Consider the following 56734-nt stretch of genomic DNA (forward strand, 5'->3'; position numbering starts at 1 on the left):
GTCGTAGGTGGCGGGGGCGGCGGGAGGGCCGTCCTGGCCGGTTGCGAGGGCGTCCAGGTGGGCGAGGACCGTCTCCGCGGCGGCCCGGCGGCGGGCGAGCGCCTCGTCGTCCAGGGGCAGGGGCCAGACCTCGTCGGCGGTCGCCCGGTGCAGGGCCGGGTTCTCCTCGTCCTCGGCTGGTTCGTCCGCCCAGGCCTCGATCTCGCCGTGTCCGGCGGCGCAGTGTTCGTACAGGGCCGTGAGGAAGCCGGACGGGCCGCGGGGCTTCTTCTGGCTGGGCCCCCACCAGTGGCCGGAGCCGAGGAGCAGGGAGCGGGGACGGGTGAAGGTGACGTAGCCGAGGCGGAGCTCCTCGGTGTGCTGGTGCTCCTTCATGGCCGCGTGGAAGTCCTTCAGACCGCGGGAGTCCCAGGAGGCGACGTCGGGCAGGGTGTCGGCGTCGCCGCGCAGACCGTGCGGCAGCACCCTGCCCTGGGCGGTCCACTTCTCGCGGCCCTGGCCGCTGGGGAAGGTGCCGGTGACGAGGCCGGGCACGGCGACGACGTCCCATTCGAGGCCCTTGGACTTGTGCGCGGTGAGCACCTTGACGGTGTTCTCCCCACCGGGCAGTGCGTTGTCCAGGCCCTTCTCGTACTGCGCCGCGGTGCGCAGGAAGCCGAGGAAGGCGAGCAGGGTCGCCTCGCCGTCGCTCGCGGCGAAGGACGCGGCGACGTCGAGGAAGTTGGACAGGGTCTCGCGGCGGCGGGCGGCCAGGGCGTGCGGGGACGCCGACAGCTCGACCTCCAGACCGGTGACGGCGAGGACGCGGTGCAGGACGTCCATGAGCGGGTCGGACAGGGCCCGGCGCAGCTCGCGCAGCTCGGTGGCCAGCCGTGCGAACCGCACGCGCGCGTCCGGCGAGAAGGGCAGCCCGTCGTCGTCGCCGGAGCCGTCCAGCGGTGTCTCCAGGAAGGTGTCGAGGGCGTCCGCGAGCGATATCACCTCGGACGGGTCGACCCCCTCGACGGCCTCGGCCAGCCTCCGGTCGGGGTCGTCGTCGCCCTCCACGCGCGCGTGGCTCACGAGCAGCCGGGCGCGGCGCCCCAGCAGGGCGAGGTCACGCGGGCCGATGCGCCAGCGCGGGCCGGAGAGCAGCCGGACCAGGGAGGCGTTGGCGCCCGGGTCCTGGAGGACCTCGCAGACGGCGACGAGGTCGGCCACCTCGGGCAGGTGCAGCAGCCCGGAGAGGCCGACGACCTCGACGGGGACGTCACGGGCCACCAGTGCGCCCTGGATCTCGGCGAAGTCGGTCGCGGTGCGGCACAGCACGGCGATCTCACCGGGCGCCGTGCCGGTGCGCACGAGGTGGGCGACGGAGCCGGCGATCCAGTCGATCTCCTCGGCGTGGGTGCGCAGGAGGGCGCAGCGGACGGTGCCGTCGCGTTCGGCGCCCGGGGCGGGTCGCAGGGCCTGCACACCCGCGTGCATGGCGCGCAGGGGCTCGGCGAGGCCGTTGGCGAGGTCCAGGAGGCGGCCGCCGCTGCGGCGGTTCTCGCTGAGCGCCTGGCGGACGGCGGGGCGTCCGTCCGCGTGGGCGAAGTGGTCCGGGAAGTCGTCGAGGTTGGCGACGGAGGCGCCGCGCCAGCCGTAGATCGCCTGGCAGGGGTCGCCCACGGCGGTCACGGGGTGGCCGGTGCCGCCGCCGAACAGCCCGGCCAGCAGGACGCGCTGGGCCACGGAGGTGTCCTGGTACTCGTCGAGCAGCACGACCCGGTACTCGTCGCGCAGGACGCGGCCCACCTCCGGGAGCCCGGCGAGCCGCGCGGACAGGGCGATCTGGTCGCCGAAGTCGAGCAGGTCCTGGCGGCGTTTGGCGGCCCGGTAGCGGATCACCAGGTCGGTCAGCTCGCGTCGGGCGGCGGCGGCCTCGGGGACCTTGCGCAGATCGGCGTTGCTGAGCCGGACGTCCGCCAGCGCGTCCAGGAGCTCGGTGTCCCGGGCGAGCAGGTCCTCGGGGCGCACGAGGTGCTCGGCGAGTTCCGCGTCCAGGGCGAGGAGGTCGCTGACCAGGTCGGCGAAGGACCGGGTGAGCGCCGGGTAGGGGCCGGGGGCCTCGCGCAGGACCCGCGCGGCGAGCTGGTAGCGGGTGGCGTCGGCGAGCAGGCGGGAGGTCGGCTCGAGGCCGAGGCGCAGGCCGTGGTCGGTCAGGAGGCGGCCCGCGAAGGCGTGGTAGGTCGAGATCGCCGGTTCGCCCGGCGGGTGATCGGGGTCGATGGCGTCCGGATCGGTCACGCCCGCCCTGATCAGGGCCTTGCGGACGCGTTCGGCGAGTTCGCCGGCCGCCTTGTTGGTGAAGGTGAGGCCGAGGACCTGTTCCGGAGCGACCTGGCCGGTGCCGACCAGCCACACCACGCGGGCGGCCATCACCGTCGTCTTGCCCGACCCGGCTCCGGCCACGATCACCTGCGGGGCGGGCGGCGCGACGATGCAGGCCGTCTGCTCCGGGGTGAAGGGGATGCCGAGGAGCTCCTTGAGCTGCTCGGGATCGGTGAGATGGGCGGGCACGTCACAGAGGCTAGCCGCGACCACTGACAGCGGGTGCCGATCAGCCCCATCGGGGCGAGAGATGCGGAGGTCAGCCGGGGTGGTGCCCCGTGTCACACCAGCCACTCGGCGCCGGTGCCCGGCCCGGGCAACCGGCACCGCGCACCGGGATGCCGTCGTGGCTCACTCCACCACGTGCCGCCCCTCGGGCCGCGCACTGCAGGACGCGCGGAAGGCGCAGTGGGTGCAGTGCTGGCCCGTGGTCGGGGTGAACCGCTCGTCGAGGACCTTGCCGGCGGCCGTGGCGAGCAGGTCGCCGACCCACTCCCCCTCCGGGCCCTCCTGCGACTCCTGTGCCTGGACCTTGGGCAGGGTCTCGCCGCCGTCCCGCTTGGGCGCGCCCTGGCGCAGGTGGACGAGTTCGGCGCCGCCCGGCAAGGGGCGTACGCCGTCGAAGGCGTCGTCGACGGCGCCCTCGCGGACGGCGAGCTGGTACACGGCGAGCTGGGGGTGGCGGGCCACCTCCGCGGAGGTGGGCGCCTGCTTGCCGGTCTTGAAGTCGACGACATAGGCACGTCCGTCGCCGTCGGCCTCCACGCGGTCCATCTGGCCGCGGATGCGGACCTCGTAGTCGCCCGCCTGGAGGGTCACGTCGAAGTCGTGCTCGCTCGCCACCGGCGTGCGTCCGGCACGGTCCATGACGTGCCATTTCAGGAAGCGTTCGAGCGCCACGCGCGCGTTGGCCTTCTCCTGGGCGGACTTCCACGGTGCGTCGAAGGCGAGCGCGTTCCAGACGGAGTCCAGTCGTTCCATGAGGACGGCGAGGTCGGCCGGGGTGTGGCCGGAGGCCACCTCGTCGGCGAGCACGTGCACCACGTTGCCGAAGCCCTGGGCGGTGGTCGCGGGCGCGTCGGCCTTCACCTCACGCCCCAGGAACCACTGCAGGGCGCAGGTGTTGGCCAGTTGGTCCAGAGCGCTGCCGGAGAGCGTGACGGGCTGGTCGCGGTCGCGCAGCGGAACCTTGCTCTCGGTCGGCTCCCACATGCCCCACCAGCGGTAGGGGTGGGCGGAGGGCACCAGGGGCCGGCCGTCCTCGTCGGTCAGGGCGGCGAGGCGGGCCAGGCGGTGCGCGGCGGCCTCCCTGAGGGGTGCGGAGACGCGGGGGTCCACGGTGGTGGCGCGCAGTTCGGCGACCAGTGCCGCGACGGCGAGGGGGCGGCGCGGACGGCCGCTGACGTCGACGGGTTCGACGCCGAGTTCGGCCAGGAACCGGGAGGGCTGGTCCCCGTCGTCGGCCGGCGCCTTCACCGCGGTGACGACGAGCCGCTCGCGCGCGCGGGTGGCGGCCACGTAGAACAGGCGGCGCTCCTCGGCGAGCAGGGCGCCGGGGGTGAGGGGTTCGGCGAGTCCGTCGCGTCCGATCCGGTCGGCCTCCAGGAGGGAGCCGCGGCGGCGCAGGTCCGGCCACAGCCCCTCCTGGACGCCCGCCACGACGACCAGCCGCCACTCCAGCCCCTTGGCACGGTGCGCGGTCATCAGGCGGACGGCGTCGGGGCGCACGGCGCGCCGGGTGAGGGTGTCGGCCGCGATGTCCTCGGCGTCGATCTGTTCCAGGAAGTTCAGGGCGCCCCGGCCGCCGGTGCGCTCCTCCGCGCGCGCGGCCGTCGCGAACAGCGCGCATACGGCGTCCAGGTCACGGTCGGCGTTGCGTCCGGCCGCGCCGCCGCGCCGCGCGGAGCGCTCGAGGCGGGCGGGCCAGGGTGTGCCGTCCCACAGGTCCCACAGCGCCTCCTCCGCGCTGCCGCCCTCTGCGAGACGTCGGCGTGCCCGGCGGAGCAGGGCGCCCAGCCGCTGGGCACCGCGCGCGTAGGCGGGGTCGTGCACGGCAAGCCGCTCGGGCTCGGCCAGTGCGCGGGCGAGCAGTTCCTCCGAGGGCGGCGGCAGCGGGTTGCCGGCGGCACGCTGCTCCTCGCGCAGGGCGCGGCCGAGGCGGCGCAGGTCTGCGGCGTCCATGGCGGCGAGGGGCGAGGTGAGGAGGGTGAGGGCGGTCTCGGTGGGGAGCCAGCAGGAATCGTCCGCGCGGGGGGTGCGTCCACCGCGCGGGGGGTGCGCCTTCGTGTCGGCGGTGGCGGCATCGGCGTCCGACGCGGACTCGGTCTGCGCAGCCGGGCCGGAGGCGGCCTCGGCATCAGCATCGGCGCCGTTGGCGTTGTCGGCGCCGTTGGCGTTGTCGGTGTCGGTGTCCGTCGTACGCGCGTCGTCGCCGTGCTCCGGGCGCGCGGCCCCGTCGGCACCACGCGTGCGGACGGCCCCGTCGGACGGCGCGTGCCCCGCCGGGCCCGCGTCGGTCCCGGGTCCGCTCCCCGTGCCCGTTCCGAACTGGTCGCCCGCGCCCGCCTCCGCCTCCGCCACGGCTCGCAGTGCCGTCAGCAGGGGGGCCACCGCGGGTTCGTGGCGCAGCGGGAGGTCGTCGCCGTCGATGTCCAGGGGGACGCCGGCCGCGGTGAGGGCGCGGCGGAGCGTGGGGATGGTGCGCGAGCCGGCGCGCACCAGGACGGCCATGTCTCCCCAGGGCACCCCGTCCTCCAGGTGCGCGCGGCGCAGGATGTCGGCGATGTTGTCCAGTTCGGTGCCGGAGGTCGGGTACGTGTACGCCTCGACGCGCCCGCCGTCCCGCTCGGGGATCAGCTCCCGGTGGGCGCGGACCTTGTCGGCGGGAAGTCGGGTGAGCGGCATGCGCCGGGTGAGCAGCCGGGTGGCGGCCAGGAGGCCGGCCCCGGACCGGCGTGAGGTCCGCAGCACCGCCACCGGCGCCGGACGCCCGTCCGCGCGCGGGAACGCGGTCGGGAAGTTCAGGATGCCGTTGACGTCGGCGCCCCGGAAGGCGTAGATCGACTGGTCGGGGTCGCCGAAGGCGACGAGGGTGCGCCCGCCGCCCGCCAGGGCGTGCAGGAGCCGTACCTGGGCCGGGTCGGTGTCCTGGTACTCGTCGACGTACACCGCGTCGTACCGGGCACTCAGGTGCGCGGCGACCTCGGGGCGGCGGGCCAGGAGCACCGCGCGGTGGACCAGTTCGGCGTAGTCGAGCACGCCCTGGAGGTCGAGCACGTCGAGGTACTCGGCGAGGAAGACGGCGGCGGCACGCCAGTCTGGGCGCCCGATGCGCCGGGCGAAGGCCCCGAGCGCGTCGGGGCCCAGCCCCAGTTCGCGGCTGCGGGCGAGCACCGCGCGGACCTCGTCGGCGAAGCCGCGGGTGGTCAGGCAGGCGCGCAGTTCGTCGGGCCAGCGGACGTGGGCGAGCCCGAGCCGCTCCAGGTCCACCTGTCCGGCGAGCAGTTCGCGCACCGTCACGTCCTGCTCCGGGCCGGACAGCAGCCGCAGGGGCTCCACGAACAGGTCGCTGTCCTGGTGGGCGCGGACCAGGGCGTAGCCGAAGGAGTGAAAGGTCGTCGCGCGGGGCGCACGCGCGGCGCCGATCCGCCGTGCCATCCGGTCGCGCAGTTCGACGGCCGCCTTGCGGCTGAAGGTGAGCACCAGGATCCGCTCGGGGTCGCCGCCGTGGGCGATCCGGTCCGCCACCGACTCGACCAGGGTGGTGGTCTTGCCGGTGCCCGGCCCGGCCAGGACGAGCAGCGGCCCCGACCGGTGGTCAACCACGGCGCGCTGTGCGGCGTCCAGACGAGGGGGGTCCGTGCGGGCCGGCGGGGTGCGCACCAGCCGGTAGGCGCCACGGCTCCCCCGGCGCACCTGGGGGTGCGCCGGGTGTCCGCTGGAGGAAAAGGAGCTCACGTGGTTCGCCGGTCCTGGTGGGTGTGCTGGTGGGCCGTCCGCGCCACGGGCGGGGCGGTGGTCACGGGATGAGGGGGACGCGTGCGGCCGACGCTACGCCGGGGGAAGAGGCGGAGGCAGCGCTTCCCCTTCTTCCCTCACGTCACTCGCGGCACGGACGCCCCCTGCCCCACGAACGTACGTCATGCCACGGACATGCCCGAAGTGCCCGGTTTACCTCGTACGGATCACAGGTCACACACAGGCCGGTCGCGTGGCGGAAGCTGTCAGGTGTGACCCTGCGCGCGTCCGCCGTTCTCCCGGGCACGTCCGCCGTTACCCCGGACGCTCGTGCCGCCGTCCCACCGCGCCCGCTTCAGATCGAGGCGCGGCAGGTGTCCCCCGGCGGCTCTGCCCGCCTCCTTCAGGGGCGTGCCCTCGTCCCGGTAGCGGTCGAGGGCCTCCAGCTCGTGCCCGGCGAGCAGAACGCCGTCCGCGCGGACGACGCGCCACCAGGGGACCCCTCCCCCGTAGAGGGACATCACCCGGCCGACCTGCCGGGGTCCCCCCTCCTCCAGGTACTCGGCCACGTCCCCGTAGGTCATGACACGGCCCGGCGGGATCAGTTCGGTCACGTCGAGGACCCGCTCGGCGTACTCGGGCAGCGCGTCCGCGTTCTGCGGACCGGCGCCGTCCGGAAGGCTCTGCTCGCTCATCCACCCCATGGTGCCGCACCCCGCCGACAACGCGACGCCCTCCCGGGAGCCCCGTTTCCCTCGCCCGGAGGCGGCGCTTCGGGCAGACTGTGCGGCCCGCACGGGCACCCTGATGCCTGCCGAGACCGACACGGCATGCCACCATCGTGCGGGCGGTGACCAGTGATACGAGAGCAAGAAGAGGCGATGAAGCAGCAGGGTGTGCACCCCGAGGACGCCGAGGGCACCTCTGACTCTTCCTCGCGCCCCGGCACCGCGGAGGCGGGCGGCGGGAAGACCGGCGAGCGGGTGCCCGAGGGCCCGTCGGCGACGGCGGCGGACCCCGAGGACGTGGCGCACATCGACGAGGTGGAGGGCGACGAACCGCTGCTCCCCGCGCGCGTGCACCGCCCTTCCGACCTGGTACGCCTCCTGGTGGGCGTGCTGGCCGTGGCCGTACTCCTCGCCATCGCAGCCTTCGCCCACGGCACCACCTCGGGCCTCGAACAGGACATCAACAAGGGCACGGGACAGGCTCCCGACCTGCTCATCAAGATCGCGGGGCTGGCGTCCAGCATCGCGATCCTCCTCGTGCCGGTCGCGTTCGCGATCGAGCGGCTGATCAAGCGGGACGGGTTGCGGATCGCCGACGGCGTGCTGGCGGCGGTCCTGGCGCACGGGGTGACCCTCGCCACCGACCTGTGGGTCGCCAAGGCCGCCCCCGGGTCGATCCAGGAGGCGCTCACCCAGCCGTCCCCGGGCGACATCCACGCGCTGACCGACCCCGTGCACGGCTACCTCGCCCCGGTCATCGCGTACATGACGGCCGTCGGCATGTCGCGCAGACCCCGCTGGCGCGCGGTGTTGTGGATCGTCCTGCTCCTGGACGCCTTCTCGATGCTCGTCACCGGTTACACCACACCGTTCTCGATCATCCTGACCGTCCTCATCGGCTGGACCGTCGCGTACGGGACGCTGTACGCCGTCGGCTCCCCCAACGTCCGCCCCACCGGCCGGACGCTGATGGCGGGCCTGCGGCACGTCGGTTTCCGGCCGGTGACCGCCGCGCGGCAGGAGGCGCCGTCGGACAGCGTCGAGACCGGTGACCGTGGGCGCCGCTACTTCGTCACCCTGGAGGACGGCCGCCCTCTCGACGTGACGGTGGTGGACCGGGAGCAGCAGGCGCAGGGGTTCTTCTACCGGGCGTGGCGCAATCTGACCCTGCGCGGTTTCGCCACCCGCAGCAGCCTCCCGTCGCTGCGGCAGGCCCTGGAGCAGGAGGCGCTGCTCGCCTACGCGGCCATCGCGGCCGGTGCCAACGCCCCCAAGCTGATCGCCACCTCGGAGCTGGGCCCCGACGCCGTGATGCTGGTCTACGAGCACACCGGCGGACGGTCCCTGGACTCGCTGGCGGACGAGGAGATCACCGACGACCTGCTGCGCGACACCTGGGAGCAGGTGCGCGCCCTGCAGTCCCGGCGCATCGCGCACCGCAGGCTGGTGGGCGACGCGATCCTGGTGGATCGTTCCGGCACGGTGATCCTCACCGACCTGCGCATCGGCGAGATCGCCGCCGGCGACCTGCTGCTGCGCATGGACATCTCCCAGCTCCTGGTGACGCTCGGCCTGCGAGTCGGCGCCGAGCGCGCGGTCGGGTCGGCGGTGGGCGTGCTCGGTCCCGACGCGGTGGCGGACTGCCTGCCCATGCTCCAGCCCATCGCGCTCAGCCGCTCCACGCGCGCGACCCTGCGCAGGCTGGCGCGGGAACGGGCCCAGCGTGAGCGCGAGGCGGTCCTGGAGTCCTCCCGCCAGGCGAAGCTCGCCCGCGCGGAGGCGGCCGGCGGCGACACCACGGGCGCCGCGCCCGGGAAGGCCGGCAAGTCGGCCCAGCCCGACCGGCCGAACGGACCGGACCGGCAGGGCAAGGCGGAAAAGCCGGACAAGAAGGCCGTACGCGCCGAGCAGCGCGCCGAGAAACGGGCCGTGGACGAGGCGATCGAGGAGGCGCGCGAGGAGGACCTGCTCACCCTGATCCGCCACGCGGTGCTCCGCATCAGGCCGCAGGCCCCCGTCGAACCGGCCCGTCTGGAACGGGTACGGCCCCGCACGCTGATCAGCTTCATCGCCGGCGCGATCGGCGCCTACTTCCTGCTGACGCAGCTCACGCACATCGAGTTCGGCCCCCTGATCTCGAACGCCCAGTGGGGCTGGGTGGCGGCGGCCGTGCTCTTCTCGGCGGCGAGCTACGTCGCCGCGGCGATGGCGCTGCTGGGCTTCGTACCCGAACGAGTGCCCTTCCCGCGCACCGTCGCCGCGCAGGTCGCCGGGTCGTTCGTGAAGATCGTCGCCCCCGCGGCGGTCGGTGGCGTGGCCCTGAACACACGTTTCCTGCAACGCGCGGGCGTACGCCCCGGGCTCGCGGTGGCGAGTGTCGGCGCGTCGCAGTTGTTCGGGCTCGGCTGTCACATCCTGATGCTGCTGTCCTTCGGCTATCTGACCGGTACCGAGAAGACGCCGTCGCTGTCGCCGTCCCGGACGGTCATCGCGGGCCTGTTGACCGTGGCGGTGCTGGTGCTCGTGGTGACGTCCGTGCCGTTCCTGCGCAAGTTCGTCGTCACGCGCGTGCGGTCGCTCTTCGCCGGGGTCGTGCCACGCATGCTGGACGTGCTGCAGCGGCCGCAGAAGCTGGTCACCGGCATCGGCGGCATGCTGCTGCTCACCGCCTGCTTCGTGATGTGCCTGGACGCATCGATCCGCGCCTTCGGCGACGAGTCGTCGTCGATCTCCCTGGCGAGCGTCGCGGTCGTCTTCCTCGCCGGCAACGCCCTGGGGTCCGCCGCACCGACGCCGGGCGGTGTGGGCGCGGTGGAGGCGACGCTGACGGTCGGTCTGATCGCCGTCGGCCTCCCCAAGGAGGTCGCCGCCCCCGCGGTGCTGCTCTACCGGCTGCTCACCCTGTGGCTGCCGGTACTGCCGGGCTGGCTGTTCTTCAACCACCTCACGCGCAAAGAGGCGCTGTAGAACGGAGACGGGGACGGGGCCCGCCCGCGGTCCCTCGCCCTCGCTCCTCATACCTGTCCCTCGTACGGCCCTGGCCCCGAGCGGGTGCTCCCGCGCGACCGCACGATGGACGCATGCCGAATCCCGTCCGGCTGCGCGCCGCCACCCTGACCGCCACCGCCGTCACCCTGTCCGTCCTGCTGGCGGGCTGCGGCGGCGGCACCCAGGAGCGCGACGGGGACCTGACGAAGCAGAAGCTGAGCTGGAAGAGCTGTCCGGCGCCGTCCGAGGCCGAGGGCGGCGGCGCCGCTCCCTCCCCGTTGCCGGACGGCGGCGCCTGGCAGTGCGCCACCCTGAAGGTGCCGCTCGACTGGAGCCACCCCAAGGGGGACACCATCGGCCTGGCGCTGATCCGGGCCGGGGCCAGTGGCGCGGCGGACCGGCGGATCGGCTCCCTGGTCTTCAACTTCGGCGGGCCGGGCGGGTCGGGCGTCACCACGCTGCCCGCGTTCGGCCAGGACTACGCGAAACTGCGCACCCGCTACGACCTGGTCAGTTTCGACCCACGCGGCGTCGGCCGCAGCGACCCCGTGGAGTGCCTGGACGACAAACAGCTCGACCAATACTTCCAGCAGGACGCCACCCCCGACGACCCGGCCGAGCGCACCGGGTTCGTGGACAGCACCGAGAAGTTCAACGCGGCCTGCGAGCAGCACTCCAAGAAGATCCTTCCGCACGTGCGCACGACCGACGCCGCCCGCGACATGGACCTGATGCGCCAGGTGCTCGGCGACGAGAAGCTGCACTACTTCGGCATCTCCTACGGCACCGAACTCGGCGGCGTCTACGCCCATCTCTTCCCCAGTCACGTGGGCCGTGCCGTCTTCGACGCGGTGGTCGACCCGACGCAGACGGCGGAGCAGAGCTCGCTGGGCCAGGCGAAGGGGTTCCAGTTGGCGCTCGACAACTTCGCCGCGGACTGCGTGTCGAAGGCCGAGGGGTGTCCCATCGGGGACACCGCTGAGGACGTCAAGGCACGCATCGCCCGGCTGTTGAAGGACCTCGACCGCAAACCGATCCCCGGCGTCCTCCCGCGCGAACTCACCGAGACCGCCGCCACCGGCGGCATCGCGCAGGCGCTGTACTCGAAGGACTTCTGGGAGTACCTCACCGAGGGCCTGGAGCAGGCGTACGACGGCGACGGGCGGGTGCTCATGGTGCTGTCGGACGCGCTGAACGGCCGCAACGAGGACGGGAAGTACAGCAACATCACCGCTGCCAACGTCGCCATCAACTGCGCCGACGACAAGCCCCGGTACGACACCGCCTACGTGGAGGGCAAGCTGTCCGAGTTCCGCAAGGCGTCCCCGGTGTTCGGCGACTACCTCGCCTGGTCCATGCTCAGTTGCACCGACTGGCCGGTCGCGGGAGCCGCCGACCACCCGGACGTCAGCGCCCCCGGTGCCCCGCCGATCCTCGTGATCGGCAACACCGGCGATCCGGCGACACCCTACGAAGGCGCCGGCAGGATGGTGAACGCCCTGGGCAAGGGCGTCGGTGTGGAGCTGACCTACAAGGGCCAGGGACACGGAGCCTACGACAGCAAGAACCGGTGCGTGCAGAACGCCGTGAACGGCTACCTGCTCGACGGCAAGGTGCCGGCTGCGGGAACGGTGTGTTCCTGACCGCAGAAACCGCCAACCCACCAGCGTGCCGCTGAAGTCGCAGGTCAGAACGTTATCCACAGGCTTCGGCGAACGCTGCGCCCTCCACCTACCATGGCAACGACGCCATCCGCCGCACGGCGCGGACGGCTTGCCAGGGGGGAGAGGACATGGCGCGTCTCGCGAGGTGGACGGCTCTGACGGCCGCCGCCGCACTGCTGGCCGCGGGCTGCGGCGGCGGTTCGTCCGACGGGGACGGGGACGACGGGGGCAGGAGCAGCGCAGCGCCCACGGCGGCGGCCCCGTCCGGAGTGCCGAAGGCACTGGCGTCCCAGTCGCTCGACTGGACCCGCTGCAAGGCCACGGACGACGCCCCGGCGCCGGACGGCGACTGGCGATGCGCCACGCTCAAGGCGCCGCTGGACTGGTCCCGTCCGGACGGCGAGACGATCGATCTCGCACTGATCCGTTCCAGGGCGAGCGGGGACGACCGCATCGGCTCCCTGCTGTTCAACTTCGGCGGCCCCGGGAGCTCCGGCGTCTCCACGATGCCGTCCTACGCCGACACCGTCTCCTCCCTGCACAAGCGGTACGACCTGGTGAGCTGGGACCCGCGCGGCGTGGCGGCCAGCGAGGGCGTCCGCTGCCGCTCCGACGAGGCGATCGAGGCCGCCGAGTCGGTGGACGCCACGCCGGACACCCCGGCCGAGGAACAGGCGTACCTGAAGGACGCCGCCGACTTCGGCAAGGGCTGCCAGAAGGCCGCCGGCAAGCTCATGGAGCACGTCTCGACGACGGACACCGCCCGCGACATGGACCTGATGCGCCACGTCCTGGGCGACGAGAAGATGCACTACTTCGGCATCTCCTACGGCACCGAACTCGGCGGCGTCTACGCCCACCTCTTCCCCCAGCGCGTCGGACGCGTGATCCTCGACGCCGTGGTGGACCCGGGCGCCGACACGATGGCCCACGCCGAGAACCAGACCCGAGGCTTCCAGCGCGCGCTGGACGGCTACCTGAAGTCGACCGGTCAGGACCCCGAGCAGGGCTCCCGGAAGATCGCCGGCCTGCTGAAGCGGCTGGACGCCGAGCCGCTGCCCACGTCCTCACCAGGGCGCGAGCTGACGCAGACGCTCGCGTTGACCGGGATCGTGCTGCCGCTGTACAGCGAGAGCGGCTGGCCGGCCCTGACCAGTGCACTGGCGTCGGCCGAGAAGGGCGACGGCTCCGAACTGCTCGCGCTCGCCGACGGCTACAACGAGCGCGACCCCTCGGGACGCTACGGCACGACGACCCACTCGCAGCGGGTCATATCGTGCCTGGACGACAAGCAGCGGCCGACCGTGCAGGAGACGAAGAAGCTGCTGCCGAGGCTGGAGAAGATCTCGCCGGTCTTCGGCGCCTTCCTCGGCTGGGACACGGCCGGGTGGTGCCACGACTGGCCGGTGGCCGGTCAGCACGAGACTCCGGAGGTGAGCGCGCCCGGCGCGGCCCCGATCCTGGTGGTCGGCAACACGGGCGACCCGGCCACCCCCTACGAGGGCGCCCGCAGGATGGCCGACGAGCTGGGCGAGGACGTCGGAGTGGTGCTGACCTGGAAGGGCGAGGGCCACGGCGCGTACGGGAGCGGGAGCGACTGTGTCGACTCCGCGGTGGACGCCTACCTGCTCAAGGGGACGGTGCCGCAGGACGGCAAGGTCTGCTCATGACGGCGGCGGGGGGTTCGTGCACCCGCGGTGCGCGAAACCCCCGCCGTCCGGTGGGCCGGTCCGGAAGCCGGTCAGTAGACGGGCTTCTCCGGTTCGATCTGGTTGACCCAGCCGATCACGCCGCCGCCGACGTGGACGGCGTCCGAGAAGCCGGCGGACTTGAGTACCGCGAGGACTTCCGCACTGCGGACACCCGTCTTGCAGTTCAAGACGATCTTCTTGTCCTGCGGCAGGCTCTCGAGGGCGGAGCCCATGAGGAACTCGTTCTTCGGGATCAGCCGGGCGCCCGGGATGGAGACGATCTCGAACTCGTTCGGCTCGCGCACGTCGATGAGTTCGATGTTCTCGCCGTCGTCGATCCACTCCTTGAGCTGCTTGGGAGTGATCGTGGAGTCGGCGGCCGCCGCCTGGGCCTCCTCGGACACGACGCCGCAGAAGGCCTCGTAGTCGATGAGTTCGGTGACGGTCGGGTTCTCGCCGCAGACCGCGCAGTCGGGGTCCTTGCGGACCTTGACCTGGCGGTAGGTCATCTCCAGGGCGTCGTAGATCATCAGGCGTCCGACCAGGGGCTCGCCGATGCCCGCGAGGAGCTTGATGGCCTCGTTGGTCTGGATGGAGCCGATGGAGGCGCAGAGCACGCCCAGCACGCCGCCCTCGGCGCAGGAGGGAACCATGCCGGGGGGCGGGGGCTCCGGGTAGAGGCAGCGGTAGCAGGGCCCGTGCTCGGACCAGAAGACGGAGGCCTGGCCGTCGAAGCGGTAGATCGAACCCCAGACATAGGGCTTGTTCAGCAGCACGCAGGCGTCGTTGACCAGGTAGCGGGTCGCGAAGTTGTCCGTACCGTCGACGATCAGGTCGTACTGGCTGAAGATGTCCATCACGTTGTCGGCCTCGAGCCGCTCCTGGTGAAGGACCACGTCCACCAGCGGGTTGATGCCCTTGATCGTGTCGCGGGCGGACTCCGCCTTGGGCCGGCCGATGTCGGCCTGGCTGTGGATGACCTGACGCTGCAGGTTCGACTCGTCGACCTCGTCGAACTCGATGATGCCGAGGGTGCCGACACCGGCTGCCGCCAGGTACATCAGGGTCGGCGAACCGAGGCCGCCCGCGCCGACGGCGAGCACCTTGGCGTTCTTCAGCCGCTTCTGCCCGTCCATCCCCACATCGGGGATGATCAGGTGGCGGGAGTACCTGCGGACCTCGTCTACGGTGAGCTCGGCGGCCGGCTCGACCAGGGGTGGCAGCGACACGGGGACTCCGTTGGTCGGTCAGTAATTACGGTTGTTCTCCCAGTAACACTGCCACGGCCTTTTTCATTCCGAGACACCCGTCCCGACCCGCGAGACGATTTCGTCCCAGTAGCCGGGCATCGTCTCCCAGGGGTCGGCGAGACCGCCACGGTCCGTGCGGTCGGTGAAGTAGATCGTCGCGGCGCCCTGCCAGCGGGCTATGCGCAGCGCTTCCTCCAGGTGCCCCAGGGGCACGCCGTGGACGAAGTGGCAGAAGCGGTCGGGCGGATAGTCGGCACTCCACTCGGCCGCCTGGGACCAGCGGTAGTCGGCCCAGGAGCCGGAGAAGGTGACGAGCTGGTCGGCGTTCTCGGCGTAGCCGGGGCTGGGGTGGGTGCCGTGGCCGAGGACGATGTGGGCATCGTCACGTATCGCCCGCAGGGCGGTGACCGTGCGGCGGACCTCGGGAAGTGCGGCCCGTTCCGACGGGCAGCGGTCGAGGAGGAAGCCGTCGGCCCGGTACCAGTCGAGGTACCGGTGGGCGTCGGCGATCTGCTCGCCGAGGCTGCGGGCTCCGTACGCGGCGTCGAGATGCCCGAGGACGCGGACGCCCGCGTTGCGCAGTCGGCCGGCGGCCTCCAGGCAGCGCGGATCGGGGTGGGCGCCGGGGCCGTTGGCGACGTTGAGGACGACCCAGTGCAGCGGAGTGCCCGGACAGGTGAGGGCCGCCCACTCGTCGGGGGCGAGGAGAGGATGGGCCAAACCCGGAACACCGAACCCGCTACGGACGCCAGTACTCGCGGTGCCGAAGCCGGCCCCGGCACGGGCACGGGCACCGGCACCGGCACCGGCACCGGCACCGGCACCGATCAGATACGACATGCCGCCTCCATCCAGATGTCGGCGAGGGACTCCTCGAGGGCGATCCGGGGACGCCAGCCGAGCCGGTCGCGGGCGGTGCGCACGTCGGCCTGCTGCCAGCTTCCGCAGCCGTCGGGGTACGGGTGGGGGGCGGGTGCCTGGTGCTCCGGGTCGCTGCGCTCGCCGCGGCCTGCGAGGGGGTCCGGGCGGTGGTGGCCGAGCGCGTCGAGGCGGTGGCCGACGGACTCGGCGCGGGGGTGGCCGATGGTGGGCCGCAGGGCACCGGGGGGAACGTCGAGTTCGTGCAGGGCACCGCCGTAGCCGGCGACCCGGGCGAGGGTGGCGGCGGCGTCACGCAGGCGGACGGCCCGGCCCGAGCCGATGTTGATGACGCCCTGCGCGGCGGAGAGCGATGCGGCGTGCACCGCGCGGGCGACGTCCCGGACGTCGATGAAGTCGCGCTGGGCACCGAGTCCGCCGAGGCGCAGCTCGCCGTCGCCGGACTGCATCGCCCGCCGCATGGCTTCGGCGAGGCGGCCGAGCGGGGAGCCGGCGGGCGTGCCGGGCCCCGCGGGTGAGAAGACACGCAGGACGACGGCGTCCAGGCCGGAGCCGAGGACGAGTTCGGTGGCGGCGAGCTTGCTGACGCCGTACGGACCGCCGGGGCGGGGCACGGCGTCCTCCGCCGTGGAGGAGCCGGGCTGGCTGGGGCCGTACTCCGCGCTGCAGCCGACCTGCACCAGGCGGGCGCCGCAGCCGCTGCGGCGGAGGGCCTCGCAGACGGTGGCGACGGCGACGGTGTTGTGCCGGGTGAGTTCGCGGGCTCCGCCCCGGGTGGCGCCCGCGCAGTTGACGACCACTCCGGGATGGACCGCGTCGAGGAAACGGGTGAGGGCGCCGGGGCTGCCGGTGGCGAGGTCGAAGCGGACGTCGGCGTCGTCACCGCGGCCGAGCGCGGTGAGCTGGACGGCGGGGTCGGCGAGCAGACGGTCGGCGACGAAGCGGCCGATGTAGCCGTTGGCTCCGATCAGCAGAACTCTCATCGGGCGGCTCCCGGTGCCGAGGCGTCGGGTCGGGAGGTGGTCATCTGGGGGCTCCTTCAAGGGGTGATGCGAGGGTTTCGAGGTCGGGTGAACGGCTGTCGGTGCGCACGCTCAACGCGTCCGCTCCGTCGGCGCGTGGGCCGAGGCTCTGGTCAGCCGACGGGCCGCGTGGACCAGGAGGGTCAGGGCGCCGATCCCGCAGGCGGCCGTCGGAACACCGGCCGGGCCGCAGGCGGCGACCAGGATCTCCACGGGGACGCTCAGGAAGCCGCAGCCGGGCAGGCGGCCGGCGAAGGGCAGGGCCACGGCGACTGCCTCGGCGGTGGCCGTCGCGGTGAGGACCAGCCTGGAGGCGTGGGCGTGACCGTGCACGGTGAGCAGCCGGGCGAGCAGCAGCAGGGCACCCAGGGTGAGGCCCTGCGGATGGGCGGCCGGCTCGCCGAGCACCGCGCCGGTGAGCGCGAGCAGGGCCGCGAGAGCGCCAACGTACGCGGCGACCGTGCCGAGCAGCAGGGGCCGTACGGAGGCGGAGAAGTCGGCCAGGCCTCGGCTGGACGAGAGCCTGCGGCGGGCTCCGGCGGTGAAGAGGTGAGCGCACCCGGCGGCGGGCGCGTAGGACAGCGCCAGCGCCAGGACGGGGCCGGCGGTGACGGGCCACGGGTCGTCGGCGGTGCCGTGCGGAAGGGCGTCGGGCCCGCCGGTGAGGGCGTTGTCGAGGAGTCCGTCGCCGAGGAGGGCGTAACCGACCAGCCAGCAGGTCCAGGTGCTCGTGCTGCGCGTCGCGGCGCTCAGCGGCCCCCGACGCAGTGCCGCACCCAGGGCCAGGGTCACGGCGAGGACACCGACGGCGGCGGCGATCAGGCGCGGCCGGCCCTCGGTGAGCCGCAGGCAGGCCACGGCGACGCCGCACAACGCGCCGGGCAGCAGGGCGAGGACGACTCCGGCGGCGCGTGGCCCGCGTGGCCGGGACACCGGCCCTTCCACGGGGCGTGCCGGGCCGTCGCCCTCGCGCGGGACACGGGCGTACATCTCCTCGGCCAGGGAGAAGACGTCCCGATGGCGGAAGCGTGCGGCGGTCCGGTCAGTGACGCCGTGCGCCTCCAGGCCCGCCGCGATCTCCAGCGGGTCCACGGCGCGTTCGCACAGGTCGCGGTGCCGGTGCAGCAGTCCCTTGACGGGGTCCGCCGCGCCGGAGCGGCGTACGGCCGTCGCGGCCCCGGACCGCGCCCCTCGGCCGTCGCGGGCCGCTCCGCCGGCGACGACTCCCCCGGCGCCTCCCCCACGGCCGGCGTCAACAGGGCCGCCACCCCCGCGCGGGACACCTTCACGACCACCGGTCCCACGGACGTCGTCCCCCAGGGCCCCGCTCCCACAACCGGCACCACACCCACAACCGGCACGACACCCACACCCGAGCCTGCCACGACAGCAACCCTCAGCACGGCCCGGAGAGGGGCCGAAGCCCTCGCGAGCCCGCCCGCCGCCGCTCTCCGGACCTCGGTCCCCCGCCGCAGAACGCACGTACTCCCCCTCATCCGTCCCGTCGGCCAGACACATCCGTGAGCGTTCGTCCCAGGCGCCCGGGCTGCGCGGAGTCTCGGGCCGGTCCAGTTCGCCGATGCCGCTCATCGGGCCGCCCCCTCGGTCGCCGGCACCGCGGCCGTGGCTCGGACGGGGCCGTCCGTCGCCCAGCCCGGAACGCTCCGGCGTGGGCCGGGGCCACCGCAGACCGGCACACGGGCGACGGCGGGGTCGCTCCAGTGGCCGGGGACGTGGGCCTCGGCGGGAACGCCGAAGGGGAGGGGTTCGCCGGTGTCGTCGAGGACGACACGACGGACCGGCGTGCGCGAGAGGATCTCCAGGTAAATGCCGTGAAATGCCGCGATGTTCTGCTCGACGGTGAACAGCTCCAGTGCGCGGGCGCGCGCGGCGGCACCCAGCCGGTCACGGCGCTCGGGGTCGCGCAGCAGCGCCACGCACGCCTCGGCGAGCGCCCGCGGATTGCGCGGGGGCACGACCAGCCCGGTACCGCCGATGGCCTCCACCACCGCGCCGACGTCCGTCGACACCGTCGCGCGGCCGCAGAACATGGCCTCGACGAGCCCGGACGGGAACCCCTCGACCACGCTGGAGAGCACCACCAGGGCGCCCGAGGCGTACGCGTCGGCGCGGGACGGCAGTTCGGGTCCGCCGGTCTCCTCGAAGGCGACCGGGTTGCGCCCGACGGCGTGCGGACCGTCGGCCTCGTCCGGGAAGAGCTGCGCCGCCAGTGCCTTGCAGTGGGCGAGGTAGGCGGCGCCCTCCGGCCCTGACGGGGTGCCGACGATCCTGAGGCGCGTCCCGGGCTCGGCCCTGCGGATCTCCGCGAAGGCGTGCAGCAGCGAGACCAGGTCCTTGGCCGGCTCGACGCGTCCGACCCAGACGAGGGTCTGCGGGTCGGCGCACTCCGGGGACTCCGCCGCGTGGGCGAAGGGGGTCGCGTCCATGCCGGGGTGGACCGTGCGCAGCTTGGCGCGGTCGGCCCCGCAGCGCTCCTGCCAGCGGCGGGCGTGTGCGTTGCCGGACGTGATCACGGTTGCGCGCCGGTAGGTCTCGGCGGCCAGCCGACCGTGGAAGGAGGCGAGCAGGGTGCGTATCGCGGGCGAGGAATCGGGTTCCGTCAGGTAGTGCGTCCGCAGCCGCACGCCGTACTCGGTCACGAGCAGGGGGACGTCGCAGAAGTGCCGTGCGAGCAGGCCGGGCAGGGCGGCCGTGCCGCCGGAGGCCGCGTGGCACAGGTCCACCGAGCCGAGGTCGTCGTCCTCGTACCAGTCCAGGGACAGGGGGCGCAGGGCGCGTTCGAGGCGCGCGGCGACGGTCAGCAGGTCGGGAACGCGCGCCTGGCGTGCGGAGCTGTGGGCGCCGGGCGCGCGACAGGCGCGTTCGAGGGCACGGACGGCGGTCTCCGAGCGGAGTGCGGCGGGCAGCCCGCCCTCGTCGCGGGCGAGTTCGGCGAGCCCGTACAGCGCGCAGGCGAAACGGTCCGCCTCAAGGGCCGACCGCACTTCCGCCCCCTCACCCGACGCCGCTTCCGACGCCCCTTCCGACTCCCTGCCCGCACTCGCGGACGGTCCTCCGGGTGCTGCGGCGCACAGGACCGCCGCCAGCTCGCCGTAGCACTCGGCGAAGCGCCGGCGCGCGCGCCGTCCGTGGACGATGCCGTCATCCACGGACTCCCACAGCGGTGCGGTGCGCACCCCGCCGACCTGCGCCGGCAGCGGCACCCAGCCCCCGGCCTCTTCCTCCGCACTGCGGCTGAGGGCGTAGACGTCGAACTCGTGCCGGTCCAGGCCGCGCACGAGCCGGTCGCACCAGAGTCCGGCCTCACCGCCCACATACGGATAGCCACCCTCCGTAAGCAGTCCGATGCGCACGCGCGCACCCCCGATCTCCCGTTTGGGGAGCCGCCGTTGGCCCGGCGGCTCGCAGCGGGACGAACGTATGCGGACAAGGAGGTGGCGCGACGGACGGTTGTCCATCGCGCCACCAGAAGGGGTGAACGGTCGTAACTTTCCCGCGCGAGACGCGTTCGGTCGCGCTAGGAGATCAAGCAGTCACCGAATGCGATGCACTGGCCTGGCCCGGCCCGGCCAGCCCCCTGTCAACTGTTCGGGTAGGCCCAGGGGTTAGGGCGGCAGTCGATCCCGTCGTGGTCGACGAACTTCGTCTGCTGCTGCATGACCGGGGCGAGTTCGCCGTCCTTGTCGCAGGTGACGTGGTTGAAGCCGATGCGGTGACCGACCTCGTGGTTGATCAGCATCTGCCGGTAGGCGTGGATCGCATCGCCGTACGGTTCGGCGCCCTGCGCCCACCGGTAGGCGTTGATCATCACCCGCTGGGTGGCGGCCGAGTCGCAGGACACGTTGTCCTCGGTGGTGTCCAGGCCGGACTTGGCGCACCACTCGGCGGTGGTCCCGGGGCTGGCCAGGGTGATGACGAAACTGGGTTGGCCCGACTCGATGCGTTCGAAGGTGCGGGCGCCGTTGTGGGCCCAGCTCCGGTCGTCGTTGAGCGTCTTCTGCACGGCCTCGGCGAAGAGTTCGCCGTCGAGGCCGAGCCCCTGCTCCACGTCGATGCGGTAGGTGTACCGCTGCCCCTTCCCGGTCCCCTTGGCGATGCCCGGGACCGCGTCGAACTTCCCCGACCCCTTGAAGGTGGCGCTGAGCGGGTACGTCCTGCCCATCTTCTGCTCGTACGTCAGCGGCTTCGCGGACGTGGAGGCGGAGGGCGTCGGCCGTGCGTCGTCCCGTGACGCGGAGCCGTCGGCGTCCCGGGCCCGGTCCGCGGCCGACTGGGAGCGCGTGTCGCCCCCGTCCGTCCCGTCGGCCACCTGACCGGCCACGACGACGGCCAGCACCGTGGTGACGGCGGCCGCCGCGATGCCGGTGAAGGTCCGGCCCTTGGCGCCCTTGGCCGACGCGGGCTCACCCGTCGGCGACCGGTCCTCGGCGTCGTCGAGGACACCCCCGCCCCCGCCCCCGCGCCCGGCGGCATTCCCGTCGGCGGCGCCCCAGTCGGTGACGGAGGCGTAGGGGTCGGCGGGCCGCGCCGTGCCCGGCGCGCGGCGTGCGGGACGGGTCGCGAAGACGTCGTCGTCCGCGTCGGAGGCATCCGCGTCGAAGGCGTCGAGGTACTCCTGCCGCGGCCCTTCCCCGGGCGCCCGCCGCTGCCGCGGAAGGGGCGCGGCCGTCGCGGAGGGCGCCGGGGCGCCACCGGTGCCCACTCCGGGTGCGGGGCCGTACCCGGCACCGGACCGGCTGTTCAACTCGCCCCAGCCGCCACCGGGTTCCCGCTGCTCGGGGTGGCCGCCCCGGACCCCCGGCACACCCGCGCCCTGCACGGGGGTACCGCCCGGGAACCCGGGTACGCCCCGGGCGGGGGTGCCGTCGGGAAGCCTGGGGACACCCCGGCCCGGTGTGCCGTCCACCGGCCGCGGGAACTCGTGGGCCGGCGTGCCGCCCGGGAACGGCGCGCCGGTGCCGCCTCCCCGGCCCGGCCCGGGACCCGCGTACCCCAGGTGCATGCCCAGGGTCTCCCCGGGCGCCCCCCGGAACGCCTCCCGCGCCCTCTGGTCTCCCTGTTGCCCGTACGGCCCCTGCGCGGTCCCGTTGGACGGGCGCGGCGGTTCCGGGGCCGGCCCGCCGGTGCGCTTCTCACGTGTGGCGGCGTTCTCCGCGGCGTCGGCCCTGGGGGCGGGCCCACGGCGGCTGTGGCGTCCCACTTCGCGCCTCAGCCTCCTGTTGTCTGGTTGGCGGGCTCGCCGTCGACGGCCCCGTCGGTCCTTTCGCCACCCGTCGGACTTCCGCTGTCCACGGCGTCCGGTCCGTCCGCGGTGTGCGCGGCGCCCCCGGTGTCCGCGAGGAGTTCACGGAACGCCGTGGCCACGGCCTCCGGATACTCCATCATCGCCACGTGTCCGGCGTCCGGCAGGGTCAGCAGCCGGGAGTCGCGGAAGGCACGGGCGGCCCGCTGGGCCATGCGGTAGCCGACGAGTTGGTCCCGTCCACCGTAGACCAGGAGCGTGGGTGCGAGAACCCGCTCGGCCTGTCGCCACAGCCCGTGCTGGCCCCCCACCGTGTACGCGTTGACGAGTCCCCGGGTGGAACGGGCCATCGCGTCCCAGAAGTACGGCAGCCGCAGCCGCCGCTCCATCTCCTCCACGGCGTTGCGGAAGCCTTCCGGCGTCACCCGCCCGGGGTCGCCGTAGCACAGCGCGGTCACACCGCGGACCCGCTGCTCCGCCGTCCACTCCCGGGTGAGCCGGTTGAACAGCGGCACCACTCCGGGCAGCGCCAGCAGTCCCGTCGGCACGGCGGTGCGCTGCACGCGGATCTCCGGCAGCGCGGGCGAGACCAGGGTCAGCGTCCGCACCAGGTCGGGCCGCGCCGCGGCGACGCGGGTCGCGACGGCGCCGCCCAGCGAGTTCCCGAAGAGGTGCACGGGGCCCCGCCCGGCGGCGTCGAGGTGACGGACGACCGCACGCGCGTGGCCCGTGATCGAGTAGTCGCCGTCGTCCGGCGGCGGGGAGTCGCCGAACCCGGGCAGGTCGAGGGCCTCGCTGTCGACGACCCCGTCCAGCAGCGGCATGAGCGCGGACCAGTTCTGCGAGGAACCGCCGAGGCCGTGGACGTAGAGGGCGGGCGGCAGCCCCTCGCGGGCGGGCGGTCTCGACCGCACCGTCAGGGTGACGCCGGGAAGGCGGACCGACCTGAGCCGCTCCCCGTCCGCGACCCCGACGGCCGCGACCTTCGGCAGCACGTTGGCGGGCGGCGCGGAGGGCGGATCGGTCGCAGACATGCGGCAATGTTACGAGACGATCACGCAGTGGCTCATGTGTTCGCCGTCACAGACAGTTCGCCGTCACAGGCAGGTTCGACGCCACAGGCAGGTTCGCCGTCGCAGACAGTTTCGCCGTCACAGACAATGCGGTGACGGCCCGCGTGCGGGGTACGCATGCCATCGGGGCGAGGGCCGGCCGCGAGGACCGGGACGGGCGACGCATGGCATCCGGACCGGGAGTCTCCTACGCTCGTGAAGTGGGCACCCGCGTGTGGCCCCTGCACCCCAGGGACGTTCGTAGGAAGGGAGCCCAGCATGACCGTCGACCCGACCGACCCCGAGACCTTCGCCGACGAGGTGCCGGAAGCGGAGGAACGCGACGTGGAGGCACCCGACGCCGACACGGCCGAGCAGCGGGCGGACGTCGGGCAGGAGCGCGACGAACCGCTGACGGACGTCGACCCGGATCGCGCCAACGAGGCCGACCTCGCCGAACAGGCCCGGGTCGTCTCGCACGACGAGGACGACTACCGCTGAGGCGGGCGCCGGCGGGGCCGGTGCCGCCGAGGCGCCCACCGCCGGCGCCGCACAGGACAGGACTGCGCCGGACAGGGGCAGGAGGGAGGCCGTTTTTTGCCCGCCCTGATCCTTTTTGAAACCTCTCGTGTGGTTCTGGCCACCGTCCGGTCCGTGAAATTCTGCGCTCGCGGCTCACACACCGCGGTTACCGAAAAGTACGATGTCGACGCGGCGCACACCGCACGAGGACGACTATGGGAGGCGGCGTGACAGCCATCGAGCAGACAGAGGCGGTACGCCCGCGGGGCACACGCCTTCCCCGCCGAGCCCGACGCAACCAGTTGCTGGGCGCCGCACAGGAAGTCTTCGTGGCCCAGGGGTACCACGCGGCCGCGATGGACGACATCGCCGAGCGCGCCGGGGTCAGCAAGCCGGTGCTCTACCAGCACTTCCCCGGCAAGCTCGACCTCTACCTCGCCCTGCTGGACCAGCACTGCGAGGCGCTGATCCAGTCCGTGCGCAGCGCGCTCGCGTCGACCTCCGACAACAAGCAGCGCGTCCGCGCGACGATGGACGCGTACTTCGCCTACGTCGAGGACGACGGCGGCGCGTTCCGACTGGTGTTCGAGTCGGACCTGACCAATGAGCCCGCCGTGCGCGAGCGCGTGGACAAGGTCACCAACGAGTGCGCCGAGGCGATCTGCGACGTCATCGCCGAGGACACCGGCCTCTCGCGCGCGGAGTCCATGCTGCTGGCCTCCGGCCTGGGCGGCCTCGCGCAGGTGGTGGCGCGTTCCTGGCTGCACAGCGACCGCAGCGTCCCGCGCGACCAGGCGGTGCAGCTCCTGACCTCGCTGGCCTGGCGCGGCATCGCGGGCTTCCCGCTGCACGGCACCGAGCAGCACTGATCAGCACTGACCGCCACCGCGCGGATTCTGTTCCCGTCGGCTGTTCGCTCCTGGCGTTCTCCGGCGCAGCGTGTACGTCCCCTCACCGGGCTAATGTGTGCTGGTACGGCGCGTAAGATCGCGCACTCACTGACCGTCGGAGGGACATAGCCGTGGAGGTCAAGATCGGCGTGCAGCACGCGCCCCGCGAGATCGTTCTGGAGAGCGGTCAGAGCGCCGAGGAGGTCGAGCGCGTGGTGGGCGAGGCGCTGGCCGGCAAGTCGCAGCTGCTGAGCCTCGTGGACGAGCACGGCCGCAAGGTCCTGGTGCCGGCCGACCGTCTCGCCTACGTCGAGATCGGCGAGCCGGCTCCGCGCAAGGTGGGCTTCGGCGCGCTGTAGTCGGCGACGCGGACGACGGACGCTGACGGGTGGGCCCGGCGGGAATCTCCGCCGGGCCCACCCGTCTTCGCGTTCACCCGCCGCCGTCCTCCCGTTCACGCCCCGCCTCCCGTTCATGCCCCGCCTCCCGATCGCATCCCGCCTTCCGGTTCGCATCCCGCCTCCGGTTCGCATTCACATACGGAGCACAGTTCACCCACAGGGGGAGGATTGTGTTCCGCAGGTCAGGGGTAAGTCGGCTGTGACCGTTTGGGGCAGGCCGGCCGCGTGGGAGGGACCCCGACATGCTCTTGGAAGCGTTCAGCGCCGCGATCCTCGGATTGACCCTGGCATGGGCCGCCGCGCGCCGTCTGCCCCACCGCCTGCCCGCCCGGCTCCTGGTCCTGCCGACCGGTGTCGCGGGGGCCCTCTTCGGGGCGTTCGTCACGCACACCGCGCTGGGCGCCGGAGGGCTCGTGCCGGTGCTCCTGGGTTCTGCGACGCTCTCCGCGGCCTCGCTCTCGCTGCTGCTGCGTCCCGCGGGACGGCTCCGGCGCAGCTCGGCGACCGCCTGACGGCAGCCGCCGCACCGCCGGAGCACCGCGTTCGGGGACACCCGGCCGGAGCCCCGCGTTCGGGGACACCCGGCCGGAGCCCCCCGGGCGGGCAGGGCGGGCCGGCAGAGGTCAGGCGGCCAGCCCCAGCGCCGCCATCCGCTTCGTGTGCGCCTCGGTGATCCGGGAGAACATCTTGCCGACCTCCGCCAGGTCGAAGCCGTCCGCGACCCCGCCCACGAGCATCGTCGACAACGCGTCCCGGTCGGCCACCACCCGCTGGGACTGCGAGAGCGCCTCCCCCATCAGCCGCCGTGCCCACAGGGCGAGCCGCCCGCCCACGCGGGGGTCGGCGTCGATCGCCGCGCGCACCTTCTCCACGGCGAACCCGGCGTGCCCGGTGTCGTCGAGCACGGCGAGGACCAGCTCGCGGGTGTCCGAGTCGAGGCGGGCGGCGACCTCGCGGTAGAAGTCACTGGCGATGGAGTCGCCGACGTAGGCCTTGACGAGCCCTTCGAGCCAGTCGGAGGGGTCGGTCTGCTTGTGGAAGCCGTCGTAGGCGGCCACGAACGGTTCCATGGCCCCCGTCGGCTCCTCGCCGATCTCGGCCAGCCGGTCGCGCAGCCGCTCGAAGTGGTGGAACTCCGCGGACGCCATCTTGGCCAGCTCCGCCTTGTCCGCCAGCGTGGGCGCCAGCTTGGCATCCTCCGCGAGCCGCTCGAACGCCGCCAGCTCGCCGTACGCGAGGGCGCCGAGCAGGTCCACGACCGCGGCGCGGTACTGCGGGTCGGCCGCGGCCGACTCCCAGTCCCTGGCGGCGACCGGGGTGGCTCCGGCGCTGCCCGGGGTACCTGCGGTTCCGGCGGTCTCGGTGGGTGCGTCTGCGGCGGTGCCAGGCTTGTCAGAGCTCGTCATGCAGCGCACAATAGTCCGCTCTTCGGGGGTGGTAAGGCCCTGGTCAGTGAGTGTGACGACGACTACGTGAGCAAATCGGCCATCGCGTGTGCGCGAATCCGGGGTATGGTGGTAAAGCGCCTGCCGAGTATGTGACGTACGGGTACGTGACATCGTCGTCGGGCCGCACGCATGAGGATGCCCGGTCGGTGGCCCGATCGGCTCCGACCCGACAAGCCCTCCTGCCGTACGCCGAACTGCGTACGGAGCCCGGAGGGGGACCCTCAGTGGTACGAGCGCTGGAGCGTCGACAGAGGTCCCGTGTCTCACGGCTCACCCGTAAGGCAGCCGACGTCCCCGACACGGTCCGGCACGACCCGCGCGCTCGCCTCGCACCACGCACACAGAAGAGGCAGCACCCTGACTACGACGTTCCGATCCCTCGGGATCCTCCCCGAGACCGCCGAAGCCCTCGAAGCCGTCGGCATCACCAACCCCTTCCCGATCCAGGAGCTGACGCTCCCCGTGGCCCTGTCGGGCACGGACGTGATCGGCCAGGCCAAGACCGGCACCGGCAAGACGCTGGGCTTCGGCCTCCCGCTCCTCGAGCGCGTCACCGTCCCCGCCGACGTCGAGGCGGGCCGCGCGGCGCCCGAGTCCCTCACCGACGCCCCGCAGGCCCTCGTCGTCGTCCCGACGCGCGAGCTGTGCCAGCAGGTCACCAACGACCTCCTCACCGCCGGCAAGGTGCGCAACGTCCGCGTCACCGCGATCTACGGCGGCCGGGCCTACGAACCTCAGGTGGAGGCCCTGAAGAAGGGCGTCGACGTGATCGTCGGCACCCCGGGCCGCCTGCTGGACCTGGCGGGCCAGAAGAAGCTGAGCCTCAAGCACGTCAAGTGCCTGGTCCTCGACGAGGCCGACGAGATGCTCGACCTGGGCTTCCTGCCCGACGTCGAGAAGATCATCAACATGCTGCCGGCCCGGCGCCAGACCATGCTGTTCTCGGCGACCATGCCGGGCGCGGTCATCGGACTCGCCCGCCGCTACATGTCGCAGCCGACGCACATCCGCGCCACCTCGCCGGACGACGCGGGCGCGACGGTGGCGAACACCAAGCAGTTCGTCTACCGCGCGCACAACATGGACAAGCCCGAGATGGTGGCCCGCATACTGCAGGCCGAGGGCCGCGGTCTGGCCATGGTCTTCTGCCGCACCAAGCGCACCGCCGCCGACCTTGCCGACCAGCTCAAGCAGCGCGGTTTCGCCTCCGGCGCGGTCCACGGCGACCTCGGCCAGGGCGCCCGCGAGCAGGCCCTGCGCGCCTTCCGCAACGGCAAGGTGGACGTGCTCGTCTGCACCGACGTCGCCGCCCGCGGCATCGACGTCGAGGGCGTGACGCACGTCATCAACTACCAGTCGCCGGAAGAGGAGAAGACGTACCTCCACCGCATCGGCCGCACCGGCCGCGCGGGCGCGAAGGGTACGGCGATCACCCTGGTCGACTGGGACGACATCCCCCGCTGGCAGCTGATCAACAAGGCTCTCGACCTGGGCTTCAACGACCCGGCCGAGACCTACTCCACCTCCCCGCACCTGTACACCGACCTCGGCATCCCCGAGGGCACCAAGGGTGTCCTGCCGCGCTCCGAGCGCACCCGCGCCGGTCTCGACGCGGAGGAGCTCGAGGACCTGGGCGAGCCGGGCGGACGCGGTGGCCGCGGGCGCGGCGACCGGAGCGGCCGGGGCGGCCGTGACGACGCGCGCTCCGGCGACCGCGACCGCGACCGCCCGTCCCGGACGACGCCGCGCCGTCGCCGTCGGATGCGCGGCGGTGCCCCGGTGGACGCGGAGGCCGCCGCGAGCCCCGCGGCCGAGGCCGTGACCGGCGGTGCGGACGGCGCCGCCGACGAGGGGCCCCGCACACTGCGCCGCCGGCGCCGTACGCGCGGCGGGGAGCCGTCGCGCCGTCCGGAGACGGCCGCGACGACCGAGGTCCCCGCACCGCAGACCGCCGAGGTCAGCGCTCCCGCGCCTTCCGAGGTCGCGGAGGCCGTGGCGGAGGTCGTGACCGACGCCCCGGCGAAGCCGCGCCGCCGCCGTACCCGCAAGGCCGCGGAGGCCCCGGTGGCCGCCGAGGCGACGTCCGTTGAGGCCCAGGCCGTCGTCGAGTCCCCCGCCGTCGTCGAAGCCCCGGCGGTCGTCGAGGCCCCTGCGGCCGAGGCTCCCGTCGAGAAGCCGCGCCGCCGCACCCGCAAGGCCACGGCCGCCGAGGAAACGGTGGACACGGCAGAAGCCACGGCCGAGTCGGCCGAGACCAAGCCGAAGGCGCGCCGCACCCGGAAGACGGCTGCTGCGAAGGCCGAGGCCCCCGCCGAGGCAGCCACCGACACCGCCGAAGGCACCGAGGCCAAGCCCAAGACCCGCCGCACCCGCAAGACGGCCGACGCCACCGCACCGGGAACCCACCGCACCGGCACCGGAGGCCGAAACCGAGGCCAAGCCGCGCCGCACCCGCAAGACGGCCGCCGCCAAGACCGAAGCCCCCGCCGAGGCAGCCACCGACACCGCCGAAGGCACCGAGGCCAAGCCCAAGACCCGCCGCACCCGCAAGACCGCCGCCGTCGGCGAGGCCGCCGCGGAGATTCCGGCGCAGGCATCGCAGGAGCCGGAGGCCGCACCGCGGCGTCGGACCCGTAAGGCCGCGGCCGCCGTCGAGGCGCCCGTCGAGGCCGCCGACGCGGTGGAGGCGAAGCCGAAGGCCCGGCGCACCCGCAAGGCGGCCGCCGCCCCGCAGCCCGTGGAGGCCGGCGCCCCCGGACGCCCGCGCGTACCGGCTGCGTACCGCGCGCGGTGAGTTCGCCGTCGTCGACTCACCGGTGGCCCACGGGGTCGCGCCGAGGGGCGTGGTGGTGATGCTGCCTGGGTTCACGGGGAGCAAGGAGGACTTCACGCTGCTGCACCGGCCGCTCGGTGCCCGCGGGTACCGCACGGTCGCCGTGGACGGGCGGGGACAGTACGAGTCGGACGGGCCCGAGCACGACGAGGCCGCGTACGCCCGGCCCGAGCTGGCCCGGGACGTGCTGGCGCAGGTCGCCGCCCTCGGGACGCGTGTGCATCTCCTCGGGCACTCCCTTGGCGGTCAGATCGCGCGGGCCGCCGTCCTGCTCGACCACGCCCCGTTCCTGTCCCTCACGCTGATGTCCTCGGGCCCGGCACGGATCTCCGAGTCCCAGCGGCGGCGGGTGAAGCTGCTGCGGGACGCGCTGGCCACGATGACGATGGCGGAGGTCTGGGAGGTGATGCAGGCCATGGGCCCACCGGAAGAGGCCGGCGCCCCGGCCCCCGCCCACGGCCCGGAGGACCCGGTACGCCTCCGCGACCGCTGGCTGGGCACCAGGCCGGCGCAGTTGCTCGCCACGGGGCGCCAGTTGTGCACCGAGCCGGACCTCGTGGCGGAGCTGGCCGCCGTGCCGCTGCCGTACCACGTGCTGTCGGGCGCCTACGACGACACCTGGCCCGTGCCCTTCCTGGACGAGATGGCCCTACGGCTGGACGCGCGCCGGACGGTCGTCGTGGGCGCCGAGCACTCCCCCAACACCGACCAGCCCCTGCCGACCGCCCGCGCCCTCGCCGGCTTCTGGGACGACCACCCCGGGCCGGCCTAGTACTGCGCCCGCAGGTGCTCCCAGAATCCGTCGCGCAGCGCCCGTCGCAGGTCGGCCTGGCCGCGCAGGGAGTACTGGAGCAGCCCCTCGGCCTCGACCAGCAGGTCCTGGTCCACGGAGCCGGGGAGGTAGGGGTGGCCGGGGAGCAGCTCCACCAGGGTGTCGCGGCCCCGTTCCGCGAGCCACTTCGCCGCGATCTGCGCGCCCGTGAAGCGGACGTCCTCGCGCGCGGGGCGCGGGGCGACCGGCCCCTCGACGGAGTGGGCCGCGCGCCGGGAGACGTACGGCTTGAAGAAGTCGAGGTCGAGGGTGCGCTGGCTGTCGACCTCCCAGAGCAGCGGCTCGGCCTGGTTGCGGCCCTCCGGCGTCTCGATGCCCCACAGGTGGACGCGGGCGCCGTACCCCTGGGCCGCCTCGACTGCCGACACCAGGTCCTCGTCGCCGCCGAGCAGGGCCGCGTCGCTGATCGCGCGGTGCCGGGCGAGGGACTCCAGGTCGGTGCGGATGAGGGAGTCGACGCCTTTCTGCTGGTTGTTCGCGTTCAGATTGCCCAGGCGGACCTTGACGTCCGGCAGCTCGGCGATGGACTGCTGCTCGGCGGTGTGAATGCGGCGCCGGGCGCCGTCGTACCAGTACACGCGCAGCAGGCGGCTGTCCGCGAAGACGGTGCGGGCCCGGTCGATGAGCGCCTCGATCAGCCCCTCGGCGTCCAGGTCGAAGGCCCTGCGGTCCTCGGTCCCGGCGACCAGCCGACCCGCCGCCGCGTACAGGTACCCGGCGTCGACGAAGATCGCGTGGGTCGAGGGGGTCTTCGCCACCTCGGCGAGCATGCGCTGGAGCAGCTCGTTCGTGCGATCGATGCGAGCGTTCAGGGGGGCGAGGTCGTCGTTCATCACCTCCATTGTCCCGGCCGTCACGCTACGAACACAACCGGTCCCGGTCAGTCTTGCGGCCGGCACTTGCCCGCCGGACCCGCCCTCGCCCCCGTAACAAGCGACTTACTTGTCAGTAATTAGCCGTGCGAAAAATTTCCTTAGCGTAGGGAATGTTTGCAGAGGGCATCCCGTTGACCACTACGGGAGCCCGGGCACCGACGACCCAGGAGCCACACCAGTAGTTCTCCGCAGGGGGATGACCAGATCAAGGGAGAGGCCATGCGCTTTGAAGTCATGCGACTCGACGACGTCGACGGGACCCCCGTGGACACGACTGTCGTGGACGCCGCCTCCGTGAACCGCATCGTTCAGCAGGCCGCCGCCATCGGGCAGCGCCTGTGGATCCGCCCCGCCGAGACCTCGGCCTTGTAACGCGGACCGTTCGCACCTGCACGGAGCCCCCGCACGGAATGCCGTGCGGGGGCTCCGTCGTCGCGCGTCGCGCTCACGCACCCTGGACCACCTGCGTGACGCCGTTGATGATCTGCTGCACGGCGATCGCGGACAGCATCATGCCGGCGAGGCGGGTCACCAGGACCACGCCGCCGTCCTTGATCACCCTGATGATCAGCAGCGAGTACCGCATCACCAGCCACAGCACCACGTGGATCGCGAGGATCGCCGCCCACACCGAGACCTGCGTGGTCACGCTGTCCGCCTTCTGCACGGCCAGGATGACCGACACGATCGCCCCGGGCCCGGCGAGCAGGGGCATGCCGAGCGGGACGAGGGCGACGTTGACGTCCTTGGTCTGCTTCGGCTCGTCCGTCTTGCCGGTGAGCAGGTCGAGGGCGATCAGCAGGAGCAGCAGTCCGCCCGCGATCATCAGGGCAGGCACGGAGACGTGCAGGTAGTCCAGGATCTGGTGCCCGAGCAGCCCGAAGACCGTGATCACGCCACCGGCGACGCAGACTGCCTGGAACGCCATCCGCCGCTGCACCTTGGCGGGTCGGCCGGCAGTCAGCGCGAGGAAGATCGGGGTGATCCCGGGGGGATCCATGATGACAAAAAGGGTCAGGAAGAGAGAGCCGAAGACGGCGACGTCGAACATGGGTGTGTTACTGGCCTTGCGGAAGAGAAGGAAGGGGTGGAGGAGGTCGCGCGGGGGTGAGGCTCAGACCCCGCCGGCCCCCGGCACGGGGAACGCCCCGAACGCCCGACGCGTGATCTCCCCGTAGACCTCGGGGTCGGTCGTGTACTCGCCGAGCACACAGGTCTTGCGGCTGCCGTGGTAGTCGCTCGAGCCGGTCACCAGCAGGCCCAGCTCCTTCGCCGTCCCGCGCAGCCGTGCCCGCGTGTCCGCGTCGTGGTCCATGTGGTCGACCTCGATGCCGTCGAGCCCGGCGGCCGCCAGCTCGGCGATCGCGGCCTCGGACACCGTGCGGCCCCGCTTGACGGCGGCCGGGTGCGCGAACACGGCGACGCCGCCCGCACCCTTGATCAGCCGGATCGCCTCGAAGGGGTCGGTCTCGTGCTTCTGCACGTGGGCCCGGCCGCCGTCGGCCAGCCAGTCCGGGGTGAAGGCGTCGTTCACGGTCGGGACGACGCCCAGTTCCACGAGGGCGGAGGCCACGTGCGGACGGCCGACCGAGCCGCCCCCGGCGATCCTGGCGACCTGCTCCCAGGTGACCGGCACGCCCAGCTCGTTGAGCCTGGCGACCATGGCCCGGGCCCGGGGCACCCGGTCGTCCCGGACCAGCTCGCGCTCGGCGAGCAGGGCGGGCTCCTCGGGGTCGAAGAGGTAGGCCAGCATGTGCATGCTGACGCCGTCGAGGCGGCAGGAGAGCTCGGCGCCGGTGACGAGGGTGAGCCCCTCGGGCAGCGCGGCGATCGCCTCGGCGTGACCCCGGGTGGTGTCGTGGTCGGTCAGCGCGACGACGTCAAGGCCGGTCGCGGCGGCCTTGCGCACCAACTGGGCCGGGGTGTCCGTGCCGTCGGACGCCGTGGAGTGGGTGTGCAGATCGATGCGCACGACGCTGACTCCAGGCGGTGACGGGACGGGTGGGGACACTCAAGGATAACCAGAACCCAGCCCCCCGCCGTCACACCCGCAGCACCACTGCGCCCCCTACACCCCCGGCCCACCGGCGCCCGCGCCACCCCCGCACCCCATCCACACCGGGCCCCCATCCGCACCGGGCCCGCACCCGCACCCGCACCCGCACCGGCACCGGCACCGGCACCGGCGGAGCGTCACGGCACCGTCGGCTCGATCAGTCGCGGCGACAGCGCCCCGCACGGCACCAGCTCCACCTCGGCACCCGCGTCCCGCAGGTCGGTCAGCACCAGTTCCTCGTACATCAGCAACCCCGACCGCTCGGGCCACACGACGGCCCACAGCCACATCCCGAGGGCCTCACCGGCGAAGACGGCACGGTCGACGGGGCCGCCGGAGACGTGCCAGAGCGGGGTGGGCCGGCCCGCGGCCAGGACCTTGACCTGGGGCGGCTTCTCGACGTCCATGTACGGACCGGGGTCGGGGGCGTCCAGGCCCGCGTACCGCGCACCCAGACCGACGCCGAGCTCCTCGGCGACCAGGATCAGCTCACCGATGCCGCCCAGCGGACCGGGCCCGGAACAGGCGACGGCGGTCGCCCGGCCGCCGCTGCGGTCGTCCCCCGCGCAGGCGACGCCGGTGAACAGCCAGCCGACCGGCAGCGGCCAGGGCATCCACACCGGCACCTGCGTGCGGTGCACCACGACGCCGAGCGCCTCGACGCTGGGCGGGAGCACGGGCTGCAGCGGGTGCACGGTTCCGTGCAGGTCGCACTGCCAGGAATCGGCGAAGAGGCCGGGAGCCCTGACCCGGCCACCACACTTCGGGCAACTGGGTTCGCCCCTCATAGAGCCCCACGGTCCTACCCTCGCCCGCCCACGTCAAGGACGATCACCCATCCGGTCGGGAGGGTGCCGGACGGGCCCGCCACCCGATAACTAGGTGCATGTTGCATTAATTAGCAGAGCTAACTTACTATGTGTATACGCCAACCATTTGGCACCGTCTCGTCGGCATTGGAGAGCAAGCAATGGATCCCTTCGACGCGGGTGCGGGCGGCATCCTGCGGCAGCCCAAGGCCGTGTGGGCGACCGCGGGAGCCTCCGTCGTGGCCTTCATGGGCATCGGGCTGGTGGACCCGATCCTCCCGTCCATCGCCAAGGGCCTGGACGCGAGCGCCGGACAGGTCTCGCTCCTGTTCACCTCGTACTTCCTCATCACCGCCCTGGCCATGCTGGTCACCGGCTTCGTCTCCAGCCGCATCGGCGGCCGCAAGACCCTGCTGCTCGGCCTGGCCTTCGTCGTGGTCTTCGCGGGCCTCGCCGGCACCTCCGACACCGTCGGCCAACTGGTCGGCTACCGGGCCGGCTGGGGACTGGGCAACGCCCTGTTCGTCTCGACGGCCCTCGCGGTGATCGTCGGCGCGGCGGCCGGGGGCAGCGCCGCCGCGATCCTGCTCTACGAGTCCGCCCTCGGCCTCGGCATGGCCTGCGGTCCGCTGCTGGGGGCGCTGCTCGGCGACGCGAGCTGGCGCTACCCGTTCTTCGGCACGGCCTTCCTGATGGCGATCGGCTTCCTGTGCATCTCGGTGTTCCTCAAGGAACAGCCGAAGCCGGCCCGCAAGACCTCGCTGCTCGACCCGATCAGGGCACTGGGCCACGGCGGCCTCGCCTCCGCCGCGGTCTCCGCGTTCTTCTACAACTACACGTTCTTCACCGTGCTGGCCTTCACCCCGTTCGTGCTGAACATGACGCCCTACAAGTCCGGCGCCGTGTTCTTCGCCTGGGGCGTGCTGCTCGCCGTCTTCTCGGTGCTGGTGGCGCCGCGCATGCAGCGGCGTTTCGGTTCGCTCAAGGTGCTCGGCGGCTCGCTGGTGCTGCTCGCGGCGGACGTGCTCGTGCTCGGGTACGGCAATCACACCGCCGCCATCGTCTGCACGATCCTGTCCGGCGCGTTCATCGGCGTGAACAACACCGTCTACACCGAGCTGGCCCTCGGGGTATCGGACGCGCCGCGTCCGGTGGCGAGCGCGGGCTACAACTTCGTGCGCTGGTTCGCCGCCGCGGCCGCGCCCTACTTCGCACCGAAGATCGAGGAGTGGACCGACGTCCACATCCCGTTCGTGGTGGCGGCGGTGACCGCCGTGCTCGGCGCGGCCGTGGTCGCCGTACGGCGCCGCGCGCTCACCCACGACGCGGAGGAGCTGGAGCCGAAGCACGCGGCCGAGGACTCGGTCACGGTCTTCGCCGACTGAGACCGGCCGCCCGGTGCGGGCGGGCGCGGCGCCGTACTGCGGCCGGCCGGAGCCGGTCGCCGCCCAACCCGCGAGACGCACCGGTGAGTTGTGTCACTCCGGTGCGTCAGTCCAGGGGTACGGACCTGCGGAACGGATCGCGCAGGTCCGTTCCGTGGTTCAGCCAGCGCTCCTGGAGGGCGGGCGCGCCGTGCACGCGCTTCCAGGCGGCCTCGTTCGGCGTCATCGGCAGCAGCGGCAGGAACCGCACCGGGTCCAGTGGGGCGTCCAGCTCCAGATCCTCCACCAGGCCGCCGGGCTCGGCGACCAGGACCGAGGTGAACGGGGCCCCGGGCCACAGCGGCTCACCGACGTCCAGCGAGGCGCCGGGCGCCACGATCACACCCTCGACCTGCGGGGACGCGGCCAGTACGGCGAGCGGGCGCAGCACCTTGCCGGTGTCGGCCGCCCCGGCCCGCACGGAGAGCAGCAGCTCGGCGCGGGGACCCTTGACCGGGTCGGCCAGCACCGCCGTGGGGTCCGCCATGGGCTGGGCCGACATCCCGAGGGTGGCGTAGCGGACGACGTCGCCCTCCTGGCCGGCGGCGGGGAAGCGCAGCACCTCGATGCGGTCGGCGCCGAGGAAGGTGACCGCCGCGCGCGCGTCCGGCTCGCCCAGCGCGGTGCGCAACCGGGCCTCGACCAGAGGAAGAACATCAGCCATGCGGCGAGCATAGAACTCGTCGCGAAGAGGCAAAGCGGCACCTTGACACGTCGGTCGACTGATACTCTGGGCCAGCGGTTCGGGGCAGCACGCAGCGCGTCGCGATCAAGTCCCCGACGCTGTGCAATCTCCCCTACGGGGAACCCCTCCAAACAAGGGGAATGGATCGTCCCTCACGAGGGACCGGCCGGAGGAGGTGGGGCTGGCATGGACCGAAGTCGACCGTGCAGTACCACTCGCTCTTCCGGCCACTGACCGAGCTGTTTTCGGTTCTTCCCGCTGCCGCTTCCGGTTCGCGCGCCTTCACACGGAAGAGCACTTCGTCCCGTTTTGCCTGATCTTTTGTCTGATCCGGTCCGCCGACGCGATCACCTTGGGTCCGTGTCGACCGCGCCGATCCGTGTCAGAAGCTGAATCAGCAGCGAAGTCGGTCACCGCGACGGTGCGGTGCCCCCCGCTTTGTGGACGCGCCGAGCACGCGTGGTCAGGACGTCCTCATTCCGGGCGGTTCCATCCGTCACCGGCCCTTTTCGCTGCCCGCCGCGAAGGAGCCTGCCATGTCGATGATCCGTGACCTGCGCGCCGTGGTCCGCCCGTCCCGTGTCTCCCTGCGCAAGGACAGCAGTCCCTACGACACCACCCGCGACCCGGCGACCGCCTCCGCCGTCGTCGACTGCGCGGTCTACCGCGACGGCAAGCGCGTGCGCACCGACGTGCCGCTCACCCCGCACACGGCGATGCGCCAGGTGCGCCGCGACGGCGGCTTCGTCTGGATCGGCCTGCACGAGCCCACCGAGGCCGAGTTCGCCGGTATCGCCCGGGAGTTCGGGCTGCACCCGCTGGCCGTGGAGGACGCCGTCCAGGCCCACCAGCGGCCCAAGCTGGAGCGCTACGACGACTCCCTGTTCACGGTCTTCAAGACCGTCCACTACGTCGACCACGACCAGCTCACCGCCAACAGCGAGGTCGTCGAGACCGGCGAGGTCATGTGCTTCACCGGGCGGGACTTCTTCATCACCGTCCGGCACGGCGGCCAGGGCTCGCTGCGCGCCCTGCGGTGCCGGCTCCAGGAGGACCCCGAGCTGCTGCTCAAGGGCCCCTCGGCGGTGCTGCACGCCATCGCCGACCACGTCGTCGACGGCTACATCGCGGTCGCCGACGCGGTGCAGGACGACATCGACGAGGTCGAGACGGAGGTGTTCTCGCCGGGCCGCAAGGGCACCCCGCGCGGCACGGACGCCGGCCGGATCTACCAACTCAAGCGCGAGGTGCTGGAGTTCAAGCGTGCGGTGGCGCCGCTGCTGCGTCCGATGCAGTTGCTCAGCGAGCGGCCGATGCGGCTGGTCGACCCGGAGATCCAGAAGTACTTCCGGGACGTCGCCGACCACGTGGCACGCGTGCAGGAGCAGGTCATCGGCTTCGACGAACTGCTGAACTCCATCCTCCAGGCCAACCTGGCCCAGGCGTCCGTCGCGCAGAACGAGGACATGCGCAAGATCACCTCGTGGGCCGCGATCATCGCCGTGCCGACCATGGTCTGCGGCGTGTACGGCATGAACTTCGACTACATGCCGGAGACGCACTGGAAGTACGGCTACCCGCTGGTCCTGTCGATCACGGTCGCCCTCTGCCTCGGCATCCACCGCACGCTCAAGCGCAACGGCTGGCTCTGAACCCGCCCGCGGGCCCGCGGATAGGGTGACCGCATGACTAGCGAGCTGCTCGAGAAGGCCCTGATCGAGGAGGCCACCAAGAAGTCCGGCCTCATCTGGGTCAAGGGCCCCGGGGTGCCCGCCCGGGCGCTGTGGCACGTCTGGCACGAGGGCGCGGCCTGCGTCGTCGGCGACGGCCCGGGCGAGCAGCCGCTGCCGGGGCTGGCCGACGGGGCCGCGGCCGAGGTGACGGTGCGCAGCAAGGACAAGGGCGGCCGGCTGGTCTCCTGGGCCGCGCGGGTCGTGGAGCTGCCGTCCGGCTCCCAGGCGTGGCAGGCGGCGGTCGGCGACCTCAAGGGCAAGCGGCTGAACGCCCCGGACGGCGAGGCGATGACCGACCGCTGGGCCCGCGAGTGCCGGGTGCTGCGCCTGGAGCCGACGGGGGCCACCGCGCCGCTGCCCGACGGCTCGCTGGCCCGGGCCCCGCTCGGGAGTCCGGCCACGACCCGGCACCCGGTGCCGGCGGGGCTGCCCCGGCTGCTGCTGAAGCGGCGGCGACGCCGGTAGGTCCGGTCCGGTTCAGGAGGCGGGCAGTTGTCCGCCGTAGTCCAGGGTGTCGTCCTTCGCCGGCTGCTCCAGCGCGAAGTCCTTGTTCCAGTCCGAGAAGCCGATCGTGCCCGCGCTGCCCGCCCGCACCAGGCGCAGCGGGTACGGCGTGCCCTCCAGGGAGACGTCCAGCGAACCGCCCGCGCCCTCGTCCCCGGTGATCCGCACGGTGCGCACGCCCGCCTGCTCGTGCCGGCCGTCGGTCTTCACCGTGCCGTGCAGGGTCAGCAGTCCGTCGAGGAGGACGTCCTTGTCCGTGAAGCCGCTGAACTTCTTGTACACGGGGTCGCTCTGCGGCACCTTCACGTACTTGCCGGCCAGCTTGTCGGCCGCCTTGGCGTCGCCGTCGCCGTGGCTCCAGAACGTGGCGTCGGCCTTGAGGAAGAGCTGCTCGCCGACGCGCAGCAGCCCGAACGTCGTACCCTGCGCGGCCACCGACCCGGTGCCGCCGTCGGCCTTGAGCCGCATGTCGAGGGTGTACGTGCCGCCCCCGGCCTCCACCGTGCCGTGCAGGCGCACCGTGCCGGCGGCCTCGGCGGCCGTGGTGGCCCTGGCGTGGATCTCGTCGGCGGGGAGCTTGCCCAGGCCGTTGGTGCCCGCGTCGGGGTCCTCGCCGCCGCACCCCGTCAGCCCGGCCCCCGTCAAGGCCAGGGCGCACACCGCGCCCAGCCGGGCGGCCCTGCGGATTCGGCGCCGGGGAGTCACAGACACAGGTGGGACTGCCTTTCTGACAGGGCTGACACGGGGCCGACGGGCGTCGGCGGCGAGCCGACCGGGCCAGGCCGCAGCGTACCGGGGCCGGTCGGGGCCGACGGAGCCAGTCCGTCCGGACCGGCCGCCAGGGCGATGCCGATCGGGACGGGCTAGCCTGAAGCGCGTCCGAGCGGGCAATTCGGAAAAGAGACACCCTACGAATCAGCCTTCACGCAATCGCGCCCGGTCCCGCGCGGCGCGAGACGTGAGGAAAGGAGCCGCGGCCATGGCAGCGGGCGCCCCCCGGATCTTCGTCTCCCACCTCTCGGGCATCGCCGTGTTCGACCCGGCCGGTGACCAGGTGGGCCGGGTACGCGATCTGGTCGTCATGCTCCGTGTCGGCCGCAAACCCCCGCGTGTGCTCGGGCTGGTCGTCGAACTCCCCACCCGCCGCCGGATCTTCCTGCCCATGACGCGGGTCACCGGCATCGATTCCGGCCAGGTCATCACCACCGGCGTGCTCAACGTCCGGCGTTTCGAGCAGCGCCCCACCGAACGCCTCGTCTTCGGCGAGCTGCTCGACCGGCGGGTCACGCTCACCGAGACCGGGGAGGAGGTCACGGTGCTGGACCTGTCGGTGCAGCAGCTCCCCGCCCGCCGGGACTGGGAGATCGACAAGGTCTTCGTCCGCAAGGGCCGCAGGGGCGGCGCGTTCCGCCGCAACAAGGGCGAGACGCTGACCGTCGAGTGGTCCGGCGTCACGGGCTTCTCCGTCGAGGAGCAGGGGCAGGGCGCCGAGAACCTGCTGGCCACGTTCGAGCAGTTGCGCCCCGCCGACCTCGCCAACGTCCTGCACCACCTGTCCGCCAAGCGCCGCGCCGAGGTCGCCGCCGCCCTCGACGACGACCGCCTGGCCGACGTGCTGGAGGAGCTGCCCGAGGACGACCAGATCGAGATCCTCGGCAAGCTCAAGGAGGAGCGCGCCGCGGACGTCCTGGAGGCGATGGACCCCGACGACGCCGCCGACCTGCTCGGCGAGCTGCCCGAGGCGGACAAGGAGCGGCTGCTGAGCCTGATGCAGCCCTCCGACGCGGCCGACATGCGGCGGCTGATGGCGTACGAGGAGCACACGGCCGGCGGCCTGATGACGACCGAGCCGATCGTGCTGCGGCCCGACGCGACCGTCGCCGACGCCCTGGCCCGCATCCGCAACCCCGACCTGTCCCCGGCGCACGCCGCCCAGGTGTACGTCTGCCGCCCGCCCGAGGAGACCCCGACCGGCAAGTACCTGGGCACCGTCCACTTCCAGCGGCTGCTGCGGGACCCCCCGTACACGCTGGTCGGCTCGATCCTCGACGACGACCTGCAGCCCCTGGAGCCGGACGCCGCGCTGCCCGTGGTCGCCGGGTTCTTCGCCGCGTACGACATGGTCGCGGCGCCCGTCGTCGACGACTCCGGGGCGCTGCTCGGCGCGGTCACCGTCGACGACGTCCTGGACCACATGCTGCCCGACGACTGGCGGGAGACCGAGTACCACCTGGACGACGCGGCCGGGACGACGGGGGAGGTGGGCGCCGGTGGTGCCTGAGCGCGAGACGACGGCCCGGGAGCGCGCCGCGTCCGGGGCGACCGCGGCCTCCCGGGCCCGGACCCGCCTCGACCAGCCCCGCCCGCCGCGCCGCAGGCTGCTGCCCGAGTGGGACCCGGAGGCGTTCGGCAGGCTCTCCGAGCGCATCGCCCGGTTCCTGGGCACCGGGCGGTTCATCGTCTGGATGACGATCGTCATCATCCTGTGGGTGCTGTGGAACGTGGCGGCCCCGACCGCCCTGCGGTTCGACGAGTACCCGTTCATCTTCCTGACCCTGGCCCTGTCGCTCCAGGCCTCCTACGCCGCCCCGCTGATCCTGCTCGCGCAGAACCGGCAGGACGACCGGGACCGGGTCAACCTGGAGCAGGACCGCAAGCAGAACGAGCGCTCGATCGCCGACACCGAGTACCTGACCCGGGAGATCGCCGCCCTGCGCATCGGCCTCGGCGAGGTCGCCACCCGCGACTGGATCCGCTCCGAGCTGCAGGACCTGGTCAGGGACCTGGAGGAGCGGCAGGACGGCCGGCGGCCGCAGCAGGGGGTATTCCCGGCGGACCGGTCCGCGGGACGTGACGTACACGACCGCTGACGGGGCTTTCCGTGCCCCGTGGGCGGCGCCGTACCATCGTGTTCATGGCTACGGAAGACGCGGTGCGCGAGGCACTGGCGACGGTGAACGACCCCGAGATCAACCGGCCCATCACCGAACTGGGGATGGTCAAGTCGGTGGAGATCGGCGCGGACGGAGCGGTCGCGGTCGCCGTGTACCTGACGGTCTCCGGCTGTCCGATGCGGGACACCATCACGCAGCGCGTAAGCGACGCGGTGTCGCGGGTCGAGGGCGTCACGCGCGTCGACGTCGAGCTGGACGTGATGAGCGACGAGCAGCGCAAGGAGCTGGCCTCCGCCCTGCGCGGCGGGCAGACCGAGCGCGAGGTGCCCTTCGCCAAGCCGGGCAGCCTGACCCGGGTGTACGCGGTGGCGTCCGGCAAGGGCGGCGTCGGCAAGTCGTCGGTGACGGTGAACCTGGCGGCCTCGATGGCGGCGGACGGCCTCAAGGTCGGTGTCGTCGACGCGGACATCTACGGCCACTCCGTGCCGCGCATGCTGGGGGCCGACGGGCGTCCGACCCAGGTCGAGAACATGATCATGCCGCCGTCGGCCAACGGCGTGAAGGTCATCTCGATCGGTATGTTCACCCCGGGCAACGCGCCGGTCGTCTGGCGCGGCCCGATGCTGCACCGCGCGCTCCAGCAGTTCCTCGCGGACGTGTACTGGGGCGACCTGGACGTCCTGCTGCTCGACCTGCCGCCCGGCACCGGTGACATCGCGATCTCGGTGGCGCAGCTCGTGCCGAACGCCGAGATCCTGGTCGTGACGACCCCTCAGCAGGCCGCGGCCGAGGTGGCGGAGCGGGCGGGCGCCATCGCCGTGCAGACCCACCAGAAGATCGTCGGCGTGGTCGAGAACATGTCCGGGCTGCCCTGCCCGCACTGCGGCGAGATGGTCGACGTCTTCGGCACCGGTGGCGGGCAGATGGTCGCCGACGGCCTGACCCGTACGACCGGTGCGTCGGTGCCGGTTCTCGGCGCCATCCCGATCGACGTCCGGCTGCGCGAGGGCGGCGACGAGGGCAGGCCCGTCGTCCTGTCCGACCCGGACTCCCCGGCGGGTGCGGCCCTGCGCTCCATCGCGGGCAAGCTGGGAGGCCGTCAGCGGGGCCTTTCGGGGCTGTCGCTGGGGATCACGCCGAAGAACAAGTTCTGATCCCCCGGGGGGACGGGTACGAAGCAGGGGCGCTGTCCGCCGGGACAGCGCCCCTCGTCACACGCACCCGGCCGCCGGACTTACCGGGCCTCGGCTAGGCGTACGCGGCGATGTCCTTGACCACGGCGAAGGCCAGCCCGTAGGCGCTCATGCCCCGTCCGTAGGCGCCGAGGTGGACGCCCTGCCCGGTGGAGCCGGCCAGCACCCAGCCGAACTCGGACTCCCGGTAGTGGAAGGGCGTCGGCACGCCGTCCACCGGGAGGGACAGCGTCGTCCAGTCCTCGCCCTCCAGGTCGTCCGCGAGGACCCACGCGGTCTCGGTCTGCTGCTCCAGCCAGTCGTCGCGCAGCGAGTGGTCCATCTGGCCGGGCCAGGTGAAGGACAGCAGCCCCACCCCGGCGAGCCAGGCCGCCGAGGACACCGAGGTGGCCTCCAGCAGGCCCGTGCCGTCGGCGCTGCGCCGGTCGGGGTTGGCCGCGACGGTCACGACGACCGCGAACTTCTCCTTGGCGTCCTGCTCGTCGCCCGCCACGTGCTCGTTGCGGACCGACGGCTCGTCGCCGTGGCCGATCGAACCGTGCTCCACCGCTCCGTCGGCCGCCGTACCGACCTGCATCAGCCGGCGCGGCCCGGTGAAGGCCTCGTCGAGGCCGTACCACGGGAAGGGCGCACGCAGGTAGTCGTCGACCGTACGGCGGCCGTGGGGGGACCCGGGTCCGCCCTCCGCGGCCGGCGTCTGTGCGACTGCCCGACTCGTCGTCTCCATGTGCCCGGACGCCTCCTCGCTCTCGTCGGACCGTGCCCGCCCCCCTTCGGGCGCACTCGTCCGGTCCGCACAACAACTCGGGCAGCATAGCCACACCACTGGCGGCAGCCGGGGAATCGCCCGGCGCGTGGGCCGCGCGGGCGTCGTGTTCAGGGCGTGCGCGCCCCGTCCGGAGTATGAGTCACGTCACGTCCCGGGCAGGCGGGGGGACGCGGGGGCCTGGATCAGGTGGCGTCCGCGTCGAAGGGCGGGCGGTCGTCGGCGGCGGGCTTCTGCGCGGGGCCGGGCTTCTTGGACATGTCGACACGGCCGCTGCCGGAACCGGAGGCGCCGGCGGACGACGATCCGGAGGACGAGGAGTCGGTGTCACGGCTGTGGACCGCGTCCGCGACCTCGGCCATCTCCTTCTTCAGGTCGAAGCCGTTGCGGATCTCCTTGAGCCCCAGCTCGTCGTTGTCCAACTGCTTGCGGATGAACGTCTTGGGGTTCAGGTCCTCGAACTCGAAGTCCTTGAACTCGGGGCCCAGCTCCTGGCGGATGTCCTGCTTGGCGCTGTCCGAGAACTCCCGGATCTTCCGGATGGTGCGCGTCACGTCCTGGATGACCTTGGGGAGCTTGTCCGGACCGAACACGAGCACGGCGAGGACGACGAGCGTCACCAGCTCTAGTGCGCCTATGTCATTGAACACCTGAAGCTCCTTGGAATGTCCGGGCCGCCACCACGGTACCCGCCGACCCCGGCCGACCGGTACCGTCCCGTGGCTGCCGGGCGGGTGTACGTGACCGCTTTCCGAATTGTTTGCCTTCCTGGGCCCTTGTCGGTTCCCGCCCGGCGGTCAGCCGCCGCCCGCGGAGCCGAGCACCAGTGAGACCTTCGTCTCCTTCCCGTCGCGTTCCAGGGTCAGTTCCAGACGGTCGCCCGGGCGGTGGGCACGGGTCTTGACGATGAGTTCCTCGCCGGAGTGCACCCGCTGTCCGTCGACCGCGGTGATCACGTCCCCCGGCTTGATGCCCGCCTTGGCGCCGGGACCGCCCGGGGTGACCGCGGCTCCGCCGTCGCTGCCCTTGGCGCCCACGCGGGCGCCGTCCCCCGCGTAGCCCATGTCGAGGGTGATGCCGATGACGGGGTGGGTGGCCCTGCCGGTGTTGATCAGTTCCTCCGCGACCCGCTTGCCCTGGTTGATGGGGATGGCGAAGCCGAGCCCTATGGAACCGGCCTGACCGCCGTCCGACTCGGCGCTGCCGCTGTCGGCGGAGCGGATGGCGGAGTTGATGCCGATGGCCCGGCCCGCGCCGTCCAGCAGCGGACCGCCGGAGTTGCCGGGGTTGATGGGCGCGTCGGTCTGCAGGGCGTCGACGTAGGAGACGTCGCTGCCGTCGCCCTCGTCGCCGCCCGCGGTGATGGGCCGTTCCTTGGCGCTGATGATGCCGGAGGTGACCGTGCCGGCCAGGTCGAAGGGAGCGCCGATGGCGACGACCGGGTCGCCGACGCGCACGCCGTCGGAGTTGCCGAGGGGCATGGGGGTGAGGCCCTTGACGCCCTTGACCTTCACCACCGCCAGGTCGTAGCCGCTGTCCCGGCCGACGACCGTGGCCTCGGCGGTGTCGCCGCTGTTGAAGGTCACGGTGATCTCGCCGCCGGAGCCCGCGGGTTCCACGACGTGGTTGTTGGTGAGGATGTGGCCGCGGTCGTCGAGGACGAAACCGGTGCCGGTGCCGGCGGCCCCGCTGCCGCTCACGTGCAGGGTCACCACGCTGGGCAGGGCGCGCGCGGCGATACCGGCGACGCTGTCCGGAGCCCGCTCTGCCGCATCGGGCGCGGCCTGCGGCAGCTCGACCGTGCCCACGCCCCCGTTGCGTTCCAGGTACGCGCCAACGGCGCCGCCCAGGCCGCCGGAGACCAGGGCGATGAGCAGGGCACCACCGACGAGCGTCCTCGCCCCGCGCCGACGTCGCCGCGCCGGCGTCGGGTCGGCCGCTTCGTGGTACCGGACGGCGGAGGCGGCCCAGGGGTCGTAACGCCCCCACGGATCGGCGGCGGGGTCGGCGTCGGACGGCGGGGCCGTCCGTCCTGCCCACGGGTCGGGCGCCGGGGCGGCCGGCGCCGCGGCGGGTGGCGCAACGTGCGCCGCCGTGTCGTACGGCGGGACGGGTGCCGCCGGGTGCGGGACCTGGCCCGGCCCCGGTGCCGGAGGCGGCGCGTCCGCGAACGCCGGGTCGGGTGCCGCGCCCGGCGGCACAGAGGCCGCCGGTGCCGTCGCGGGTGCCGGTACGGCCGGGGTGGGCGGTGCCGTCACGGTGCCGTGTGCCGGTGTGGCCGCCGGGTGCTGGACCGGCGGGGCGGGGGCCCAGGGGCCGGGCTCGCCGTACGGCGGGGTGCTGTACGGGTCGGGTTCGTGCAGCGGCTTGGGACGCTCGCCGACCGGGGCGTCGCCAGCCGGGACGTCGCCGGCCGACAAGGCGGGACCGGGCTCGGTGGGACGACCGGACGGGGCAGGACCGGACTCCTCGGGCACCGGTCCGCCCGCCTCCCTGGCGGGTACCGCGTCGCTGTCGGTGCCGGCGCCCGGCGGCGGGGCACCCGCCGGTTCCTCGCGCTCGGGCCGCTCCAGTCGGTAGTCGCCCTCATCGGCCGCGCTGGGCGCCGCGGGGCGTTCCAGCTCGAAGTCTCCCGTCCCGGCCTGCCGGTCGCCGGGGGCCGGGCCCGCGCCGGTGTCCGGGTCCGCTGCCCCGGGGCGCACCGGGCGGGGGCGCTCCAGTTCGAAGTCGCCGTCGGGTGTGTCTTCGGACGAGCGGGGACGACTCCACCACTTCGCCTTCGTGGGCTTCCCCTCGTTCATGTTCTCCCCCGCAGCCGGCCGCAGATCGTCGGCTCCAAGGGCTCCGGAGCCACCCCGGATTCAATCAGGTTCGCGGACCACCGCGCAGATCCCCTCAGCGAAGCGGAGGGGAGGACGCGGCCGGGGAGGCCGCCGGGTAGGGCGAGGGGGCCGGGCCGGGCGCGGCGAGCAGACCGGGCGGCCTGACCTCGTCGCTCGCCGACCAGGAACTCAGGGAGAGCGGCGGGACCGCCTCCAGCGGGCGTATCAGCGGGGACATGACGGCGGCGCCCGCGGTCACCGGAGCGGTCAGCGCCCGGACGGCCTGCTGGCGGGCGTCGCCTCCGGCCGGGGCCGGCATCCCCGGCAGCAGCGGGGCGGCGGCCGTGGTGGGCGCGACGGGGGTGTCGCCCAGCGTGCGCTGCCCCTGTCCGAGCAGGGGGCCGGCCGTGCGGCGGCGCTGGCTCTCGGAGCCGGTGGCCGCTGCCGAACCGGGGGTGCGCATCGGCGTCACGTTGCTGCCGCTGCCCGAGCCGCGTGCCTCGGTGCTGGTGTCCGGCATGCCGAGGGTGACGCCGCCCAGGGCGATCGCGGCCAGCGACACCGCCCCGGCGGCGGCGAAGGCGATGCGCAGACCCCGCGAGGCCGGGCGCTCGGTCTCCTGCTTGCCCACGTCGTGGATCCGGAAGCCGCCTCGGCCCTGGGAGGAGGCCGGCAGGACGGGGGCGTGCGACCGGGCGGGGACGTAGTCGAACTCGAACCGCTCGCCCCGGCCGGTGCCGAAGACGCCGGAGTGCGCGGAGGCCCCGAAGCCTCCGGGCAGCCCGGCGAGCGGCGAGCCGCCACCGTCCGTGTCACCGCCCCCGGGAAGCCCCTGGAGGCGGGCCAGGAAGCTCTCGGAGGGGGCCGGCGGGGCCGCTTCGGCGAAGACGTTCTTCAACCGGCGCTGCGCGTCGACCTCCGCCTTGCACTTCGGGCAGGTCGCCACGTGCGCCAGCACGCGCTCACGCGCGTCATGACCGAGCTCTCCGTCCACCAGGGCGGAGAGTCGGTCTCCCAGATGCTGCTCTGCGAGGTGTCCCTCGGACTCAGGCCGTGACCCACTCACGCGCTCGTGCCCCCTCCTCCCAGCGCGGGAACACCGGCCGCGAACGAGCGGCGGTCGGCCCGTGCCTTCGGGGAACGGTGCGCGAGCGCCTTGCGGAGCTGGGAACGGCCGCGGTGGATGCGGGAGCGGACCGTGCCGAGCTTGACACCGAGGGTCGCGGCGATCTCCTCGTACGACAGCCCCTCGATGTCGCACAGGACGACGGCGGCGCGGAACTCGGGCGCGAGGGTGTCCAGGGCCTGCTGGACGTCCGCGTCGAAGTGCGCGTCGTGGAAGAGCTGCTGCGGGGTGGGCTCCCTGCTGGGCAGCCGCTCGGCCGCGTCGTCGCCGAGCGCGTCGAACCGGATGCGCTGCTTGCGGCGGACCATGTCGAGGAAGAGGTTGGTGGTGATGCGGTGCAGCCAGCCCTCGAAGGTGCCCGGCGTGTAGGTCGACAGGGAGCGGAAGACGCGCACGAAGACCTCCTGGGTGAGGTCCTCGGCGTCGTGCTGGTTGCCCGTGAGGCGGTAGGCGAGGCGGTAGACCCGGCCGCTGTGGGTGCTGACGATCTCCTCCCAGGAGGGCGGAGTCCACGCAGGCCCGTCCGCGTCGCCGGTGAAGGTCGCGGTCTGGCCGTGTCCCGCGGGACGGTCGGCGTGGCGGTGGTCAGCAGCGGTGTCGTTCACGGATTTCGGCCTGCCTGCCGATCCGAGGAAGCGCCGCAGCACTCCGCCCCGATCCGCGGGCGCGGCCGCACCTCCCCTGTCGGCTCTGGTGGTGTCCAGTGGAGCCCCTACCATAGCCACCTCGCCCGTTAGCTCCGGATAAGCGGTTTTACGAGAATTTGATCTGGGCCGGTCCGGCTCGTCCGGCCGGGTCGCCACCCGCTCGACGCCCTGGTCCATCGCCGTCCCTCCCCCGTCGCGGCCCCGGCCGCTCGGCCGTCTCCGCACCCGTCCTTCTGCTTCCCCCTTTGAACGACTGGTCCCATCTGCGGGTTCCCGACGCCAACGGATACAGTCACGCCGAGGCAACGACGGGGACAGGAGAGGGTCATTACCGCCAATCGGCAGACGAGCTGGGCGTTCGCCGACGCCTATGTCGCCGAGGACGACGCGCTGCTCTGGGCACGCGACCGGGCCCGCGAGGCGGGCCTGCGCTCGGTGACCCCGGGCACGGGCTCGGCCCTGGGGCTGCTCGCCGCCGCCGTGGACGCCAAGGCGGTCGCGGAGATCGGCACCGGCTGCGGCGTCTCCGGGATCCATCTGCTGCGGGGCATGCGGCCGGACGGCGTCCTGACCACGGTCGATCCGGAGCCGGAGCACCAGCAGTTCGCCCGCCAGGCCTTCCGTGCCGCCGGGTTCGCCAGCAACCGGGCCCGGTTCATCCCCGGCCGCGCCCTCGACGTGCTGCCCCGGCTCGCGGACGCCGGGTACGACCTCGTCTTCTGCGACGGCGACCGGCTGGAGTACCTGGACTACCTCGCCGAATCGTTGCGCCTGCTGCGTCCGGGAGGTCTCGTCGCCTTCGAGGGCGTCTTCGGCGCCGGCCGCACCATCGATTCCGGACCGCAGCCCACCGAGGTGCTGCGGGTACGGGAACTGCTGCGCGCGGTGCGGGAGAGCCAGGAACTGGTGCCGTCCCTGCTTCCGGTGGGCGACGGGCTGCTGTGCGCCGTGAAGCGCTGACAGAATGCGCGGGACGCCGGGAAATGCGTGGTGCAGAACAATCGCCCCGGCACCATGTGCGGTACCGGGGCGACTGAAGGGTATGGTCGCTCGCGCGTCAGCCGACGACCTTCTTGAGGGCGTCGCCGAGCGCGTCGGCCTCGTCGGGGGTCAGCTCGACGACGAGTCGACCGCCGCCTTCGAGCGGAACGCGCATGACGATGCCCCGCCCCTCCTTGGTCACCTCGAGCGGGCCGTCGCCCGTCCGCGGCTTCATGGCCGCCATGCTCGTTCCCCTTCCTGATACCAGCTCACCGTCACCGCCGACGGCCCCTGAGGGCACGCGCAATCCGGCCTGGACGCGCGACACCGGCATCGAACACATTGCTTCCCAGCCATTATCCCGCATCCCAGGACCCGATGACCAACATCAGTCGGCATCGCTTGGGCAACGCACGCGAGCAAAACCACTCAATTCGGCGATGTGACTGCGATACTGCGCGCCTTCGCCCACTTCCGCCGAATGGATACGGACCGCAATTCTTTGACGCAGGTCACACCGCCCGGGCGATCCGATTCCGGTGATCTCCGTCATGCTGTCTCCCGGACACACGCCACTGCACGTCACTACGCGGAGGGGATCCCCATGGCCGACACCGTGCTCTACGAGGTGAGCGACGGGCTCGCGACGATCACGCTGAACCGCCCCGAGGCGATGAACGCGCTGAACATCGAGACCAAGGTCGCGCTCCGGGAGGCGGTGCGCTCCGCGGCGGCGGACGACGCCGTACGGGCGGTGCTGCTGACCGCGGCCGGGGACCGGGCGTTCTGTGTCGGCCAGGACCTCAAGGAGCACATCGGGCTGCTGGCCGCCGACCGGGAGAACGGCTCGGGCGAGACGATGAGCACGGTGCGCGAGCACTACAACCCGATCGTGCGGGCCCTCGCCGGGGCCGAGAAGCCGGTGGTCGCGGCGGTGAACGGCGTGGCGGCCGGGGCGGGCCTCGGTTTCGCGCTCGCGGCGGACTACCGGATCGTCGCGGACACGGCGGCGTTCAACACGTCCTTCGCCGGCGTGGCGCTCACCGCGGACTCGGGCATCTCCTGGACGCTGCCGCGCGTCGTCGGGCCCGGACGCGCCGCCGACCTGCTGCTCTTCCCGCGCAGCATCGGCGCGCAGGAGGCGTACGAACTGGGCATCGCCGGCCGGGTCGTGCCCGCCGCCGAGCTGCGCGCGGAGGCCGAGAAGACGGCGCGGGCGCTGGCCGAGGGGCCGACGGTGGCGTACGCGGCGCTGAAGGAGGCGGTGGCGTACGGGATGACGCACTCGCTCTCCGAAACGCTCGACAAGGAGGACGAGCTGCAGTCGCGCGCGGGCTCCTCGGAGGACCACGCGATCGCGGTGCGGGCGTTCGTGGAGAAGCAGAAGCCGAAGTACCTGGGCCGCTAGGTGTGTCGTTCGGATCAGGCCGGCTCCGGGCGGCGGTGCCCCGCGGACCGGCCCGAGCGGGGTCCGGCGCGTGCGGTTGCAAGGCGGAAGAGGGCGACAGGGCGGGGCCCCGGCACCCGACGACAACGCCGCAGACGCGCGGCGTGCCGGACCCCGCGACCCCGGCATGATCCGAACGACACCCTCCAGGCGCGCCCCGACGCAGCGGGGCGGCCGGAGCCGGGCGGGTCGGTGACGGGCGGGTCGGTGAGGGGCGGTTGCCGGGGGTCAGGAGCGGCGGGCCGCGCACGTCGCCAGGTGGTCGTCGACCAGCCCGCCCGCCTGCATCAGCGCGTACGCCGTCGTGGGGCCGACGAAGCGCAGGCCCCGCTTCTTCAGCGCCTTGGACAGCGCCGTGGACTCCGGTGTGACGGCCGGGACGTCGGCGAGGGTCTTGGGGACCGGCCGTCCCGCCGGGTCCGGGGCGTGCGACCAGATCAGCTCGTCCAGGTCGCCGGGGGCCCACTCGGCCAGCACGCGCGCGTTGGCGAGGGTGGCGTCGATCTTGGCCCGGTTGCGGATGATCCCGGCGTCGGCGAGCAGGCGCTCGCGGTCCGCGTCGGTGAAGGCGGCGACCTCGGAGATCGCGAAGCCCGCGAAGGCCCTGCGGAAGCCGGTGCGGCGGCGCAGGATGGTGATCCAGGACAGGCCGGACTGGAAGGCCTCCAGACTGAGCCGCTCGTACAGGGCGTCGTCGCCGTGGACCGGGCGGCCCCACTCCTCGTCGTGGTACGCGACGTAGTCCTCGGTGGACAGCGCCCAGGGGCAGCGCAGCGCGCCGTCCGGGCCCGCGACGGCCTCCCCGGCGCTCACTGCTGCCCCTCGGGGGCCGGCTTGTCCAGGTCGACGTGCCGGTGGGCCGCCGCGGTGCGGGCGCCCGCCAGCGCGGACTCCAGGTCGGCGATCCGGGCGTCGCGCTCGGCCAGTTCGGCGCCGAGGCGGCCGAGGGCGTCGTCGACCTCCGCCATGCGGTAGCCGCGGACGACGACCGGCAGGCGCAGCCGCTCCACGTCGCCGCGGCCCACGGGACGGTCCGGCGGCAGCGCGTCCCGGACCCGCTCGGGCGCGGCGTCGGGCAGCGGCCCGCTGTCGCCGCCGCCGACCACGGCGAGCGTCACCGCGGCCACGACGACGGCCAGCGCGATGACGAGGAACAGGAACATGACCATCGCTGGGCCCCCACGGTCGGGTCGGTTGAGTCCGGAGTACGAGTCGGTTGTGCCGGGTCCGATCGTGCCATGCGAGTCTGACAGCCGGGGCCGCGGCCGTCGAAGGACCGCGCACCCGGGGCCGAGAGCGGGACGAGAGAACAGGTATGGACGAGAAGATGTCACAGGGGACGCTCAGGCTGGGCAGGCGTGAGTTCGCGGCGCACGAGCCGGTGATCATGGCGATCGTGAACCGGACCCCCGACTCCTTCTACGACCAGGGGGCGACCTTCCGCGACGAGCCCGCCCTCGCGCGCGTGGAGCAGGCGGTGGCCGAGGGCGCCGCGATCATCGACATCGGCGGGGTGAAGGCCGGTCCCGGGGACGAGGTGTCGGCCGCGGAGGAGGCACGGCGCACGGTGGGCTTCGTCGCGGAGGTACGGCGGCGCTTCCCGGACGTCGTCATCAGCGTGGACACCTGGCGGCACGAGGTCGGCGAGGCGGTCTGCGAGGTGGGCGCGGACCTGCTGAACGACGCGTGGGGCGGCGTCGACCCGAAGCTCGCGGAGGTCGCGGCCCGCCACGGGGTGGGGCTGGTGTGCACGCACGCGGGCGGCGCCGAGCCGCGGACCCGGCCGCACCGGGTGGCGTACGACGACGTCATGGCCGACATCCTCCGGGTGACCCTGGGGCTGGCCGAGCGGGCGGTGGGACTCGGGGTGCCGCGGGAGTCGGTGCTGATCGACCCCGGGCACGACTTCGGCAAGAACACTCGGCACAGCCTGGAGGCGACGCGGCGGCTCGGGGAGATGGTGGAGACGGGGTGGCCGGTGCTGGTGTCCCTGTCCAACAAGGACTTCGTCGGGGAGACGCTGGACCGCCCCGTGAAGGAACGCGTGATCGGCACGCTGGCGACGACGGCGGTGTCGGCGTGGCTGGGGGCGAGGGTCTACCGGGTGCACGAGGTGGCGGAGACCCGCCAGGTCCTGGACATGGTGTCGACGATCGCCGGGCACCGGGAGCCCGCGGTGGCCCGGCGGGGGCTGGCGTAGGTCCGCCCCCGCCCGCGGCCGGCCGCTCTACCGGCCCGCCTCCTTGGAGACCAGAGCCACCGCCTCGTCCACGTCGTCCGTGACGTGGAAGAGGAGGAGGTCCTTCTCGGCGGCCTTGCCCTGGGCGACCAGGGTGCCGCGGAGCCAGTCGACCAGGCCGCCCCAGTACGCGGAGCCGAAGAGGACGATCGGGAAGCGGGTCACCTTCTGGGTCTGCACCAGGGTGAGGGCCTCGAACAGCTCGTCCAGGGTGCCGAGGCCGCCGGGCAGGACGACGAAGCCCTGCGCGTACTTCACGAACATCATCTTGCGGACGAAGAAGTAACGGAAGTTCAGGCCGATGTCGACGTAGGGGTTGAGCCCCTGCTCGAAGGGCAGCTCGATGCCCAGGCCGACCGAGACGCCCTTCGCCTCCAGGGCCCCCTTGTTGGCCGCCTCCATGGCGCCGGGACCGCCGCCGGTGATGACGGCGAAGCCCGCCTCCACCAGACCGCGGCCCAGCCGCACGCCCGCCTCGTACTCGGGCGAGTCCACCGGGGTACGGGCGGAGCCGAAGACGCTGATGGCGGGCGGCAGTTCGGCCAGCGTGCCGAAGCCCTCGATGAACTCCGACTGGATGCGCAGCACCCGCCATGGGTCGGTGTGCACCCAGTCCGTCGGAGCACGCTCGTCCAGCAGCCGCTGGTCCGTGGTGCTCCCCTGCACCTGGTCCCGCCGGCGGAGGACGGGACCCAGGCGCTGCTCCTCCGGTGGCTGCTTCTTGCCCTCGGGGTTGCCAGTAGGCATGCGTGCTCCCTCCAGTCGCGGGTTCTTCCACCTCAGCGTAGATCTACGCGGGTTACGTGCGAGGGACCTCAGCATGTCCGCCACGCAGCGGCACAAACGCGGTGGGCCCCGGCGGATCAGGCCGTCAGCCAGGAGCGCAGGCGCTCCTCCCCGGCCAGGATCTTCGCCACCTCGACCCGTTCGTCACGCTTGTGCGCCAAGTGCGGGTTGCCGGGGCCGTAGTTGACCGCGGGGACGCCGAGCGCGGCGAAGCGGGACACGTCCGTCCAGCCGTACTTGGGCTGCGGGGTGCCGCCCACCGCCTCGATGAAGGCGGCCGCGGCCGGGTGGGACAGGCCGGGCAGGGCCGCACCGCTGTGGTCGTCCACAACGAAGTCGGTCACGCCGCAGTCGGCGAAGACCTCGCGCACGTGGGCGAGGGCGTCCTCCGCACTGCGGTCGGGGGCGTAGCGGAAGTTGACGGTGACCACGCACTCGTCGGGGATGACGTTGCCCGCCACCCCGCCCGAGATGCCGACCGCGTTGAGGCCCTCGCGGTACTGCAGACCGTCGATGACCGGGTAGCGGGGCTCGTACGCCGCCAGGCGGGCGAGGATCGGGGCGGCGGCGTGGACGGCGTTGGAGCCCATCCAGGAGCGCGCCGAATGGGCCCGTTCGCCGGACGTCTTGAGCAGCACCCGCAGCGTGCCCTGGCAGCCGCCCTCGACCTGGCCGTCGGACGGTTCGAGGAGCACCGCGAAGTCCCCCTCCAGCCACTCGGGGTGGGCCTCGGCGACGTGCTTCAGCCCGTTCAGCTCGGCGGCGACCTCCTCGTTGTCGTAGAAGACGAAGGTCAGGTCGCGGTTGGGGGCGGGGACGGTGGCCGCGATGCGGAGCTGGACGGCGACGCCCGCCTTCATGTCGCAGGTGCCGCAGCCCCACAGGACCCCGTCCTCGTCCAGCCGGGAGGGGACGTTGCCGGCGATCGGCACCGTGTCGATGTGGCCGGCCAGGATCACGCGCTCGGCGCGGCCCAGTTCCGTACGGGCGAGGACGTTGTTGCCGTACCGCTCGACCGAGAGGTGGGGCAGGGCCCGCAGGGCGCTCTCGATCGCGTCCGCCAACGGCTTCTCGGTGCCGCTCTCGGACGGGAGGTCGACGAGCCGCGCGGTAAGCTCCGCGGCGTCCAGCGTGAGGTCAAGCGGGGTATCGGCCATGGCCCCGACCCTAGCGCCCTGCCCTTTCGGGCAGTGTGCGTACCCGGCGGACGCCGGACCTTACCCTCCAGTACCTTGTACGCGTGCTCCAGCCGTCCCCTCCCCGCAAACGCCGTGGCCGCCTCGCCCGTTCGGGCGCCGCCTCCATGGCCCTCCTCGCGGTCGCCGGTTACCTGGCCGTGCAGTACGTCACCGGCGGCGCGGGCGCCCCCGGGTGCAAGGTGGTCTCCGGGGAGGACGGCCGGACGGCGTACGCGTTCACGCCGGAGCAGGCCGTGAACGCGGCGACGATCACCGCCGTGGGCACCGCGCGCCGGCTGCCGGAGCGGGCCGTGACGATCGCCCTGGCGACCGCGCTGCAGGAGTCGTCGCTGCGCAACCTGGACCACGGCGACAAGGACTCGCTCGGCCTGTTCCAGCAGCGGCCCTCCTGGGGCTGGGGCAAGCCCGAGGAGATCATGGACCCGGTGTACTCGGCGGGCCGGTTCTACGACCACCTGGTCAAGGTGCCGGACTATCAGGACCTGCCGCTGACCGTCGCCGCCCAGCGCGTGCAGCGCAGCGGCTTCCCGGACGCGTACGCCAAGCACGAGCCCGACGCCGCGCTGCTCGCCGCCGCGCTCACCGGACGGTCCGCGGCGACCCTGACCTGCGACGGGCGCCCCGGCTCGGCGCCCCGCAAGGGGCCGGAGGCGGTACGTGCGGCGCTGGTGCGGGACTTCGGGCGCGCCGTGCTCGAACCGGCCGGCGCGGAGGTGTCCGCCGGCGCGCACGCCGGTGCCGGCGCCTCGGGGTCCGCGGGCGCCTCCGACGAGCGCACGGTGACCGTGCCGGTGACCGCCGGCACCGGCCGGCAGGGGCAGCGGGAGGCCGAGCGGCGCGGCTGGCAGGTGGCGCACTGGGCGGTGGCCAACGCCTCTTCGCTGCGCATCCAGCGGGTCACCTACGCGGGCCGGGAGTGGACCGCGGGCAACACCGACAGCAAGTGGTACCCGAAGGGCGCCGCGGGAGCCAAGGGCGCGGAGCGGGCGGCGGGGCCGGTCCGGATCACCTCCGCCCGGTAGTTCACCCGTACGAACCGTCAGCCGGGAGTGTGACCGCGTCGGCGCGGAGCACGGGTTTTCCCGCACTCTCCCCCGAACGCGTCGGGACCCAGGAAACTCAAGGGCCGTAAGGATTCAGCAGACTTTCCGACCGGCGTGCTTTTGCCCGTTTTTCTGTGCACCCGATAATGCGACGCATTACCAACTCTTTACGTTGGGCCGCCGCAACCTTCGCGGCTCTCGAGCGGTAGTCACTGCGTCCGAGTCCGGACGATCACCGTTGACTTCCGTCGAAGGAGCATCATGTCCCTCCCCCTGACCCGCCGGATCGCCCGTGCCGCGCTGCTCGTCGCTGCGGGAGCGGCTGCCGGGGTCGGTGCGGCCGGCTCCGCGAGCGCGGCTCCCGAACTGCCGGCCACCCCGAACCTCGGGGGGCTGACCGCCCTGGACGGGGCGAACGTCGGCAACACCGTCGACTCCGCCGCGCAGAGCGTCACCAAGTCCGCGGGCGACACGGGCGGCAAGGCCGTCAAGAAGGCCGTGCCGGCCGCCGGCAAGACCGGTGGATCGGTCGTCAAGAAGGCCACGCCGGCCGCGCAGAACGCCGCCGGGGACGCGGCGGGTGCCGCCGGGGACATCGTGGGTGACACGGCGGCGACCGCGACGAAGGGTGGACTGCCGACGGACGCGCTGGGCAAGGGCGGGCTGCCGGTCCAGGGGCTGCCGATCGGCTAGTGCCGGGTCGTACGACGCCGGGTCCCGGGTTTTCCCGGGGCCCGGCGTTCTGTTTGCCCGCGTGGGCAGGGCCGGGCCGGTCAGCCCTTCAGGCGCTCGACCGCTGCCTGGACGCGGTCGTCCGTTGCCGTCAGGGCCACGCGGACGAAGTTCTCGCCCGCCGGGCCGTAGAAGTCGCCCGGGGCCACCAGGATGCCGCGGTCGGCCAGGTGGGCGACCGTGTCCCAGCAGGACTCGTCGCGGGTGGCCCAGAGGTAGAGGCCGGCCTCGCTGTGCTCGATGCGGAAGCCGTGGCCGAGCAGGGCCTCGCGCAGGACGGTGCGGCGGGCCGCGTAGCGCTCGCGCTGGACGCGGACGTGCTCGTCGTCGCCGAGGGCCGCCACCACGGCCGCCTGGGTCGGCGCCGAGGTCATCATGCCGCCGTGCTTGCGGATCTCCAGGAGCGGGCCGAGGACCGCCGGGTCACCGGCGAGGAAGGCCGCGCGGTACCCGGCGAGGTTGGAGCGCTTGGAGAGGGAGTGCACGGCGACCAGGCCGTCGTACGAACCGCCGTTGACGTCCGGGTGCAGGACCGAGACCGGGTCGGCCTCCCAGCCCAGCTCCAGGTAGCACTCGTCGGAGACGACGAGGACGCCGTGCTCGCGGGCCCAGGCGACGATCCGGGTCAGCTCGGCCTTCGGGAGGACCTTGCCGGTCGGATTGGACGGGGAGTTGAGCCACAGGAGCTTCAGACCCGCCGGGTCCAGGCCGGTCGGGTCCTCGTACGCCTCGTACTCCGCGCGGGCCAGGCGGGCACCGACCTCGTACGTCGGGTAGGCCAGGCGCGGGAAGGCCACCTTGTCGCCGGGGCCGAGGCCGAGCTGGGTCGGGAGCCAGGCGACGAGTTCCTTGGAGCCGACGACGGGCAGCACGTGGCGGTGGGTGACGTCCCGGGCGCCGAGGCGGCGCTCGACCCAGCCGGTGATCGCGTCGCGCAGCGCCGGGGTGCCCCAGACGGTCGGATAGCCCGGGGAGTCCGCCGCGTCCACCAGGGCCTT

General features: G+C 73.1%; 49 protein-coding genes and 1 pseudogene (1 of these 50 cut by a window edge). 21 read left to right on the top strand and 29 right to left on the bottom strand.

Features of this window, described 5'->3' with window-relative positions:
• From IG88_RS0134775 to IG88_RS0134785, 3 genes are all read right to left on the bottom strand, one after another.
• Nucleotides 1-2544 (bottom strand): ATP-dependent helicase (locus IG88_RS0134775; RefSeq protein ID WP_031049974.1); only part of this gene is annotated, 2544 nt, incomplete at its 3' end.
• A gap of 162 nt (nt 2545-2706) precedes the next feature.
• On the bottom strand, nt 2707-6312 hold the full coding sequence (locus tag IG88_RS0134780) for an ATP-dependent helicase (protein ID WP_031049976.1): 3606 nt from the start codon (nt 6310-6312) through the stop codon (nt 2707-2709).
• 266 nt (nt 6313-6578) lie between these two features.
• Nucleotides 6579-7007, bottom strand: a complete 429-nt coding sequence (locus IG88_RS0134785; protein ID WP_037837354.1) for an MGMT family protein — start codon at nt 7005-7007, stop codon at nt 6579-6581.
• 186 nt (nt 7008-7193) lie between these two features.
• Here IG88_RS0134785 and IG88_RS0134790 point away from each other — a divergent pair, with 186 nt between their 5' ends.
• From IG88_RS0134790 to IG88_RS0134800, 3 genes are all read left to right on the top strand, one after another.
• A complete protein-coding gene (locus IG88_RS0134790) occupies nt 7194-10007 on the top strand; it encodes a lysylphosphatidylglycerol synthase transmembrane domain-containing protein (RefSeq protein ID WP_031049981.1) in 2814 nt (937 codons plus the stop codon).
• Nucleotides 10008-10120: 113 nt separating this feature from the next.
• A complete protein-coding gene (locus tag IG88_RS0134795) occupies nt 10121-11671 on the top strand; it encodes an alpha/beta hydrolase (protein ID WP_031049984.1) in 1551 nt (516 codons plus the stop codon).
• Between the two features lie 149 nt (nt 11672-11820).
• Entirely contained in the window at nt 11821-13362 is a 1542-nt protein-coding gene (locus IG88_RS0134800; protein ID WP_031049987.1) for an alpha/beta hydrolase, read from the top strand.
• Between the two features lie 71 nt (nt 13363-13433).
• On the opposite strand, the gene moeZ is transcribed toward IG88_RS0134800, so the two are convergent.
• The 7 genes from moeZ to IG88_RS0134835 all read right to left on the bottom strand — a co-directional run bounded on the left by moeZ (nt 13434) and on the right by IG88_RS0134835 (nt 22831).
• Nucleotides 13434-14612, bottom strand: coding sequence for an adenylyltransferase/sulfurtransferase MoeZ (gene moeZ, locus IG88_RS0134805; protein WP_031049991.1), 1179 nt, complete (start codon nt 14610-14612; stop codon nt 13434-13436).
• Nucleotides 14613-14675: 63 nt separating this feature from the next.
• Entirely contained in the window at nt 14676-15473 is a 798-nt protein-coding gene (locus tag IG88_RS0134810) for a spherulation-specific family 4 protein (protein WP_078861693.1), read from the bottom strand.
• Nucleotides 15461-16495, bottom strand: coding sequence for an NAD-dependent epimerase/dehydratase family protein (locus tag IG88_RS0134815; protein WP_031049997.1), 1035 nt, complete (start codon nt 16493-16495; stop codon nt 15461-15463). Before IG88_RS0134815 ends, IG88_RS0134810 begins: the two co-directional genes overlap by 13 nt.
• Before the next feature lie 111 nt (nt 16496-16606).
• Complete coding sequence (locus IG88_RS0134820; protein ID WP_420712113.1) at nt 16607-17626, bottom strand: hypothetical protein; 1020 nt, start codon at nt 17624-17626, stop codon at nt 16607-16609.
• Between the two features lie 494 nt (nt 17627-18120).
• On the bottom strand, nt 18121-19908 hold the full coding sequence (locus IG88_RS0134825) for a DUF3492 domain-containing protein (protein ID WP_031050000.1): 1788 nt from the start codon (nt 19906-19908) through the stop codon (nt 18121-18123).
• A 227-nt stretch (nt 19909-20135) separates the two neighbouring features.
• Nucleotides 20136-21755, bottom strand: coding sequence for a DUF3152 domain-containing protein (locus tag IG88_RS0134830; protein ID WP_031050002.1), 1620 nt, complete (start codon nt 21753-21755; stop codon nt 20136-20138).
• Nucleotides 21756-21763: 8 nt separating this feature from the next.
• Nucleotides 21764-22831: an alpha/beta fold hydrolase gene (locus IG88_RS0134835; protein ID WP_031050004.1), complete on the bottom strand. Its 1068-nt coding sequence runs from the start codon at nt 22829-22831 to the stop codon at nt 21764-21766.
• A 297-nt stretch (nt 22832-23128) separates the two neighbouring features.
• Here IG88_RS0134835 and IG88_RS0134840 point away from each other — a divergent pair, with 297 nt between their 5' ends.
• From IG88_RS0134840 to IG88_RS0134855, 4 genes are all read left to right on the top strand, one after another.
• Entirely contained in the window at nt 23129-23350 is a 222-nt protein-coding gene (locus IG88_RS0134840) for a hypothetical protein (RefSeq protein ID WP_030400708.1), read from the top strand.
• Between the two features lie 248 nt (nt 23351-23598).
• Complete coding sequence (locus IG88_RS0134845; RefSeq protein ID WP_030400709.1) at nt 23599-24240, top strand: TetR/AcrR family transcriptional regulator; 642 nt, start codon at nt 23599-23601, stop codon at nt 24238-24240.
• 152 nt (nt 24241-24392) lie between these two features.
• On the top strand, nt 24393-24620 hold the full coding sequence (locus IG88_RS0134850; protein ID WP_007444428.1) for a DUF3107 domain-containing protein: 228 nt from the start codon (nt 24393-24395) through the stop codon (nt 24618-24620).
• 284 nt (nt 24621-24904) lie between these two features.
• Nucleotides 24905-25174 (top strand): hypothetical protein, encoded by a 270-nt coding sequence (locus IG88_RS0134855; protein ID WP_031050009.1) that lies wholly within the window; start codon nt 24905-24907, stop codon nt 25172-25174.
• Between the two features lie 111 nt (nt 25175-25285).
• Here the strand turns inward: IG88_RS0134855 and IG88_RS0134860 are convergent, their stop codons facing one another.
• Nucleotides 25286-26068 (bottom strand): ferritin-like domain-containing protein, encoded by a 783-nt coding sequence (locus IG88_RS0134860; protein WP_031050012.1) that lies wholly within the window; start codon nt 26066-26068, stop codon nt 25286-25288.
• A 492-nt stretch (nt 26069-26560) separates the two neighbouring features.
• Here IG88_RS0134860 and IG88_RS39460 point away from each other — a divergent pair.
• Together IG88_RS39460 and IG88_RS0134875 are read left to right on the top strand one after the other, a co-directional pair.
• A pseudogene (locus IG88_RS39460) lies at nt 26561-28904 on the top strand (DEAD/DEAH box helicase).
• Nucleotides 28885-29715, top strand: coding sequence for an alpha/beta fold hydrolase (locus IG88_RS0134875; RefSeq protein ID WP_031050085.1), 831 nt, complete (start codon nt 28885-28887; stop codon nt 29713-29715). Before IG88_RS39460 ends, IG88_RS0134875 begins: the two are co-directional and overlap by 20 nt.
• Here IG88_RS0134875 and IG88_RS0134880 read toward each other — a convergent pair.
• Nucleotides 29712-30608: an NYN domain-containing protein gene (locus IG88_RS0134880; protein WP_031050014.1), complete on the bottom strand. Its 897-nt coding sequence runs from the start codon at nt 30606-30608 to the stop codon at nt 29712-29714. The two genes, IG88_RS0134875 and IG88_RS0134880, sit on opposite strands and share 4 nt — an antisense overlap.
• Nucleotides 30609-30869: 261 nt before the next feature.
• Here IG88_RS0134880 and IG88_RS43025 point away from each other — a divergent pair, with 261 nt between their 5' ends.
• Nucleotides 30870-31022, top strand: coding sequence for a hypothetical protein (locus tag IG88_RS43025; protein ID WP_037837350.1), 153 nt, complete (start codon nt 30870-30872; stop codon nt 31020-31022).
• Nucleotides 31023-31095: 73 nt separating this feature from the next.
• On the opposite strand, the gene IG88_RS0134890 is transcribed toward IG88_RS43025, so the two are convergent.
• The 3 genes from IG88_RS0134890 to IG88_RS0134900 form a co-directional block, all read right to left on the bottom strand.
• Nucleotides 31096-31701 carry a MarC family protein gene (locus tag IG88_RS0134890; protein ID WP_030400714.1) on the bottom strand — a complete coding sequence of 202 codons (606 nt, stop codon included), beginning with the start codon at nt 31699-31701 and terminating at the stop codon, nt 31096-31098.
• A gap of 63 nt (nt 31702-31764) precedes the next feature.
• Nucleotides 31765-32622 carry a PHP domain-containing protein gene (locus IG88_RS0134895; protein ID WP_031050017.1) on the bottom strand — a complete coding sequence of 286 codons (858 nt, stop codon included), beginning with the start codon at nt 32620-32622 and terminating at the stop codon, nt 31765-31767.
• A gap of 221 nt (nt 32623-32843) precedes the next feature.
• Entirely contained in the window at nt 32844-33494 is a 651-nt protein-coding gene (locus tag IG88_RS0134900) for a DUF6758 family protein (RefSeq protein ID WP_031050019.1), read from the bottom strand.
• 182 nt (nt 33495-33676) lie between these two features.
• Here IG88_RS0134900 and IG88_RS0134905 point away from each other — a divergent pair, with 182 nt between their 5' ends.
• Complete coding sequence (locus IG88_RS0134905; protein WP_031050023.1) at nt 33677-34900, top strand: MFS transporter; 1224 nt, start codon at nt 33677-33679, stop codon at nt 34898-34900.
• Nucleotides 34901-35006: 106 nt separating this feature from the next.
• Here the strand turns inward: IG88_RS0134905 and IG88_RS0134910 are convergent, their stop codons facing one another.
• Nucleotides 35007-35603 (bottom strand): suppressor of fused domain protein, encoded by a 597-nt coding sequence (locus tag IG88_RS0134910; protein ID WP_031050026.1) that lies wholly within the window; start codon nt 35601-35603, stop codon nt 35007-35009.
• A 557-nt stretch (nt 35604-36160) separates the two neighbouring features.
• Here IG88_RS0134910 and IG88_RS0134915 point away from each other — a divergent pair.
• Together IG88_RS0134915 and IG88_RS0134920 are read left to right on the top strand one after the other, a co-directional pair.
• Nucleotides 36161-37276, top strand: a complete 1116-nt coding sequence (locus IG88_RS0134915; protein ID WP_031050029.1) for a magnesium and cobalt transport protein CorA — start codon at nt 36161-36163, stop codon at nt 37274-37276.
• A gap of 33 nt (nt 37277-37309) precedes the next feature.
• The gene (locus IG88_RS0134920) at nt 37310-37822 is read left to right on the top strand and encodes a hypothetical protein (protein ID WP_031050030.1); all 513 of its coding nucleotides are present in this window, start codon (nt 37310-37312) and stop codon (nt 37820-37822) included.
• A 12-nt stretch (nt 37823-37834) separates the two neighbouring features.
• Here IG88_RS0134920 and IG88_RS0134925 read toward each other — a convergent pair whose 3' ends face one another.
• On the bottom strand, nt 37835-38572 hold the full coding sequence (locus tag IG88_RS0134925; RefSeq protein WP_031050032.1) for a hypothetical protein: 738 nt from the start codon (nt 38570-38572) through the stop codon (nt 37835-37837).
• A 268-nt stretch (nt 38573-38840) separates the two neighbouring features.
• Here IG88_RS0134925 and IG88_RS0134930 point away from each other — a divergent pair, with 268 nt between their 5' ends.
• Genes IG88_RS0134930 through IG88_RS0134940 form a run of 3 tightly spaced genes read left to right on the top strand, consistent with a single transcriptional unit; the run spans nt 38841 to nt 41909 of the window.
• Entirely contained in the window at nt 38841-40142 is a 1302-nt protein-coding gene (locus tag IG88_RS0134930) for a magnesium transporter MgtE N-terminal domain-containing protein (RefSeq protein WP_031050034.1), read from the top strand.
• On the top strand, nt 40132-40731 hold the full coding sequence (locus IG88_RS0134935; protein WP_031050036.1) for a DUF1003 domain-containing protein: 600 nt from the start codon (nt 40132-40134) through the stop codon (nt 40729-40731). The genes IG88_RS0134930 and IG88_RS0134935 overlap by 11 nt, the downstream gene beginning before the upstream one ends.
• A 44-nt stretch (nt 40732-40775) precedes the next feature.
• Nucleotides 40776-41909 (top strand): Mrp/NBP35 family ATP-binding protein, encoded by a 1134-nt coding sequence (locus tag IG88_RS0134940; protein WP_031050039.1) that lies wholly within the window; start codon nt 40776-40778, stop codon nt 41907-41909.
• Between the two features lie 94 nt (nt 41910-42003).
• Here the strand turns inward: IG88_RS0134940 and IG88_RS0134945 are convergent, their stop codons facing one another.
• The 5 genes from IG88_RS0134945 to sigE all read right to left on the bottom strand — a co-directional run bounded on the left by IG88_RS0134945 (nt 42004) and on the right by sigE (nt 47267).
• On the bottom strand, nt 42004-42675 hold the full coding sequence (locus IG88_RS0134945; protein WP_031050042.1) for a hypothetical protein: 672 nt from the start codon (nt 42673-42675) through the stop codon (nt 42004-42006).
• A 224-nt stretch (nt 42676-42899) separates the two neighbouring features.
• Complete coding sequence (locus tag IG88_RS0134950) at nt 42900-43364, bottom strand: sec-independent translocase (RefSeq protein WP_031050044.1); 465 nt, start codon at nt 43362-43364, stop codon at nt 42900-42902.
• 147 nt (nt 43365-43511) lie between these two features.
• Entirely contained in the window at nt 43512-45515 is a 2004-nt protein-coding gene (locus IG88_RS0134955; RefSeq protein WP_031050047.1) for a S1C family serine protease, read from the bottom strand.
• A gap of 94 nt (nt 45516-45609) precedes the next feature.
• On the bottom strand, nt 45610-46602 hold the full coding sequence (locus tag IG88_RS0134960) for an anti-sigma factor family protein (protein WP_031050051.1): 993 nt from the start codon (nt 46600-46602) through the stop codon (nt 45610-45612).
• Entirely contained in the window at nt 46599-47267 is a 669-nt protein-coding gene (gene sigE, locus IG88_RS0134965) for an RNA polymerase sigma factor SigE (RefSeq protein ID WP_030400729.1), read from the bottom strand. The genes IG88_RS0134960 and sigE overlap by 4 nt, the downstream gene beginning before the upstream one ends.
• 303 nt (nt 47268-47570) lie before the next feature.
• On the opposite strand from sigE, the gene IG88_RS0134970 reads away from it, so the two are divergent.
• On the top strand, nt 47571-48269 hold the full coding sequence (locus IG88_RS0134970; protein WP_078861694.1) for an O-methyltransferase: 699 nt from the start codon (nt 47571-47573) through the stop codon (nt 48267-48269).
• Between the two features lie 97 nt (nt 48270-48366).
• Here the strand turns inward: IG88_RS0134970 and IG88_RS42040 are convergent, their stop codons facing one another.
• Nucleotides 48367-48534, bottom strand: coding sequence for a DUF3117 domain-containing protein (locus tag IG88_RS42040; RefSeq protein ID WP_003966491.1), 168 nt, complete (start codon nt 48532-48534; stop codon nt 48367-48369).
• A 144-nt stretch (nt 48535-48678) separates the two neighbouring features.
• On the bottom strand, nt 48679-48843 hold the full coding sequence (locus tag IG88_RS43600) for a hypothetical protein (RefSeq protein ID WP_158854173.1): 165 nt from the start codon (nt 48841-48843) through the stop codon (nt 48679-48681).
• Nucleotides 48844-48894: 51 nt separating this feature from the next.
• On the opposite strand from IG88_RS43600, the gene IG88_RS0134980 reads away from it, so the two are divergent.
• Complete coding sequence (locus IG88_RS0134980; RefSeq protein WP_031050054.1) at nt 48895-49698, top strand: enoyl-CoA hydratase/isomerase family protein; 804 nt, start codon at nt 48895-48897, stop codon at nt 49696-49698.
• A gap of 267 nt (nt 49699-49965) precedes the next feature.
• On the opposite strand, the gene IG88_RS0134985 is transcribed toward IG88_RS0134980, so the two are convergent.
• Both IG88_RS0134985 and IG88_RS0134990 read right to left on the bottom strand, forming a co-directional pair.
• Nucleotides 49966-50550, bottom strand: coding sequence for a DNA-3-methyladenine glycosylase I (locus IG88_RS0134985; protein ID WP_031050056.1), 585 nt, complete (start codon nt 50548-50550; stop codon nt 49966-49968).
• Nucleotides 50547-50906, bottom strand: a complete 360-nt coding sequence (locus IG88_RS0134990) for a DivIVA domain-containing protein (protein ID WP_031050059.1) — start codon at nt 50904-50906, stop codon at nt 50547-50549. Before IG88_RS0134990 ends, IG88_RS0134985 begins: the two co-directional genes overlap by 4 nt.
• Before the next feature lie 158 nt (nt 50907-51064).
• Between IG88_RS0134990 and folP the strand changes: the two genes are divergently transcribed.
• Nucleotides 51065-51937, top strand: a complete 873-nt coding sequence (folP, locus tag IG88_RS0134995; RefSeq protein ID WP_031050062.1) for a dihydropteroate synthase — start codon at nt 51065-51067, stop codon at nt 51935-51937.
• A gap of 27 nt (nt 51938-51964) precedes the next feature.
• Here the strand turns inward: folP and IG88_RS0135000 are convergent, their stop codons facing one another.
• Both IG88_RS0135000 and dapE read right to left on the bottom strand, forming a co-directional pair.
• Entirely contained in the window at nt 51965-52723 is a 759-nt protein-coding gene (locus tag IG88_RS0135000; RefSeq protein WP_031050066.1) for a TIGR00730 family Rossman fold protein, read from the bottom strand.
• A gap of 116 nt (nt 52724-52839) precedes the next feature.
• Nucleotides 52840-53919, bottom strand: a complete 1080-nt coding sequence (gene dapE, locus IG88_RS0135005; RefSeq protein ID WP_031050070.1) for a succinyl-diaminopimelate desuccinylase — start codon at nt 53917-53919, stop codon at nt 52840-52842.
• 83 nt (nt 53920-54002) lie between these two features.
• Between dapE and IG88_RS0135010 the strand changes: the two genes are divergently transcribed.
• Nucleotides 54003-54983: a heavy metal transporter gene (locus IG88_RS0135010; protein WP_078861696.1), complete on the top strand. Its 981-nt coding sequence runs from the start codon at nt 54003-54005 to the stop codon at nt 54981-54983.
• 282 nt (nt 54984-55265) lie between these two features.
• Nucleotides 55266-55697, top strand: coding sequence for a hypothetical protein (locus IG88_RS0135015; RefSeq protein WP_031050074.1), 432 nt, complete (start codon nt 55266-55268; stop codon nt 55695-55697).
• Nucleotides 55698-55777: 80 nt separating this feature from the next.
• Here the strand turns inward: IG88_RS0135015 and IG88_RS0135020 are convergent, their stop codons facing one another.
• On the bottom strand, nt 55778-56734 hold the 3' portion of the coding sequence (locus IG88_RS0135020; protein ID WP_031050075.1) for a bifunctional succinyldiaminopimelate transaminase/glutamate-prephenate aminotransferase. Its footprint extends 141 nt past the window's final position; the window shows 957 of its 1098 coding nt (coding positions 142-1098); the start codon falls outside the window, past its right edge; the stop codon is at nt 55778-55780.

The organism is Streptomyces sp. NRRL F-5650, from assembly GCF_000721365.1.
In the GTDB taxonomy this organism is placed as follows: Bacteria; Actinomycetota; Actinomycetes; order Streptomycetales; family Streptomycetaceae; genus Streptomyces; species Streptomyces ardesiacus.

What these genes read in the sequence shown, in the direction of transcription:
- IG88_RS0134785 (WP_037837354.1), bottom strand. Translation starts at nt 7,007, where the DNA reads ATGAGCGAGCAGAGCCTTCCGGACGGCGCCGGTCCGCAGAACGCGGAC.
- IG88_RS0134790 (WP_031049981.1), top strand. Translation starts at nt 7,194, where the DNA reads ATGAAGCAGCAGGGTGTGCACCCCGAGGACGCCGAGGGCACCTCTGAC.
- IG88_RS0134795 (WP_031049984.1), top strand. Translation starts at nt 10,121, where the DNA reads ATGCCGAATCCCGTCCGGCTGCGCGCCGCCACCCTGACCGCCACCGCC.
- IG88_RS0134800 (WP_031049987.1), top strand. Translation starts at nt 11,821, where the DNA reads ATGGCGCGTCTCGCGAGGTGGACGGCTCTGACGGCCGCCGCCGCACTG.
- IG88_RS0134810 (WP_078861693.1), bottom strand. Translation starts at nt 15,473, where the DNA reads ATGTCGTATCTGATCGGTGCCGGTGCCGGTGCCGGTGCCGGTGCCGGT.
- IG88_RS0134815 (WP_031049997.1), bottom strand. Translation starts at nt 16,495, where the DNA reads ATGAGAGTTCTGCTGATCGGAGCCAACGGCTACATCGGCCGCTTCGTC.
- IG88_RS0134835 (WP_031050004.1), bottom strand. Translation starts at nt 22,831, where the DNA reads ATGTCTGCGACCGATCCGCCCTCCGCGCCGCCCGCCAACGTGCTGCCG.
- IG88_RS0134840 (WP_030400708.1), top strand. Translation starts at nt 23,129, where the DNA reads ATGACCGTCGACCCGACCGACCCCGAGACCTTCGCCGACGAGGTGCCG.
- IG88_RS0134855 (WP_031050009.1), top strand. Translation starts at nt 24,905, where the DNA reads ATGCTCTTGGAAGCGTTCAGCGCCGCGATCCTCGGATTGACCCTGGCA.
- IG88_RS0134860 (WP_031050012.1), bottom strand. Translation starts at nt 26,068, where the DNA reads ATGACGAGCTCTGACAAGCCTGGCACCGCCGCAGACGCACCCACCGAG.
- IG88_RS0134880 (WP_031050014.1), bottom strand. Translation starts at nt 30,608, where the DNA reads ATGAACGACGACCTCGCCCCCCTGAACGCTCGCATCGATCGCACGAAC.
- IG88_RS43025 (WP_037837350.1), top strand. Translation starts at nt 30,870, where the DNA reads ATGCGCTTTGAAGTCATGCGACTCGACGACGTCGACGGGACCCCCGTG.
- IG88_RS0134890 (WP_030400714.1), bottom strand. Translation starts at nt 31,701, where the DNA reads ATGTTCGACGTCGCCGTCTTCGGCTCTCTCTTCCTGACCCTTTTTGTC.
- IG88_RS0134900 (WP_031050019.1), bottom strand. Translation starts at nt 33,494, where the DNA reads ATGAGGGGCGAACCCAGTTGCCCGAAGTGTGGTGGCCGGGTCAGGGCT.
- IG88_RS0134905 (WP_031050023.1), top strand. Translation starts at nt 33,677, where the DNA reads ATGGATCCCTTCGACGCGGGTGCGGGCGGCATCCTGCGGCAGCCCAAG.
- IG88_RS0134910 (WP_031050026.1), bottom strand. Translation starts at nt 35,603, where the DNA reads ATGGCTGATGTTCTTCCTCTGGTCGAGGCCCGGTTGCGCACCGCGCTG.
- IG88_RS0134915 (WP_031050029.1), top strand. Translation starts at nt 36,161, where the DNA reads ATGTCGATGATCCGTGACCTGCGCGCCGTGGTCCGCCCGTCCCGTGTC.
- IG88_RS0134920 (WP_031050030.1), top strand. Translation starts at nt 37,310, where the DNA reads ATGACTAGCGAGCTGCTCGAGAAGGCCCTGATCGAGGAGGCCACCAAG.
- IG88_RS0134930 (WP_031050034.1), top strand. Translation starts at nt 38,841, where the DNA reads ATGGCAGCGGGCGCCCCCCGGATCTTCGTCTCCCACCTCTCGGGCATC.
- IG88_RS0134940 (WP_031050039.1), top strand. Translation starts at nt 40,776, where the DNA reads ATGGCTACGGAAGACGCGGTGCGCGAGGCACTGGCGACGGTGAACGAC.
- IG88_RS0134945 (WP_031050042.1), bottom strand. Translation starts at nt 42,675, where the DNA reads ATGGAGACGACGAGTCGGGCAGTCGCACAGACGCCGGCCGCGGAGGGC.
- IG88_RS0134955 (WP_031050047.1), bottom strand. Translation starts at nt 45,515, where the DNA reads ATGAACGAGGGGAAGCCCACGAAGGCGAAGTGGTGGAGTCGTCCCCGC.
- IG88_RS42040 (WP_003966491.1), bottom strand. Translation starts at nt 48,534, where the DNA reads ATGGCGGCCATGAAGCCGCGGACGGGCGACGGCCCGCTCGAGGTGACC.
- IG88_RS43600 (WP_158854173.1), bottom strand. Translation starts at nt 48,843, where the DNA reads ATGACGGAGATCACCGGAATCGGATCGCCCGGGCGGTGTGACCTGCGT.
- IG88_RS0134980 (WP_031050054.1), top strand. Translation starts at nt 48,895, where the DNA reads ATGGCCGACACCGTGCTCTACGAGGTGAGCGACGGGCTCGCGACGATC.
- IG88_RS0134990 (WP_031050059.1), bottom strand. Translation starts at nt 50,906, where the DNA reads ATGGTCATGTTCCTGTTCCTCGTCATCGCGCTGGCCGTCGTCGTGGCC.
- folP (WP_031050062.1), top strand. Translation starts at nt 51,065, where the DNA reads ATGTCACAGGGGACGCTCAGGCTGGGCAGGCGTGAGTTCGCGGCGCAC.
- IG88_RS0135000 (WP_031050066.1), bottom strand. Translation starts at nt 52,723, where the DNA reads ATGCCTACTGGCAACCCCGAGGGCAAGAAGCAGCCACCGGAGGAGCAG.
- dapE (WP_031050070.1), bottom strand. Translation starts at nt 53,919, where the DNA reads ATGGCCGATACCCCGCTTGACCTCACGCTGGACGCCGCGGAGCTTACC.
- IG88_RS0135015 (WP_031050074.1), top strand. Translation starts at nt 55,266, where the DNA reads ATGTCCCTCCCCCTGACCCGCCGGATCGCCCGTGCCGCGCTGCTCGTC.